This window comes from Pseudomonas sp. GW823-FHT02C02, assembly GCF_058797635.1.
Map to the genome: position 1 here is coordinate 196,933 of NZ_JBXAJV010000004.1, position 57,671 is coordinate 254,603.

Consider the following 57,671-nt stretch of genomic DNA (forward strand, 5'->3'; position numbering starts at 1 on the left):
GCATCATCGGCAGCGTCGCCGCCCAACACATCTACGGCCTGCTGTTTCGGGTGCTGTGGCCGCTGTGTGCCGGGCGCTCGTTTGTGCGCAAGCAACTGGCCTTCCCGGAAGACTTGCAGCGAGCCAGTCGCGAACACACGGCGTTTGCCTGGGTCGCCAGCCCGGCGCTGCTCAAGCGCATGGGCGACAACCTCGACTGGCCGGCCTTGAGCGCGGTTCGCAGGGTGTTTTCCTCGGGTGGAGCGCTACCGGCCGATGCTGCGCAAAGCCTCTACGATCGCTTGCAGCAATGGCCGACGGAAATCCTTGGCAGCTCGGAAACCGGTGGCATCGCCTGGCGTCAGGGTCACGATCTCTGGCAGCCGTTTGCTGAAGTCGAACTGAGTCAGGACAGCGAGGGCGCGCTGCTGATCACCTCTCCCTACTTGCCCGTCGGCCATATTGAACACACCGCTGATGCCGCCAGAATCGCTGCCGACGGCCGATTCGAACTGCTCGGACGGCTGGACCGGATCGTCAAACTGGAAGAAAAACGTATCTCGCTGCCGATGCTGGAAAAGGCGTTGATGGAGCATGACTGGGTCGCAGAAGCACGCCTCGGCGTGGTCCGGGAAAACCGCGCCTCGCTGGGCGCGCTGCTGGTGCTGACCGACGCCGGCCTGCATGCCTTGCGCAATCAGGGCCGACGCACCGTCACGCAAGAATTGCGTCAGCACCTGAGCCAGCACTGCGAAGCCCTGGCCCTGCCAAGACGCTGGCGGTTACTGCGGCAATTGCCCCTGAACGCTCAAGGCAAACTGCCTCAAGCCGACGTCGAAGCCTTGCTGTTGGCCCCCCGCCCGAAAGCGCCGGAAGTGTTGGAACAGGTCGAGGTCGATGGCGAATGGAGCCTGCAACTGGCCGTTCCGCCGGACCTCGCCTACTTCAGCGGACACTTCCCGCAAACACCGGTATTGCCCGGTGTGGTGCAGGTGGATTGGGCGCTGAGCCTCGGCCAGCAATTGATGGACCTGCCGGCTAAATTCGCTGGCATGGAAGTGCTGAAGTTCCAGCAACTGGTGCGCCCCGGTGATGAAGTCCAACTGCACCTGCGCTTCGATCCGGAACGCGGCAAACTGTATTTCGCCTACCGCAATGAAACCGCGACCTGCTCCAGTGGGCGGATTCTGCTGGAGGTTGCAGGTGATGTATAAACCATGCGCAATCATCCCGGTCTACAACCACGAAACCGCGATCACCACGGTGGTCGACGCGCTGATCGCCAGTGGCCTGCCGTGCATTCTGGTGGACGATGCCAGCGATCCATCCTGCGCCAGGGTGCTCGACCAACTGGCCCAGCGTGAAATGGTCAACCTGATCCGCCTCGCCGCCAATCAAGGCAAGGGCGGCGCGGTCATGACCGGCCTGCGCGAAGCCTCGCGCCTGGGTTTCAGCCATGCCTTGCAGGTGGACGCCGACGGCCAGCACGACCTGCAGGATGTCACGACCTTCATCGCACAATCGCGCGCTCATCCCGACGCGGTGATCTGCGGCTATCCGCAATACGACGCCAGCGTGCCGAAGGGCCGTCTGTACGCCCGCTACCTGACCCACGTCATGGTCTGGATCAACACGCTTTCCTTGCAGATCCGCGATTCCATGTGCGGTTTCCGCGTCTACCCATTGCCGCCGACCCTGGCACTGATCGACTCGGCGAAGATCGGCAAGCGCATGGATTTCGACTCGGACATCCTCGTGCGCCTGGCCTGGCGCAATCAGCCGATGCAGTGGCTGCCGACCAAGGTCCATTACCCGCTGGACGGTGTCTCGCATTTCCGTATGTTCCACGACAATGTGCTGATTTCGAGCATGCACACCCGGCTGTTCTTCGGCATGTTGCTGCGGGCCCCGGTGATCCTCTGGCGACGGTGGCGAGCATGAGCAGTAACGCAGACAAACAGCACTGGGCCGACCGCCAGGAGCGCGGCAGCTTCTGGCTGATGAAATTCACCGCGCTCTGCGCCAAAGTGCTGGGCCGACGGCTGCTGAGTCCGTTGCTGTACGGCATCGTCCTGTACTTTTTCCTGTTCGGTCGCAGTGCCCGCCGCAGTGCCTGGCAATACCAGCAACGCCTCGCGGACTGGAGCGCACGCCCGCAATTGCGACCGACCCACTGGCGAGTGTTCAGCCAGTTCATGGCCTTCGCCGATTCGATGCTCGACAAACTCGACGTTTGGAACGGCAAGTTGAGCATCGATCACATCGAAATCGTCGACCCGGCGCTGCTGCGCAGTCAGCTGCGTGGCACTCGCGGGCAGATGCTGGTGGGCGCGCACCTGGGCAATCTCGAAGTCTGCCGCGCACTCGCGGAGATCGGCGAGAAGGTCACCATGAACGTGCTGGTGCACACCAAGCACGCCGAGCAGTTCAACCGATTACTGGGCGAGGCCGGCGCGACCAATCTGCGGCTGATTCAGGTCAGTGAACTGGACCCGGTGATCATGCTGCAACTGCATGAACGACTGGAGCGTGGCGAGTGGCTGGCGATTGCCGGCGACCGCGTGCCGCTGCATGGCGGGCGCAGCGTGACCGTGGACTTCCTCGGTCATCAGGCTGCATTGCCCCAGGGGCCGTGGCTGCTGGCCGGCTTGCTGAAATGCCCGATCAATTTGCTGATGTGCCTGAAGAAACCGACGGGCCAATATCGCGTGACCCTCGAACCGTTTGCCGAGGCCGTGGTGTGGAAACGCAGCGACCGCGAGCAGGTCATTCATCAGTGGGCTTCCCGCTACGCCGAACGCCTGGGTCACTATTGCCTTGAAGCGCCCCAACAATGGTTCAACTTTTACCCTTTCTGGAAGACCGATGACGACGCCAACGCTTGAGCCGGTAACCTTCGGCGAACTCCCTTTGCGCATCGAAGACGTGCTGGCCGCGGCCAACCGTCAGGTGCCGACGCAGTTGCAAAGCGACCCTGCGTACCGTGAGCGCATCGCCAAGGGCGCGCGATTTCTCGATTCCCTGCTGGACAAGGAAGGCGTGATCTATGGCGTGACCACCGGTTACGGCGACTCGTGCGTGGTCGCGGTGCCGCTGCATCACGTCGAGGCATTGCCCCGTCATCTGTACACCTTCCACGGCTGCGGACTGGGCAAACTGCTCGACGCCCAGGCCACTCGGGCTGTATTGGCGGCGCGTTTGCAGTCGTTGTGCCACGGCGTGTCCGGGGTGCGCGTGGAACTGCTGGAGCGTCTTCAGGCCTTCCTCGAACACGACATCCTGCCGCTGATCCCGGAAGAAGGGTCGGTGGGCGCCAGCGGTGATCTGACGCCGCTGTCGTACGTCGCCGCAACCTTGTCCGGCGAGCGCGAAGTAATGTTCCGGGGCGAGCGCCGACAAGCCGCCGACGTCCATCGCGAACTGGGCTGGACACCGCTGGTGCTGCGCCCGAAAGAAGCGTTGGCGCTGATGAACGGCACCGCCGTGATGACCGGCCTCGCCTGCCTGGCCTACGCCCGCGCCGATTACCTGCTGCAACTGGCGACCCGTATCACCGCGCTGAACGTGGTCGCGCTGCAAGGCAATCCCGAGCACTTCGACGAGCGCCTGTTCGCCGCCAAACCGCATCCGGGGCAGATGCAAGTCGCTGCGTGGTTACGCAAGGATCTGGCGATCGACGCGCCGACCGCACCGCTGCACCGCCTGCAAGACCGCTATTCACTGCGCTGCGCGCCGCATGTCCTCGGCGTCCTGGCCGACAGCCTGAACTGGCTGCGTTCGTTCATCGAGATCGAACTCAACAGCGCCAACGACAACCCGATCATCGACGCCGAAGCCGAACGCGTGCTGCACGGCGGGCACTTCTACGGCGGCCATATTGCGTTCGCCATGGACAGCCTGAAAAACCTGGTGGCCAACGTGGCCGATCTGCTGGACCGGCAACTCGCCCTGCTGGTGGACGAGCGGTACAACCATGGCTTGCCAAGCAACCTTTCCGGCGCCACGGCTGACCGCGCGATGCTCAATCACGGCTTCAAGGCGGTGCAGATCGGCACCAGCGCCTGGACCGCCGAAGCGCTGAAAAACACCATGCCGGCCAGCGTCTTCTCGCGATCCACCGAGTGCCACAACCAGGACAAGGTGAGCATGGGCACCATCGCCGCCCGCGATGCGATCCGTGTGCTGGAGCTGACCGAACAGGTCGCCGCCGCCACCTTGCTCGCCGCCAACCAGGGTGTTTGGCTGCGCAGCAAAGCCGAGGACGCGCGCCCGTTACCGCCAGCCCTGGCGGCCATGCACGAAGAGCTGGCCAAAGACTTCCCGCCGGTCATCGAAGATCGCGCGCTGGAAGGCGAATTGCGCCTGTGCCTGAAACGTATCGCCGAGCAACACTGGAGGCTGCATGCGTAGCAAGGGAGTGCTTCACACCGATACGGAAATCCTCGTGCCGTTCTTTGACGTCGACACCATGAACGTGGTCTGGCACGGCCATTACGTCAAATACCTGGAAGTCGCCCGTTGTGCGCTGCTGGACAAGATCGGTCACAACTACACCGCCATGGTCGAGTCGGGTTATGCCTGGCCGGTGATCGACCTGCAATTGCGCTATGTGCGCGGCGCCGTGTTCGGTCAAAAGCTGAACGTGCGGGCCAATCTGGTGGAGTGGGAGAACCGTCTGAAGATCAATTACCTGATCAGCGATGTGAAAACCGGTGAGCGTTTGACCCGCGCCAGTTCCGTACAGGTCGCTGTCGACATGAGCAGCCGCGAGATGCAGCTGGCCTCACCGAAGATCTTCACCGATGCCGTAGAAAGGATGCTCGCATGACCCCGTTTTTCAAATACCTCGGTGCGTTGGCGTTGCTCGGGCTGTCATCGATGGCTCATGCCTTCGATTTGCAGCAGTTGAGCGATCAACTGGCCAAGCCTGATGTGATCCACGGCCATTTCATCCAGGAAAAACACCTGCGCGCATTGCCCCAGCCGCTGACCAGCAAGGGCACTTTTATCCTCGCTAAAAACCACGGATTGCTCTGGTTGTTGAAAACCCCGCTGCAACAGGATTACCGCATCACCAACAAAGGCATCGCCCGCCGTGACGCCAGCGGCTGGCAAATGCTCCCGGGCAAGAGCGCCGGCGCCGAGCAGAACCGCTTGTTCCTCGCCGTGTTGCAAGGTGACAGCAGCGGTCTGCAACGGGACTTCGAATTGTCTTTGAGCGGCGACGCACAGAACTGGAAACTGATGCTGATCCCGCGCTCAATGCTGCTCAAGCAGGTGTTCAATCAGATCAACATCACCGGCAGCGAATTGGTGCACAGCATCGAGCTGCTGGAAACCCAGGGCGACAGCACCCTTTTGCGCATGCAGGACAGCACCAGCACCCAACCGTTGAGCGACGCGGAGCAACATGACTTTGCCGAGTGAACGCAGACTTCCGTGGCTGTTTCTGATCCTGCTGTTGGCGGTGCTCGCGCTCGCCGGTTGGCAATGGCGCGACGGTGCACCGCTGTCGGCCAACCTGATGGAACTGGTGCCGGGCACGGCGCCGGACGCGCTGGAACTGCGTGCCGAACAACGCATACAAGAACCGTTGAACCGGGAAATGCTGGTGCTGGTAGGCCATAAAGATCGCCCGCAAGCCATTGCCATGGCGCAGAAACTCGGCGAGCAGTGGCAGGCCAGCGGTTTGTTCGAGAAGGTTCAGTGGAACCTGCAAGCCGACTTGCCGGCGCTGCGCACGCAATTGCTGCAAGGCCGGCTGTCGATGCTTTCGGCGATGGATCGGCAGCAGTTGATCGAACACCCCGACGCCTTTATCCAGCAGCGGGTGCAAGCGCTGTTCGACCCGTTCACCGGTTTCAGCCTGGTGCCGAGCCAGGATGACTGGCTGGGCCTGACCGGGCGCATCCAGAACAGCCAACCACAACACGGCGCCGTGCAACTGGACATCGGCAGCGGAGCGCTGGTCGCCGATGCCGACGGCAAGAGCTGGGTGTTGCTGCGGGCAAAAACCACCGGCAATGCCTTCGACATGAGCCTGCCGCTGCAAGTGGCTGACCTGCTTGAACGCAGCCGAAAAGAAGCCGCCCAGGCCGACGTGCAACTGCTCGCTGCCAGCGGCCTGCTGTACGCGGCCAACGGTCAGCAACAAGCCACCCGCGAAATGACATGGGTCGGCGGCGGTGCCACCGTGGGCATTTTGTTGCTGCTGTTGCTGGCCTTCCGGCGCTGGCGTGTCTTGCTCGCTTTCGTTCCAGTGCTGGTGGGCATGCTGTTTGGTGCGGTGGCGTGCGTGGCGCTGTTCGGTCACATGCATGTGATGACGCTGGTACTGGGCTCGAGCCTGATTGGCGTGGCCGTCGATTACCCGCTGCATTACCTGTCGAAAAGCTGGAGCCTGAAACCCTGGAACAGCTGGCCGGCGTTACGCCTGACCCTGCCGGGCCTGACGCTGAGCCTGATCACCAGTTGCATCGGGTACCTGGCCCTGGCCTGGACGCCTTTCCCGGCCCTGACCCAGATTGCCGTGTTCTCCGCCGCCGGCCTGCTCGGTGCCTACTTGTCGGCCGTGTGCCTGCTGCCAGCGTTGCTCAAGGGCGTGAACCTGCGTCCGGCGCATTGGCCGCTGCGTATCTGCGAGTGTTTGCTGAACCTGCGCGAAGCGCTGCTCAAACACGTCAGTACGCCCGTGTTATTGGCACTGCTGATTGCCTTCTGCGTCGGCGGCCTGTTGCAACTGGAGAGCAAAAACGATATCCGCCAGTGGATCGGCGCACCGCAGCAATTGACCGACGAAGCCCAGGCCATTGCGCGCATCACCGGCTATCAGCCGACCAGCCAGTTCTTCCTGGTGCGCGCGGCCAATCAACAGGAACTGCTCGAACGCCAGACTGCACTGAGCGAGCGCCTGGATCAGTTGGTCAACCTGGAAAAACTCCAGGGTTACCTGTCGCTAAATCAACTGGTCAGCCAGCCGAGCGAGCAGCACAAAGTGCGCGAAGCGTTGAGCAAGTTGCCGCAGTTCTGGCAACCCTTGCTCGACCTCGGCGTGCCGGCAGAAGCGCTGCAAGCGGAGCTTGCAACGTTGCTGGCGCTGCCCGCCGAAGACATCGACGCCTCGCTGGTCGGTCCGCTGGCGGAACCTTATCGCACCCTGTGGCTGGGGCCGACCGATGAGGGCGTGGCGGCGATGGTCAGCCTGCAAGGCCTGAATAATCCTTCGCTGTTGCGCATTCAGGCGCTGGACTTGCCGGGGGTCGAACTGGTCGACCGTCTCGGTGAACTGAACAGCGTTTTCGCCGCGACACAGATCAGCGCGGCGCAGCTGAAACTCGCCTCCTGCGTGTTGATCGTGCTGGTGCTGATCCTGCCGTTTGGCTTCGGTGGTGCGTTGCGCATCGTCTCACTGCCCTTGCTGGCCGCGCTGTGCAGCCTGGCCAGCCTCGGCTGGATGGGCCAACCCCTGACCCTGTTCAGCCTGTTCGGCCTGTTACTGGTGACGGCGATCAGCGTCGATTACGCAATCCTCATGCGCGAACAGGTCGGCGGCGCCGCCGTGAGCCTGCTGGGCACCTTGCTGGCAGCGGTGACCACATGGCTGTCATTCGGTTTGCTGGCCGTGTCCAGCACGCCGGCGGTGAGCAACTTCGGCCTGTCCGTGAGCCTCGGGCTGGCGTTCAGTTTCATCCTGGCGCCCTGGGCCGGACGCCAAGTGCATGCCGCCGCCGTCGTGGAGCCAGCCGCATGATGATCGCCCTGTTTTGGCTGATGGCCCTGACGATGTTCGCCGTGGCCACCCGTGTGGGTCGTCACTTCGGCCTGATCCCGATCGTCAGTCAGTTGCTGCTGGCGACATTCGGTCTACCGCTGCTGATGTACTTCTGGATCGAGCCGGGCTGGCAACTCAGCGGCGCCGAGCTGATCTCGCCGGTATGGCTGAAAAACCTCTACAGCCTCGGTTTTGCCTTATTGCTGGGAAACATCCTCAGCGATGTGATCGACCTGCGACTCGATCGCCAGAGCCTGAAAATCGCCCTGCCGAGTTTTTGCATTCCATTTGTCTGCGGTCTGGCGACTGCGGTCTGGTTGTTACCCGCACAGCCGTGGATCAGTTCATTGGCAGTGGGCCTGGTGTTCGCCATCACCGCGATCCCGGTGTTGTACCTCTACCTGCGACACATCAATTACCCGCCCGCCGCAACCCGGCGGCTGGTGCAAACCGCGATCCTCATCGACCTGGCATGCTGGACCCTGTTCGGCTTCGCCCAAGGCAGTCTGCACCTGAGCAGTCTGCTACTGCCGCTGGTCGGCGCCTGCTTTCCGGTGCTTCTTCATTTGCTGGGTTTGCGCCAACCGTTACTGCACAGCGGCTGCTTTTTTGCGCTGCTGGTGGTCGCCGAACACTTCAAGCTCAATGCACTGATTTTCGGCATCGGTTATTTGCTGTGCATGGCCGCGCTGAAAGTGCCGCTGGTGTTGCCGTTGCCGGCGATCTGGATGAACCGTTTGCAAACCTGGATCGCCATCCCGCTGATCCTCACCTTCGGTATCGTGCAGATCAATGTCCACGCCGCCATGGCCAGTCTCGGCTGGGTGCAGTTGGCGGCGCTGCTGCTGTTGCCGATTGCCAGCAAACTGCTGGGCAACTGGCTCGGTCTCGGCTGGGCCGGCGCTTCATTTGAAGGCGCCAGTCGCTGGCGCGAAAGCCTGCTGCTCAATATTCGCGGTTTGAGCGAGATCGTCTTTCTCAACCTGCTGCTGCAACAACAGCTCATCAGCCCGGCGTTGTACTTCGCGCTGATGGTGATGGGCCTGATCGCCACACTGCTGCCGGCACTTGCCGGCATGCACCAAACCCCTTTGAATATCGCCGCCCCGGCAAGGAGCCCCCGTGCCAACAGTTGAAATGGAACGTCGCCAGGTTGTTGTCATTGGCGCGGGTCCTTCGGGCGCCATTGCCGCCGCGCTGCTCAAGCGCAAAGGCCACGATGTGCTGATGATTGAACGCCAGCATTTTCCACGGTTTTCCATCGGTGAAAGCCTGTTGTCGCACTGCCTGGATTTCGTCGAAGAAGCCGGCATGCTCGACGCCGTGAACGCCGCCGGGTTCCAGATGAAAAACGGCGCCGCGTTCGCCTGGGGCGAGCACTACAGCGCCTTTGATTTCGGCGACACGTTCAGCAACGGCAAGCCGACCACCTTCCAGGTCCAGCGCGCCGATTTCGACAAACTGCTGGCCGATCAGGCCGCGTTGCAAGGCGTCGACGTTCGTTATGGCGAAGCCATCGTCAGTGCCGATTTCGACCTGCCCAAGCCGCAGCTCGATGTGCTTCGTGAGGATGGCAGCCAGTACCGCGTCGAAGCTGATTTTGTACTGGATGCCAGCGGCTACGGCCGCGTGTTGCCACGCTTGCTGGACCTTGAAGCACCGTCGAATTTCCCGGTGCGCCAGGCGGTGTTCACCCACATCGAAGACCATATCGACAGCCCGACCTTCGAACGGGAAAAAATCCTTATCACCACCCATCCGATCCATCGCGACATCTGGTTCTGGACCATTCCGTTCAGCAACGGTCGCTGCTCGGTGGGCGTGGTCGCGGCCGCCGAGCACTTCGAAGGCCGCATGGACAACCTGGACGAGTGCCTGCGCGGCTTCATCGCTGAAACTCCAAGCCTGGCCTGTGTCCTGGAAAGCGCGGTCTGGGACACGCCAGCCCGCACCATCGGCGGCTACTCGGCCAACGTAAAAACCTTGCATGACCCGGGCTTTGCGTTGCTCGGCAACGCGGCAGAATTCCTCGATCCGGTGTTCTCCTCCGGCGTGACCATCGCCATGCGCTCGGCCAGCATGGCCGCCGGCGTGTTGCATCGCCAGCTGCAAGGTGAAAGCGTCGACTGGCAGACCGAGTTCGCCGCACCGCTCAAGCGCGGCGTCGACACGTTCCGCTGCTACGTCGAAGGCTGGTACGCCGGGACTTTCCAGGATGTGATTTATCATCCAGGCAGCTCAGCGGATATCCGCCGTATGATCAGTGCAATCCTCGCCGGTTATGCCTGGGACGAGCGTAATCCGTTCGTCAGCGAACCCAAGCGTCGGCTGCGCGTGCTGTCGGAACTTTGCGCTAGAGATGCCACATGATCCGTTACCTGCTTCTGGGTTGCCTCCTGCTGCTGAGCGCTTGCGCCAGCCAGGCGCCGCTGCCCGGGCAAACCGAAAACCTGCCGCTGCCGCAGCAACTGCACATTCAGCGCTTGCTGGCTGATCAGCGTCAGGACTGGGTGTTAGTAATTGCGCGCGAAGGCCCGGGCATTCGCTGGTCGATGATGGATTTGTTGGGCATTCCGCAGGCACGCCAGAAACTGATCGATGGCCAGTGGCAAGCTGACGGCCTGCTGCCGCCGAATCCGGAAGCCCGGGAATTGTTCGCAGCGTTACTGTTCGCGTTGACCCCGCAAGACGAATTGCAGGCCAACTACCCCGAAGCCTGGCAACACGGCTCCCAACGCTCCCTGCCCGCTCGCTGGGACGTGCGTTACTCGCCACCACTGAGATTTGAGTTGAACCTGCCTAAAGGTCCGAAGTACCTGGTAACGCCCTTGAGCGGGGAGACGCCATGACCGCTTACCTGAATGCTCTCGGGGTGATCTGCGCCCTGGGTCGCGACAAACAGGAAGTCGCCCGCAACCTGTTTGCTGGCGATTGCTCCGGCATGCGCAGCGAATCCGGCTGGGTGCCGGAGCGGTCGTTGCCGGTGGCGGCGGTACGTGGTGAGCTGGCGCCGATCCCGCCGGAACTGGCCGAGCAAAGCAGCCGCAACAACCAACTGCTGCTGGAAGCCGCGCTGCAAATTCGCGATGACATTGATCAAGTGATCCAGACTTACGGCCGCGATCGAATCGGCGTGATCCTCGGCACCAGCACTTCCGGCATCGATGAAGCCAGCCGTGGCCTGGCCCATTACATTCGTGAACATGAATTCCCTGCCGACTACGATTATCAGCAGCAGGAACTCGGCGCGCCGGCCAACTTCCTCGCCGACTGGCTGCAATTGAGCGGCCCGGCCTATGTGATCTCGACGGCTTGCACCTCCAGCGCCCGGGCGCTGATGAGTGCCCAGCGGCTGCTCGATCTGGGTGTGTGCGATGCCGTACTGTGCGGCGGCGTCGACAGTTTGTGCAAACTGACCCTCAATGGCTTTTCGGCCCTGGAAGCGGTGTCCGAGCAGCGCTGCAATCCGTTTTCGGCCAACCGCAACGGCATCAATATCGGCGAAGCCGCCGTGCTGTTTCTGATGAGCAAAAAAGCCGGCGCGAGCCAACCGATTGCCCTGCTCGGGAGCGGCGCCAGTTCCGATGCGCACCATATCTCGGCGCCGGAACCGACCGGCCGGGGCGCCCTGCAAGCGATGAGCAAAGCCCTGAACCGCGCGAAGGTGCAGCCCGAGCAAATCGGCTACCTGAACCTGCACGGCACCGCGACCCAACACAACGACGCGATGGAAAGCCTGGCGGTCTCGGCCCTGTTCCCGCACGGCGTGCCCTGCTCCTCCACCAAGCCGATGACCGGACACACGCTCGGCGCGGCCGGCGCCCTGGAAGCGGCGTTCTGCTGGTTGAGCCTGAGCACGAACAATCGGGAAAACCTCCTGCCGCCCCACGTGTGGGACGGTCAGCCCGACCCCGACTTGCCGGCCTTGCAGTGGGTGACCCCGGACCATCGCCTGACGTCCATTGCACCTCGCTACCTGATGAGCAATTCCTTTGCCTTCGGTGGCAACAACGTCAGCCTGATTATCGGAGATGCCCCATGATTGACTGGCCGCTCGCCGAGCTGCTGCCGCACGCTGGCGACATGATCCTCATCGAGCAGATCCTGGCGTTCGATGACGAGCAGATTCACACCCGCCTCACCGTCAAGCCCGGGGGCCTGTTCAATCGTCCCGACGGCAGCCTGCCGGCGTGGGTCGGTATAGAACTGATGGCCCAGAGTGTTGCCGCCTACGCCGGTTGCCATGCGCGCCAGCGCGGTGATGCGGTGGCGCTGGGTTTTCTGCTCGGCACCCGGAAATTCGAATGCAACGTGGAGCACTTCCCCGCGGGCACCGAACTGACCATCCATGGACTGCGCTCGCTGGAAGACGACAACGGCATGGGCGTGTTCGAATGCCACATCAACGCCCCCGGCATTCACGCCACCGCCCGCCTGAACGTGTTCCGCCCGCCTCAGGCCGCTCAATACCTTCATGAATCCCAAGGAGCCAGCCATGACTGAATCCGTATTGGTCACCGGTTCCAGCCGTGGCATCGGCCGTGCCATTGCGTTGCGTCTGGCCCAGGCCGGGCACGACATCGTGCTGCATTGCCGCAGCGGCCTGGCCGACGCCATCGCCGTCCAGGGCGAAATCCAGGCGCTGGGACGCAATGCTCGAGTTTTGCAGTTCGACGTCTCAGATCGCGCCAGCTGCAAGGCCATCCTCGAAGCCGACGTGGAAGCTCATGGCGCCTATTACGGCGTAGTGCTGAACGCCGGCCTGACGCGTGACGGTGCTTTTCCGGCGCTGAGCGAGGATGATTGGGATGTGGTGATGCGCACCAACCTCGACGGTTTCTACAACGTGCTGCACCCGGTGATGATGCCGATGATTCGGCGTCGCGCGGCCGGGCGGATTGTCTGCATCACCTCGGTTTCCGGGTTGATCGGTAACCGTGGCCAGGTCAACTACAGCGCCTCCAAGGCCGGTTTGATCGGCGCGGCGAAAGCGTTGGCGATCGAACTGGGCAAGCGCAAAATCACCGTCAACTGTGTCGCACCCGGCCTGATCGACACGGCCATGCTCGACGAAAACGTGCCGGTGGAAGAACTGATGAAAATGATCCCCGCACAACGCATGGGCACTCCGCAAGAGGTGGCCGGCGCGGTGAATTTCCTGATGTCGGCGGAAGCGTCGTACATCACCCGGCAGGTTCTGGCCGTCAACGGAGGCCTGTGCTGATGAAGCGCGTCGTCGTCACCGGCATGGCCGGCATCACTTCACTGGGCAGCGACTGGGAGACCATCGCTGGCAACTTCGCGGCCAACCGCAGCGGCATACGCCGGATGGACGAGTGGGATCGGTTCACCGAACTCAACACGCGCCTGGCCGGGCCTATCGACGACTTCAAGGTCCCGAGCCACTGGACCCGCAAGCAGCTGCGCAGCATGGGCCGGGTCTCGCGCCTGGCGGTCGGCGCGTCGGAGCAGGCGCTGGCCGATGCCGGACTGTTGGGTAACCCGATCATCAAGGATGGGCGCATGGGCGTCGCCTGCGGCTCCTCCACCGGCAGCACCGACGAGATCAAGGCGTTCGGCAATATGCTGCTCAACTCGGTGGCGGAGGGCCTTAATGCCAACTCCTACGTGCGGATGATGCCGCACACCACTGCGGCGAACATCAGCATCTTCTTCGGCCTCACCGGCCGGCTGATCCCGACGTCCAGCGCCTGCACCAGCGGCAGCCAGGGCATCGGCTACGCCTACGAGTCGATCAAATTCGGGCGCCTGCCGCTGATGCTCGCCGGCGGCGCCGAAGAACTGTGCCCCACCGAAGCCATGGTCTTCGACGCGCTCTACGCCACCAGCCTGAAAAACGACGCCCCGCAAACCAGCCCACGTCCGTATGACAAAGACCGCGATGGCCTGGTGATCGGTGAGGGCGGCGGCATGCTGGTGCTCGAAGAGCTTGAACATGCGTTGGCACGCGGCGCGCACATCCATGCCGAACTCGTCGGTTTCGGCAGCAACGCCGACGGCCAGCACACCACCCGCCCAGAGCAAGTCACCATGCGCCGGGCCATGGAACTGGCGCTGGAAGACGCCGGGCTGCAACCTTCAGACATCGGCTACGTAAACGGCCACGGCACGGCGACAGAGCAGGGCGACATTGCCGAAACACTGGCCACCAGCGCGTTGTTCGGCGAGCACATGCCGATCAGTTCGCAGAAGAGCTTCCTCGGGCACACCTTGGGCGCCTGCGGTGCGCTGGAATCCTGGTTCAGCATCGAAATGATGAACCGCGACCTGTACGTGCACACGTTCAACCTCGACGAGGTCGATCCGCACTGCGGCAAGCTCGACTACCTGCGCGGCGAGTTCCGCCAGATGAGTAATGAGTACGTGATGAACAACAATTTTGCGTTTGGTGGCGTCAACACTTCGCTGATTTTCCGTCGCTGGCACTGATCTGAAAAAACGTCTGGAGTGAAGGGAATGACTCTGTTTCAGCGCATCGGCGCAGTATTCACCCTGGCCGTTGCGCTGAGCGGCTGCACCAGCCCGGTGTACACCGCCAAGGAACACTTTCCCGGCGACAAGGGCCTGAGCGACGACAGGATGAGCCGCGCCATCGTCACCGCTCTGATCGAGCGCCAATGGATCGTGCAGTCGGCGCGCCCCGGCATGATCAAAGCGGCAATCACCGTGCGCGACCGGCACCACGCCGAAATCGACATTCCCTATACCTCCACCTCGTTCGAAATGGACTACCGCGACAGCCGCGGCCTGGACTACAAGGACGGCAGGATCCACGGCACCTACAACCGCTGGATCAATTACCTGCGCGACGACGTGGTCAAACAACTGGCCACCGACCCGGACGCTGATCAAGTCTTCGCCTCGCAAGGCGCCTACGAACCCACCTACCAGGACTTTCAGGAAGGCGTGAAACGCGCCACCGAAGTTGGTCTGCTGGATGGCAGCGTCAAGTTCTACCTGGCGGGAGAAGCACTGCCGACCCAGGTGCACAAGCTGAAGGCGGTGAGCAGCAGCCGAAGAGCCGACGACAACGAAGACAACTCCGCTGAAGACGCCTGCTACTGGGCGTTGCAATCGACCTTGGCGACGTTGCAAAGCAAGGCCAAGAAGGCTGGTGCTAACGCCGTGATCAACATCGCCGGCATCAACAAGCGCGACCTGAGCCAGGACACCGGGAAATACCAGTGCAGTGACGACGAGGAAATACCTGGGCTGGAAGCGCTCAAGGCCGTGGTGTCCGGGGTGGCGTTGCGCGGGGATCTGGTGCGGGTTGACTGAGGCGAGCACCTCGAGAACGACAAAGGGCGCCTTTCGGCGCCCCTTCACAAACAGGTCGGCTTGTCATCGCCCTGTACCTGTCTGGCTCTGCGATGGCTGGTTGCCCAGGATCCTCAGAGTCTCACAAGCCCCTTACGGGAACGGGGGGAGTATTGCCCGAAACAGGATCAAGGGCAACGACTGGCCATTCGCCTGACTGCGCCACTTCCGATGCCATCACAGGCCAAGCGCACTACGTACCGCGACTTTGATTGCGTAAAACTCGTCTGTTTCAAGGTGTGAAATAACATAAACACGCTTTCCATGTCGGTCTCGACTTTTGATCCGGTCCAGCCTGGAGAGGCTTACTGTCGCAACCATATCGCATTTCGCCCAGCAAACAGGACTGGCACCCTGTAGATGACTTTGAAGTTCCAGGTGGTGATCAAGTATGCGATCCGGAGCGGTAGTACTGAGCGGCACAACTGTCACCAGTAAGCTGTTGGTTTTGTGTTTTCGTATCACGACAACAGGTCTGACTTTGATCATTTCGGGGACTTCATACCCCCTGAAATCACAAATCAGCACACTGCCTTCCTTCGGTTGATATAGAAGTGGCATCCATGGCACTCATCGAAAGAAATCGATTTTGCTCAACAATCGCGCAAATCACTAAACAGGATCCGTTACTTTAAGTGTCCCTGCGCTCAAGTCCCCTCAACCTTCCTCGTCAACAAATCCACAAACGCCTTGGCCATCGGCGACTTCTGGTCCTTGCGCTGCACCAGCCACACCGCCGACACCGCTTCCGGATCAAGCAACGGCCGGTAGACCACGCCGTCAATGCGCATCCGCTGATAAGAGGCCGGCAGCACCGACACGCCCAGCCCCGCCGCCACCAACCCGATAATGGTCATTGCCTCGCCTGCCTCTTGCGCGAAGTGCGGGCTGAAACCGGCATCGCGGGCCAGGCTGAGCAACTGTGCATACAGGCCGCTGCCATAGCTGCGTGGGAAGAAAACGAACGGTTCGAGGGCCAATGCCGAGAGGAACAAACCCTCTTCGCTGTCGTTCACTAGCGGATGTTTGGAGCTGAGCACCGCGACCAGCGGCTCACGCATCAACTCCACGACGCTGAGGGAATCCGGCAGCCCAAGCGGTCGCATGATGCCGACTTCGATCGACTCATCGACCAGCGCGTCGGCCACTTGGGTGCTGCTCATCTCCCGCAGATTCAAATGCACCGCCGGGAAACGCTGGCGGAACGAGAAAATCGCCTGGGGAATGGTCGAGTTGAACGGCGCCGATGAGGTGAAACCAATTTTCAGTTCGCCCAACTCACCCAACTGCGCACGCCGTGCCACGTCGGCCGCTTTGTCCACCTGCGCCAGCACCAGTCGCGCTTCTTCCAGAAACAGCCGACCGGCCTCGCTGAGTTCGACCCGACGATTGGTTCTCTCGAACAGCCGTGCTCCGACTTCCTGTTCCAGCGCCTGAATCTGCTGGCTCAGGGGCGGTTGCGAGATGCCCAGCACCTGAGCGGCGCGGCCGAAGTGCAATTCTTCGGCGACGGCGATGAAGTAGCGCAGGTGACGCAATTCCATGAAAACTCCATTAGGTCGTTAAACCTATCAAACAGGTCGAACAATATATTGGATTGAATCATTAGGCAGCTATATGCTTTTTTCATTGCCTGACCGGCTGCGCCCTCCGAGGTCCGAAGTGAAAACTGCTGTCGCCCCCCTTGCCCACGAAGTTCCGCCCACCTCGGTGGACGATGTTGTCGCCGAATTGAAAGAGATCTACATCGAGAAAGGCACGCCGATGTTCATGCGCACGGTACTGGCGCTGTTCTCCGGCGGCTTTGCGACCTTCGCCCTGCTCTACTGCGTACAGCCGATGATGCCGCTGCTGTCCCACGAGTATTCGATCAATGCGGCGCAGAGCAGCCTGATCCTCTCGGTGGCCACCGGCATGCTCGCCATTGGCTTGTTGATCACCGGCCCGATCTCCGACCGTGTCGGACGCAAACCGGTGATGGTCGCGGCCTTGTTCGCCGCCGCACTGTGCACCATGGCCAGCGCGATGATGCCGAGCTGGCAAGGCGTGCTGGTGATGCGTGCGTTGATCGGCTTGTCGTTGAGCGGCCTGGCAGCGGTCGCCATGACGTACCTGAGCGAAGAGATCCACCCGCAGCACATCGGGCTGGCGATGGGTTTGTACATCGCCGGCAATGCGATTGGCGGGATGAGCGGCCGCTTGATCACCGGCGTGTTGATCGACTTCGTCAGCTGGCACACGGCAATGCTGGTGATTGGCGGGCTGGCGCTGATCGCGGCGACGGTGTTCTGGAAAATTCTCCCCGAATCACGCAACTTCCGTCCCCGCTCGCTGCACCCGCGCAGTCTGCTCGATGGCTTCACCATGCACTTTCGCGACGCTGGCCTGCCGCTGCTGTTCCTTGAAGCTTTCGTGCTGATGGGTGCGTTTGTCACCCTATTCAACTACATCGGCTATCGCTTGCTGGCCGAGCCGTACCACATGGACCAGGTCTTCGTCGGTCTGCTGTCGGTGGTGTACCTGTCGGGCATCTACAGCTCGGCGAAAATCGGCTCCTTGGCCGACCAACTGGGCCGGCGCAAAGTGCTCTGGGCGACGATTGTGCTGATGCTCGCAGGCCTTGCGCTGACGATGTTCACGCCGCTGCCGTTGGTGATTATCGGCATGTTGATCTTCACCTTCGGCTTCTTTGGCGCGCATTCCGTGGCCAGCAGTTGGATAGGCCGGCGAGCGGTGAAAGCCAAGGGGCAGGCTTCGTCGCTGTACCTGTTCAGCTATTACGCCGGGTCGAGTATTGCAGGGACAGCGGGCGGGGTCTTCTGGCACTTGGGCGGGTGGAACGGGATCGGGTTGTTCATTGGTGCGTTGCTGGTGATTGCGCTGCTGGTGGCGTTGAAGCTGGCGAAGTTACCGCCGTTGGGCGGAGTCAAAGCCTGACACCACTCCGTGTGGGAGCGAGCCTGCTCGCGAAAGCAGTCTTTCAACAGACATCACTGTTGGATGTGCCGGCCTCTTCGCGAGCAGGCTCGCTCCGACAGGGGCCGAGTGTGACCTGAGATCTCTATACAAAAACGCCCGGCATAAGCCGGGCGTTTTTTATTGGACGACGATCACTCGTGATACTGCGCCGACAGTTCATGCACTGCGCGCATGAACGCACCCGCGTGCTCAGGATCCACTTCAGGGGTAATGCCATGGCCGAGGTTGAACACATGACCACTGCCTTTGCCGTAGCTGGCGAGAATTCGACCGACTTCGGTGCGAATGGCTTCTGGCTTGGCGTACAGCACAGTCGGGTCCATGTTGCCTTGCAGGGCGACTTTGTTGCCGACGCGTCGGCGGGCTTCGCCAATGTCGCAGGTCCAGTCCAGGCCCAACGCATCAGCGCCAGCGTCGGCGATGCTTTCCAGCCACAGGCCGCCGTTCTTGGTGAACAGGATGACCGGCACTTTGCGGCCTTCGTGTTCGCGGATCAGGCCGCTGACGATTTTGCGCATGTAGGCCAGGGAAAACTCCTGGTACGCCGCCGCCGAGAGGTTACCGCCCCAGGTGTCGAAAATCTGCACCGCTTGCGCGCCGGCCATGATCTGGCCATTGAGGTAGCTGGTGACCGACTGCGCGAGCTTGTCCAGCAGCAGGTGCATGGCTTGCGGGTTGTCGTAGAGCATGGCCTTGGTCTTGCGGAAGTCTTTCGACGAACCGCCTTCGACCATGTAAGTGGCCAGGGTCCACGGGCTGCCGGAGAAGCCGATCAGCGGCACGCGGCCGTTGAGTTCGCGTCGGATGGTGCTGACCGCGTCCATGACGTAGCCAAGGTCTTTGTGCGGATCAGGAATCGGCAGGGCTTCGATATCGGCTATCGTGCTGACGACTTTCTTGAAGCGTGGACCTTCGCCGGTTTCGAAGTACAGGCCTTGGCCCATGGCGTCCGGGATGGTGAGGATGTCGGAGAACAGGATCGCCGCGTCCAGTTGCGGATAGCGGTCGAGTGGCTGCATCGTGACTTCGCAAGCGAACTCCGGGTTCATGCACAGGCTCATGAAGTCACCGGCCTTGGCACGGCTGGCGCGGTATTCCGGCAGGTAGCGACCGGCCTGACGCATCATCCATACCGGCGTGACGTCTACGGGTTGCTTGAGCAGGGCGCGAAGGAAACGGTCGTTCTTCAGGGCAGTCATGTCGGCATCCGGAAAAAAAGTGCGGGCATTTTCTCAGAGCTCGACGCAAAAGGCACGGTTGCAGGTCAGCCTTTTGTCTATCGGGTCAATATGTCGCGGGGAAATACGCTATTTAGCAACACGCTGAAACCAATGTGGGAGCGAGCCTGCTCGCGAAGAGGGCTTCACATTCAACATCTCTGTTGACTGATCCACCGCTTTCGCGAGCAGGCTCGCTCCCACAATTGATCGCATTCCAGTTCTAGAAAGTGATCAGACGCCCAGGTAATCCAGGATCCCTTCGGCCGCATTACGGCCTTCGAAGATCGCCGTTACCACGAGATCAGATCCGCGAACCATATCGCCACCGGCGAAGATTTTCGGGTTGCTGGTCTGGTGCTTGTACTGACCTTGTTCCGGGGCCACCACGCGACCTTGGCTGTCGGTCTGGATGCTGAACTGCTCGAACCACGACGCCGGGCTCGGACGGAAACCAAATGCGATGACCACGGCGTCGGCCGGGATGATCTCTTCGGAGCCCGGGATCGGCTCGGGGCTGCGACGGCCACGGGCGTCCGGTTCGCCGAGACGGGTCTCGACCACCTTCACGCCTTCGACGCGGTCTTCACCGACGATGGCGATCGGCTGGCGGTTGTAGAGGAATTTCACCCCTTCTTCCTTGGCGTTCTTCACCTCTTTGCGCGAGCCCGGCATGTTCGCTTCGTCACGACGATAAGCGCAGGTCACCGACTTGGCACCCTGGCGGATCGAAGTACGGTTGCAGTCCATCGCCGTGTCGCCGCCGCCCAGCACCACAACCTTCTTGCCTTTCATGTCGACGAAATCTTCCGGCGACTTTTCAAAGCCCAGGTTGCGGTTGACGTTGGCGATCAGGAAGTCGAGCGCGTCATGCACGCCCGGCAGATCCTCACCGGCAAAGCCGCCCTTCATGTAGGTGTAGGTGCCCATGCCCATGAACACGGCATCGTATTCTTCGAGCAGTTGCTCGATCGTCACGTCCTTGCCCACTTCGGTGTTCAGGCGAAACTCGATACCCATGCCGGTGAAGACTTCGCGACGATTGCTCAGCACGGTCTTTTCCAGCTTGAACTCGGGGATACCGAAGGTCAGCAGACCGCCGATTTCCGGGTTCTTGTCGAACACCACCGGGGTCACACCGCCGCGTACCAGCACGTCGGCACAACCCAAACCTGCCGGGCCTGCACCGATCACCGCAACACGCTTGCCGGTCGGTATAACCTTGGACATGTCCGGGCGCCAGCCCATGGCGAACGCGGTATCGGTGATGTACTTCTCGACCGAACCAATGGTCACCGCGCCGAAGCCGTCGTTGAGGGTGCAGGCACCCTCGCACAGACGATCCTGCGGGCACACCCGACCGCAGACTTCCGGCAGGGTGTTGGTCTGGTGCGACAGCTCGGCGGCCTGGAGGATGTTGCCCTCGGCCACCAGTTTCAGCCAGTTCGGAATGAAGTTGTGCACCGGGCACTTCCATTCGCAATACGGGTTACCGCAACCCAGGCAGCGGTGGGCCTGATCGGCCGAATGCTGGGGTTTGAAGGGTTCGTAGATCTCCACGAACTCTTTCTTGCGTTGACGCAACAGTTTCTTCTTCGGATCTTTGCGCCCGACATCGATGAATTGGAAGTCGTTGCTGAGACGTTCGGCCATCTTCAAAACCTCGTACACGACAGCTTCAAGCTACAAGCTTCAAGCTGCAATAAAATCAAATTAATCCGCCACACCGCGCAAGCTTCAAGCTTGGCGCTTGAAGCTTGCGACTTGCCGCTGCGTCGTTTATTGCGGACTCGCACGAGTACTTGAGAGCAGAGATTTCAGACTCGCCGCCTTAGGTTTGACGAGCCAGAAACGACGCAAATAGTCATCGAGGTTTTCAGCGAGGTTACGACCCCACTCGCTGTCGGTTTCCTCGACGTATTCGTTCAGCACGCGTTGCAGGTGGCTGCGATAGGCTTCCATCGCCTCACCGCTGATCCGCTGGATTTCCACCAGTTCGTGGTTGACCCGGTCAACGAAGCTGTTGTCCTGGTCGAGCACGTAGGCGAAACCACCGGTCATGCCTGAGCCGAAGTTATAGCCGGTCTTGCCCAGGACGCAGACGAAACCACCGGTCATGTACTCGCAGCAGTGATCGCCCGTGCCTTCAACCACGGTGTGAGCACCGGAGTTACGCACGGCAAACCGCTCGCCCGCAGTGCCGGCGGCAAACAACTTGCCGCCCGTGGCGCCGTACAGGCAGGTGTTGCCGATGATGGCACTGTCCTGAGTCTTGTAGACGCTGCCCTTCGGCGGAACGATAACCAGCTTGCCGCCAGTCATGCCTTTGCCGACGTAGTCGTTGGCGTCGCCTTCCAGGTACATGTTCAGGCCGCCGGCGTTCCACACGCCGAAGCTCTGACCGGCCGTCCCTTTGAAGCGGAAGGTGATCGGCGCGTTCGCCATGCCTTGGTTGCCGTGTTTGCGGGCGATTTCACCGGAGATCCGCGCGCCGATCGAACGGTCGCAGTTGCAGATATCCAGGGCGAAATCAGCGCCGCTCATGTCGTTGATGGCCGAGGTGGCCATGTCGACCATTTTCTCGGCCAGCAGGCCCTTGTCGAACGGCGGGTTGCGGTCGACCTGGCAGAATTGGGGCTTGTCTGCCGGGATGTGATCGCTGCCGAGCAACGGGGTCAGGTCCAGGTGTTGCTGCTTGGCGGTCTGGCCTTCGAGGATATCCAGCAGATCGGTACGACCGATCAGCTCTTCGAGGGAGCGCACGCCCAGCTTGGCCAGCCACTCGCGGGTTTCTTCGGCGACGTAGGTGAAGAAATTCACCACCATGTCGACGGTCCCGATGTAGTGATCCTTGCGCAGCTTCTCGTTCTGAGTGGCGACGCCGGTGGCGCAGTTGTTCAGGTGGCAGATGCGCAGGTATTTGCAGCCCAACGCGATCATTGGCGCGGTGCCGAAGCCGAAGCTTTCAGCGCCGAGGATCGCGGCCTTGATCACGTCGAGGCCGGTTTTCAGGCCGCCGTCGGTCTGTACCCGGACTTTGCCGCGCAGGTCGTTGCCGCGCAGGGTCTGGTGGGTTTCGGCCAGGCCGAGCTCCCACGGAGCACCGGCGTATTTGATCGACGTCAGCGGCGATGCACCGGTGCCGCCGTCGTAGCCGGAGATGGTGATCAAGTCCGCGTAGGCCTTGGCCACACCGGCGGCGATGGTGCCGACGCCCGCTTCTGCTACCAGCTTCACCGAGACCAGGGCCTTCGGGTTGACTTGTTTCAGGTCGAAAATCAACTGCGACAAGTCTTCGATCGAATAGATGTCGTGGTGCGGCGGCGGCGAAATCAGGGTCACGCCCGGCACCGCGTAACGCAGCTTGGCGATCAGACCGTTGACCTTGCCGCCTGGCAGCTGACCCCCTTCACCGGGCTTGGCGCCCTGAGCGACTTTGATCTGCAGCACTTCAGCGTTGACCAGGTATTCCGGGGTTACACCGAAACGGCCAGTCGCGACTTGCTTGATTTTCGAGCTCTTGATGGTGCCGTAGCGCGCCGGGTCTTCGCCGCCTTCGCCGGAGTTGGAACGCGCACCGAGGCGGTTCATGGCTTCAGCCAGGGCTTCGTGGGCTTCCGGCGACAGGGCGCCCAACGAGATGCCGGCAGAGTCGAAGCGCTTGAGCACCGATTCCAGCGGTTCGATCTCGCTGATGTCCAGCGGCGTGTCCAGGGTCTTCACCTTGAACAGATCGCGGATCATCGACACCGGACGGTTGTCCACCAGCGCCGTGTATTCCTTGAACTTGCTGTAGTCGCCCTGCTGCACAGCGGCTTGCAGAGTGTTGACCACGTCCGGGTTGTACGCATGATATTCGCCACCGTGGACGAACTTCAGCAAACCGCCCTGCTGGATCGGCTTGCGCGGGCTCCAGGCTTCGGCCGCCAGGGCTTTCTGCTCGGCTTCGATGTCGACGAAACGCGCGCCCTTGATGCGGCTCGGTACGCCACGGAAGCTCAGCTCACAGACTTCTTCAGACAGGCCGATGGCTTCGAACAACTGCGCACCGCGGTACGACGTAATGGTCGAGATACCCATCTTCGACAGGATCTTCAACAGACCTTTGGTGATGCCTTTGCGGTAGTTCTTGAACACCTCATAGAGGTCGCCCAGCACTTCACCGGTACGGATCAGGTCGCCCAGCACTTCGTAGGCCAGGAACGGATAGACCGCCGAGGCGCCGAAACCGATCAACACCGCAAAGTGATGCGGGTCACGAGCGGTGGCGGTTTCCACGAGGATGTTGGAGTCGCAACGCAGGCCTTTCTCGGTCAGGCGGTGGTGCACCGCGCCGGTGGCGAGCGAAGCGTGGATCGGCAACTTGCCCGGGGCAATGTGGCGGTCACTCAGCACGACCTGGGTGCGGCCGGAGCGCACGGCTTCTTCAGCCTGATCGGCGACGTTGCGGATGGCCGCTTCGAGGCCGACGCTTTCGTCGTAGTTGAGGTCGATGATCGCGCGCTCGAAGCCCGGACGATCCAGGTTCATCAGCGAACGCCACTTGGCCGGCGAAATGACCGGCGAGCTGAGGATCACGCGCGAGGCGTGTTCCGGCGACTCCTGGAAGATGTTGCGCTCGGCACCGAGGCAGATCTCCAGCGACATGACGATGGCTTCACGCAGCGGGTCGATCGGCGGGTTGGTGACCTGCGCGAACTGCTGGCGGAAATAGTCGTACGGCGTGCGCACGCGCTGGGACAGCACGGCCATTGGCGTATCGTCGCCCATCGAGCCGACGGCTTCGTAGCCCTGCTCGCCCAGCGGACGCAATACCTGGTCGCGCTCTTCGAACGTGACCTGGTACATCTTCATGTATTGCTTGAGCTGGTCGACATCGTAGAAAGCCGAACCGTGGTCGTTGTCTTCCATGGTCGCCTGGATGCGCAGGGCATTCTTGCGCAGCCATTGCTTGTACGGATGACGGGACTTCAAGCGGTTGTCGATGGCGTCGGTGTCGAGGATCTGACCGGTTTCGGTGTCCACGGCGAAGATCTGGCCCGGGCCCACACGTCCCTTGGCGATCACGTCTTCAGGCTGGTAGTTCCAGACACCGATTTCCGAGGCCAGGGTGATGAAACCGTTCTTGGTGGTGACCCAACGCGCCGGACGCAGACCGTTACGGTCGAGCAGGCACACCGCGTAACGACCATCGGTCATTACCACGCCGGCCGGGCCGTCCCACGGTTCCATGTGCATCGAGTTGTATTCGTAGAACGCCCGCAGATCCGGGTCCATGGTTTCGACGTTCTGCCACGCAGGCGGAATGATCATCCGCACGCCACGGAACAGGTCGATGCCACCAGTGACCATTAGCTCGAGCATGTTGTCCATGCTGGAGGAGTCGGAACCGACACGGTTGACCAGCGGGCCGAGCTCTTCCAGGTCCATCAGATCGTTGGTGAACTTGGTGCGACGGGCCACGGCCCAGTTACGGTTGCCGGTGATGGTGTTGATCTCGCCGTTGTGGGCGAGGAAGCGGAACGGCTGCGCCAACGGCCATTTCGGCAGGGTGTTGGTCGAGAAGCGCTGGTGGAACACGCAAATCGAGGTTTGCAGGCGCTGATCGCTGAGGTCTGGATAGAAGGCGGTCAAATCCGCCGGCATCATCAGGCCTTTATAAATGATGGTCTTGTGCGAAAAGCTGCAGATGTAGTGATCGGCATCGGCAGCGTTGGCCACGGACGAGCGACGACGGGAGGTGAACAGCTTGATCGCCATGTCCTGGTCGCTCAGGCCTTCACCGCCGATGTACACCTGTTCGATCTGCGGCAGGCGCTCCAGGGCCAGACGGCCGAGGACGCTGGTATCGATCGGCACTTTGCGCCAGCCGATAAGCTGCAGGCCGGCGGCCAGAATCTCGCGGTTCATGTTCTCGCGAGCGGCTTCGGCTTTGACCGGGTCCTGGTTGAAGAAGACCATGCCCACGGCATATTGCTTGGGCAGTTCGACGCCGAAGGTTTCCTGGGCGATGGCTCGCAGGAACACGTCCGGCTTTTGAATCAGCAGACCGCAACCGTCACCGGTCTTGCCGTCGGCGTTGATCCCACCGCGGTGGGTCATGCAGGTCAGGGCCTCGATGGCCGTTTGCAAAAGGGTATGACTGGGCTCGCCCTGCATATGGGCTATCAGGCCGAAACCGCAGTTATCCTTGAATTCATCTGGTTGGTACAGACCTGCTTTCATAGACACTTTCTCACCAGGCTGCCTCTTTTCGAGGCAAATTTCTTTTCAATTCAACCACTTGCGTTCCGCGCCGAACGTTCGCCGGCTTTAGCGGGGGCAAAAGGGTGGTCATTGTACACAGCGACACAGAGGCTCACAAATTTGACGACGAACTGTCGCAAATCTATGTCGCATTTGTGAAAGGTTTAAAGCGATCTGCTGTGCTAGTCAAAACTTTTTTAATTTTGACCGCAACGACTCAAAGACTACTGTGACGCAGACACCACAAGGCACGCGGCCTGTAGAGGCGGCATGCACTTGTAGAAATTTTGAGGTGCTTGGAGAGGCGGCCTGGGTAAGGCCGCCGAATCTTCAGCGAGTTGTTGCCAGTTCCTGTTGGACGCTGGCGACAGTGCGAGGCCAAGGTTTACCAGCCTGAACCTTCGCTGGCAAGGCCTTGATGGCGGTCAGGGCTGCATCGCGGTTGGCGAAGTTACCGTAGGTGATGACGTAAAGCGGCTTGCCGTTGAGGACTTTCTTGAAGTAACGGTACTCGCCGCCCTGCTCTTTCACGAAGTTTTGCGCGGTCGCTTCGGAGCTGGTGCCGAGGATCTGCACCACATAGTTGCTGGTAGGCTGCCCGGCGTACCAGGTGCCACCAGCGCCTTTCGCAGGAGCGGCGGCTGGCTTCTCGACAGGCTTGGCGGTGGCCACGGCGGCTGGCTTGGCTGGCGCTGGGGCCGGCTTCACGGCTGGCGCAGTCGGGACTGGCTTGGCGGTCGCAACCTGAGTCGGCGCAGGCACCGGTTTGGCGGCAGGCGTCGGCGCAGGGCCAGGCTGGATGCCCGCCGGCGGCGCAGTGGTGGTCACGGTTGGCGGTGTAGCGCTGGAACCTTCGACCGGCACACCGTCGTCGCCTTCGGTGATGCCACCGGCGGCTTCGGCCAGCGGACCGCGCATGACCGGTTGCGAGTTACCGACCAGCGGCAATGGCATCGGCTGCGAATTGCCGGCGAATTCGACGGAAGGTGCCCCGCCGCTATTAGGTTGTGGCGTGCCCTGGCCGAGCGGCAGTTGCGCCTGTTCGTTGGCCGGCGCGCCGGTGGTCGGTGCTTTGCTGCGGCCCGGCATCAACCAGGCGGCGGCTACCGCGACCACGACGACGGCGGAAATCGCCAATACGTGTTTCTTCGGCATGTTGAACCCCATACTTGGACGCTTGACCGCTGAGCGGCTGGCAATCATGGCTTCGATCATTGCATCGCGGGCAACCTGGTTGATGTTGCCAGGCCAGCCGTCGGAGCTTTCGTGAATATCAGAGATCTGATCTGCGGTAAAAAGTTCGATACCCCGGCCGGCGCCTTCGAGCCGCTGGTCCAGGTATTCGCGGGTTTCTTCTTCGGTGTAAGGCTGCAACTCAATGACGTGGAAGCGTTCTTCCTCGAGGCTCAGCGCGTCCAGTTGCGCAATCAGCGACGACTCACCGAACAGAAACACATGCGGACGACCTTCCGGCGCACCGGCGGCCAGGGCCAGCAAGGCCTCCAGCGCGGATTCGTCGAGCTGCTCGGCGTCATCGACCAGCAAATAGACTTCCTGCCCGGTCAGCGCCAGCTGCACGACCTGCGACAGAATCGCATTGACCTCCGCCTGGGCAACGTTCAGCGCCTGGGCCACCTGATGCAGCACGCCGGCCGCATCGCCAGCGCCACGGGCGGAAACCACCACGCTTTGCACCGATTGCTTGTTGGTGCTGGCCACCAGGGCCTGGCGCAACAGGGTCTTGCCGCTGCCCTGCGGGCCAGTGACCACCAGCAGCAACTGGCTATAGCGCGCCAGATGATGCAGCTGCCCCAGCACCGGTTTGCGCTGGGCCGGGAAGAATTTGAAGCCAGGCACCCGTGGAGCAAAAGGGTCATGACTCAACTGGTAATGGCCGAGGAAAGCCTCGTCGGCATGCAAACTAGTCATCGGGATCTTATTAACCTTTAAGCTGAGCCAGGGCGCGGTAATCCGCTCCCAGCGTGGCCTGTAAAACTTCTTTCGGATAATCGTCGGTCACCACCGCTTCGCCCATGTGGCGCAGCAGCACCAGGCGTAAACGACCGTCGATCACTTTCTTGTCAATTGCCATGTGTTCTAGAAAATCGGCTTCAGTCATCTCTTCAGGCGGGATGACCGGCAGGCCGGCACGCTGAAACAGGCGAATGCCGCGATCGCGTTCTTGCTCGCTGATCCAGCCCAATCGCGCGGACATTTCCAAAGCCATTACGGTGCCAGCAGCGACGGCTTCACCATGAAGCCAGACACCATAGCCCATATGGGTTTCGATAGCGTGGCCGAAGGTGTGGCCCAGGTTCAACGTGGCACGAACACCGGTTTCCTTCTCGTCGGCACCGACCACTTCAGCCTTGGCGGCGCAGGAACGCTCGATGGCATACGTCAGGGCGACCTGGTCCAGGGCGCGCAGGCGATCGACGTTTTCTTCGAGCCAGGTCAGGAATGGCTCATCGCAGATCAGCCCGTACTTGATGACTTCCGCCAGCCCCGCTGAGAGTTCGCGGGCCGGCAGGGTGTTGAGGGTCGCGGTATCGATCAGCACGACGTTCGGCTGATAAAACGCGCCGACCATGTTCTTGCCCAGCGGATGGTTGATCCCGGTCTTGCCGCCCACCGAGGAGTCGACTTGCGACAGCAACGTGGTCGGGACCTGGATGAAATCGACACCGCGCTGATAGCAGGCAGCCGCGAAACCGGCCATGTCACCAATCACACCGCCACCGAGGGCGATCACCGTGGTACGGCGGTCGTGGCGTGCAGTCAGCAGGCCGTCGAAAATCAGTTGCAGGGTTTCCCAGGTCTTGAAGGCTTCGCCGTCGGGCAGCACCACGGAAATCACCGAGAACTGCGCGAGGCTGCGGGTCAGACGTTCGAGATAGAGCGGCGCAACGGTCTCGTTTGAGATGATCGCCACTTGCCGTCCGCGGATGTGCGGTGCCAGCAGTTCCGGCTGATCCAACAAACCTTCGCCAATATGAATCGGGTAGCTGCGCTCGCCTAGATCGACCTTGAGTGTCTGCATGTGTCCCCACAGTGAAGATGGAATCAGGCGTCCTGCCTTGAATTAACGAATGTCCACGGCGTCTGCTGGTGTGACGCCGTTCGGTAGCCATCCGCCACAACCATGAGCAGTCGTGACAGGACGCCGAGGATAGCGCATTTCGCGCCTCGCTTTAACGGGGAGGTAGTTGCTGCAAGCGTTCGAGAATATCGAGCACGACCATTCGCGGCGGCCGCTCATCGGTTTCAACCACCAGGTCAGCGATTTCCCGATACAGCGGGTCGCGGATCGCCAGCAGATCCCGCAGGGTCTTGGCCGGATCAGCGGTGCGCAACAAGGGGCGATTGCGATCGCGGGACGTGCGGCCGACCTGCTGCTCGACAGAGGCATGCAGATAGACCACCCGACCGCCGGCGTGCAACGCCCGACGATTGGCTTCGCGCATCACCGCGCCGCCACCGGTCGCCAACACCACGCCATCGCAGCCGCACAGCTCGGCAATCATCGCCTGCTCGCGGTCACGAAAGCCCGGTTCGCCTTCTTTATCGAAAATCCACGGGATATTGGCGCCCGTGCGCAATTCAATTTCCTTATCGGAATCTTTGAACGGCAGGCGCAGCTCTTTGGCCAGCAACCGGCCGATGGTGCTTTTTCCAGCCCCCATCGGTCCAACAAGAATCAAATTTCGCACAGAATCAATGACTCACAGCAATCGCCTGGTTATTCATGATACGCGGAGTGAGAAATACCAGCAGCTCGGATTTTTTCTCCGAAACCACATCACGCCGGAAAAGGCGGCCAAGATACGGCACATCACCGAGAAATGGCACCTTATCTACAACCTTGCTCTGAGTATTTGAGAAAACCCCACCGATCACGATGGTCTCGCCATCATTGACCAGGACCTTGGCATTGACCTCGTTTTTCTTGATCGGGGGTACATCCTGGACCTTGTTCAGGTAATCCGGCTCATCCTTGGTCACCTTGACCTCCATGATGATCCGGTTGTCCGGGGTGATCTGCGGAGTGACCTCAAGGGACAGCGACGCTTCCTTGAACGACACCGACGTGGCACCGCTGGAACTGGCTTCCTGATAGGGAATCTCGGTGCCCTTGAGGATTTTCGCGGTCTCCTTGTCGGACGTGACCACCTTGGGTTGTGAGACGATTTCGCCGTTACCGGTCTTCTCCATTGCGGTCAGCTCCAGGTCCAGCAACACGTTATCGGTGATGAAGGCGATGCCGATCCCCGAGGTGTTGCCCGCAGCGCCCAGGTCGACAAACGGCGAGTTGGTGCTGGTGCTGCCCGGAGTACCGATAGTGGTCGAAGAGCCATTGCTGACGCCGGATGTGTTCCAGTTGCCCTTGTTCTGCACCGAACCGCCCCAGCGCACGCCGAGGCTTTTGTCGTAGTCGACGTTGGCTTCGACGATTCGCGCCTCGATCATCACCTGACGCACCGGGATATCCAGTTGCGCGACGATGCGACGAAGTTCGTCGAGTCGGTCCTGGGTCTGGTAGGCAATGATGTTGTTGGTCCGTTCATCAACCGTGATCGAACCCCGCTCGTCGATTTTCGCTTCGGCACTGGTCACCGACGTGAACAGCTTGGCGATGTCGGCGGCCTTGGCGTAGTTGACCTGAAGCAATTCGCGACGCAAAGGCGCGAGCTCGGAAATCTGCTTCTGCGATTCCAGTTCCTGACGTTCACGCGCGGCGATTTCATCGGCCGGCGCCACCAGCAGGACGTTACCGATCTTGCGCTTGTCCAGGCCTTTGGTTTTCAGCACCAGGTCCAGCGCCTGGTCCCACGGCACGTTCTGCAAACGCAAGGTGATGCCGCCCTGCACCGTGTCGCTGGCCACCAGATTGAGGTTGGTGAAATCGGCGATCAGTTGCAGCACCGAACGCACATCGATGTCCTGGAAATTCAGCGAGAGTTTTTCACCGGTGTAGGCAAAACGTTCGGCGTTGCGCTTTTGCAGGTCGTCGACGGTCATTGGCCGAATGCTGACCGTCAGCTTGTTGTCGGTCTGGTAGGTCGAATAATCGAAGGCTCCACTGGGCTCGATACTGATCGTGGCCCGATCCCCCGTGGCGCTGGCATTGACGAACTGCACCGGGGTGGCGAAATCCTTGACGTCCAGGCGCACGCGCAACGGTTCTGGCAATTGGGTTTTGGCGAATCCCAGGATGATCTTTCCGTCGCGCTCCTGGATGTCCGGGGCGATGGACGGATCCGACAGATCAATCACTACATTGCCTTCGCCCTGCGTACCGCGCTGGAAATCCACACCGCGAATGGCTTTGCCCACGGGCGCATAGGCTTTCGTCGGGGCGGGCATTGCAGTCGCGGCGCGAGGCGCGCGGGTAGTCGGCCGAGGCGTTTTGTTATTGGCACCTTGCCCGACCACCACAATCAGGTTGTTGCCGTCGACACGGGCGCTGTACGGGGTCAACTGGGTCAGATTGATGATTAGCCGCGTCCGGTCCTTGGCTTCCACCACCGTCGCGCTACGGGCATTGCCGCCACCCAGCTCACGACTCTTGCTCGAAAGCTGATTGACCACCCCGGGCAGATCCAGCGCGATTCGTGCCGGCGACTCGGTCGTATAACCGTGAGGTTGTGGGGGCGGGCCATCGAAAGACAACTTCAACTCGACACGATCACCCGGCAGCGCAGCAACATCCAGCGCTTTGAGGTTGGCCGCTTGTACCATCGGCGACAGCAACGCTATCCATAGCGAGATACCGAGGGTTGAGAAAATCCTGTTCATTATTCGAGTTCCACTATGAGTGCTCTTTCAAAGGGATGGTTCGTGGCCGTTCCAGCCAGGCGCCTTCGCCGTCGGGAACGATTTCGACCACATCGACTTGCGAGCCGCTGATGGCGACGATCCGTCCATCGTTACGCCCCAGGTAATCGCCGACTTTCAGCCGATGCACCCCGCCTGCCCCGCGCAACAGCGCAAAGGAGCCGGTGGCATTGGAGATCGTGCCGACCATTTCAAACTGCTCGATGTTGAAACCTTCGAGGTATTGCCTGGCCCGGTTGGGGTCGGGTTTGACGTTGCGCGAGCCGCGCTTCTGCCCCGCCAGATCGACCCTGACCTGCCGAGAAAACGGGCTGCGCAGGTTGGCAGCGTTATAGGTGAACGTTGGGTAAGACCGGAATGTCGGCGTTGGTTCAATCTTGCCCGGCGGCCGCAGACGGACTTCATTCATGAAGGCGTCGAGGTCGCCAACGTCGTTGCCGTTGCCGCAACCGGCCAGGCCGGCGAGCAACACAACCATCGACACGCAACGAATCGGGTTCATTTCTGCAACCCCTTGTCGTTGTAGCGATAGGTCTTGGCAAGGATGCTCATGCGTAGTTTCGGACCGCCCTCAGGGTCGGCTGGCGCAAGGTCGAAATCATGCAGCGTAACGATCCGCGGCAACCCGGCCACGCCACTGACGAACGTCGCCAGGTCGTGATAGGCACCCGTCACGGTGATCTGGATCGGCAGTTCGATGTAGAACTGCTGGGCAACCTCCGGCAACAGCTTGATCTCTTCGAACTCCAGCCCGCTACCGAGGCCGGTGCGGGTGATGTCCTCCAGCAGCCCGGGCACCTCGGTATCGCTGGGCAATTGCCGCAGCAACACGCCAAAAGAGTTCTCCATCTCTTTCATCTGCTGGGTATACAGCTCCAGGTTTGCCGCCATGTGCGCCTTGTTCGCGAATTGCTCCTTGAGGGTCGACTCCTCTTCACGCTTGAGTCCGAGGTGATCTTCCTGATCGCTGATGTAAAAGGTGTAGCCGAGGGTCAACACCAGAACCATGAGCAAGGCGCCCGCCAGGGCCTTGATCGCTGGCGGCCAGGACCCCATGTTGTTGGTGTCCAGATCGTTGATGTCGATCTTGCGCAGGCTTTCGAACCATTCCGAGGGGCTCATTTGCCAGCCTCCACAACGGCGGGCTGAGTCTGACGGACGGTCAACTGAAAGACGTTGGCCTGATCCAGCTGACCGGCGGTGGTGGCTTTGACTTCCGTGAGACTCGGCGCATCGAACCAGTCGGACGCATCCAGATTGCGCATCAGGTCCGAAACACGATTGTTCGATTCCGCTGCACCGGTAATGGACAGGGTTTTTCCGGCCATTTTCACTTCGGTGAAATACACCCCGTCAGGCAGGGTACGCGCCAACTGGTCGAAAATCCGCCCACTGATCGGACGGTTACCTTGCAGGTCCTGGATGATGCGCATGCGCTCGACGAGCTGCTGGCGACGGGACTTCAGGTCGCTGATCTGCTTGATGCGCTCGTCGACCACGGCAATCTGTTTGCCGATGTATTCGTTACGGGCCACTTGTCGGTCAATGGCGCTGCTGATGACCTGGTCCGCGATAAAAATCGCGCCCACCGAGCACACCAATACGCCGACCAGTGCCAGCAAAAAGCGCTTGCGGCGCTCTTCACGCAGCTCCTCGCGCCAGGGTAAAAGATTGATCCGTGCCATCAGTCGAAACTCCTGAGGGCGAGCCCGCAAGCGATCATCAGTGCTGGCGCATCGCTTGCCAGGGCCCCGGCGTTGACCTTGCTGCTCAATGCCATGTCGGAGAACGGATTGGCCACCTGGGTTGGCGTGCCCAACCGCTGCTCGATCAGGCGGTCAAGCCCCGGGACCGACGCGGTACCGCCAGCCAGCAGGATGTGATCGACCGCGTTGTACTGACCGGATGCGAAGAAGAACTGCAACGACCGGAAAACCTGCTGCACCAGCGCATCGCGAAACGGTTGCAAGACTTCGCTGACGTAGTCATCCGGCAACCCGCCCTGCTTCTTCGCCAGCCCCGCCTGTTCGACGGTCAGGCCATAACGACGCTGGATTTCCTCCGTGAGCTGACGACCACCGAACAATTGTTCCCGGGTGTAGATGATCCGCCCGTTGTACAGCACGCTCAGGGTGGTCATGGTCGCGCCGATGTCGACCACCGCCACGGTCAGCCCCTCCTGAGAGACCGCCAGTTGCCCCGCCAGCAAGGAGAACGACCGCTCCAGCGCATAGGCCTCGACATCCACCACTCGCGCGGTCAGGCCGGCCAGCGCCAGGGCGGCTTCACGCACCTCCACGTTTTCCTTGCGACAGGCCGCCAGCAGCACATTGACCCGTTCGGGGTTACGCACCGACACGCCCTGGACTTCGAAGTCGATGGCGACTTCATCCAATGGATAGGGGATGTACTGATCGGCCTCGATCTTCAGCTGGTTTTCCATCTCGTCATCGGAAAGACCTGCGTCCATCTCGATGGTTTTGGTGATGACTGCCGAACCGGCGACGGCCACGGCGACATTCCTGAGGTTGGTTTTGGCCTTGAGCAGCACGCGCGCGAGTGCCTGGCCCACGCCTTCGAGCTCGGCGATATTTTTTTCGACCACTGCGTTGGTAGGCAAGGGCTCGACCGCATAGGCCTCGACCCGATAACGCTCACCCTGGCGACTTAGCTCAAGCAACTTCACCGACGTGGAGCTGATGTCGATGCCCAGAAGCGTATTGGCTTTTTTATTGAAGAGTCCTAGCACTACCAATTCCCTATGACTATCCGTGTCTTACGGACTCTGTAATACCCATTGCGTTCAAACCACCCGTCTTGACAGCAGCGCAAATGACGCCCTCGACGGAAAAATGCTTATAATGCCCAGCGATTTTTTCCGGTTTTTACTGCAAGCGCGGGTCGTTCCCTGTTATCTGAACCCTGTTGCCCAATTCATTCTTTGCCCTGGATATCCCAAAGCCTTGATTCGTCTGCTGAAATTTTTCGGTTGGTCCATCGTCGCCGTTTTCTGCGGACTGCTCCTTGGTCTGAGCGGCGCGTTTCTTTACCTTAGTCCGGGATTGCCATCTGTGGAGGCTCTGCGAAGCATCCAGTTGCAGATTCCATTGCGGGTATACAGCAGTGACAACAAGTTGATCGCAGAATTTGGCGAGATGCGCCGCACACCAATCCGTTTCGCCGACATTCCCCCCAATTTCATCAATGCGTTACTAAGTGCTGAAGACGACAATTTCGCCAACCACTACGGCGTCGATCCCAGCAGCTTGATGCGCGCTGCAACCCAGTTGGTAAAAAGCGGACACATCCAGTCCGGCGGCAGCACCATCACCATGCAGGTGGCGAAGAACTTCTTCCTGACCAGCGAACGCAGCTTCTCGCGCAAAACCACCGAAATCCTCCTGGCCCTGCAGATCGAACGGCAGCTGACCAAGGACGAAATCCTGGAGCTGTACGTCAACAAGATCTACCTGGGTAACCGCGCCTATGGCATCGAAGCCGCCGCGCAGGTTTACTACGGCAAATCGATTCGTGATGTCAGCCTGGCGCAGATGGCGATGATCGCCGGTCTGCCAAAAGCCCCTTCGCGCTTCAACCCGCTGGCCAATCCGGCCCGCAGCAAGGAACGTCGCGACTGGATCCTGGGGCGCATGTACAAGCTCGGCAAAATCACCGAAGCCGACTACACCACTGCGATAAACGAACCGCTGAACGCCAGCTACCACGTGCCGACGCCGGAAGTGAACGCGCCGTACATTGCTGAAATGGCCCGTGCCGAAATGGTCGGCCGCTATGGCAGCGATGCGTACACCGAAGGTTTTCGCGTGACCACGACGGTGCCGAGCAATCTCCAGGAAATGGCCAACACCGCGCTGCACGAAGGCTTGATGACCTACGATCAGCGTCACGGCTATCGCGGTCCCGAGTCGCGCCTGCCGGGCAAGACTCGCGAGGCCTGGGCCACCGAACTGACCAAACAGCGGACCATCAGCAGCCTTGAGCCCGCCATCGTCACTCAGGTCGACAAGAATGGCCTGCAAGTATTGACCCGCACCGGCGAAGAACACGTCGGCTGGGACAGCATGAAATGGGCGCGTCCGTTCCTGAACACCAACAGCATGGGCGCCAATCCGAAGCAGCCCTCGGACGTGGCTCAGGTCGGCGACCTGATTCGCGTGCAGCGCCAACCGGACAATTCGCTGAAGTTCAGCCAGATCCCGCAAGCGCAAGGCGCGCTGGTGTCACTTGATCCGCAGAACGGCGCCATTCGCTCGCTGGTCGGTGGTTTCGCCTTTGAGCAGAGCAACTACAACCGCGCCATGCAGGCCAAGCGTCAGCCGGGTTCGAGCTTCAAGCCCTTCGTGTACAGCGCCGCGCTGGATAACGGCTACACCGCCGCCAGCCTGGTGAACGATGCGCCGATCGTGTTCGTCGATGAATACCTGGACAAGGTCTGGCGCCCGAAGAACGACACCAACACCTTCCTCGGCCCGATCCGCCTGCGTGAAGGGCTGTACAAGTCGCGCAACCTGGTGTCGATCCGTTTGGTGCAGGCGCTGGGCATCGATCGCACCATCGACTACATCAGCAAGTTCGGCTTCAACAAGCAGGACCTGCCGCGCAACCTGTCCCTGGCCCTGGGCACCGCGACCCTGACGCCAATGGAAATCGCCACCGGCTGGAGCACCTTCGCCAACGGTGGCTACAAAATCAGCCCGTACATCATCGACAAGATCGAAAGCCGCAATGGCGACACGCTGTTCGTCGCCAACCCGCCGAGCGTTCCTCAGGGCGCCGCAGTGACCAACGGCATCGCCGCACCGACCGACGCCCAGGCATTCACGGTCAATGCGACTCCAGGGGAAGCTCCAGCCGCACCCGGCACTGCGCCGCAAACGCCGGCCGTGGCCGAACGCATCGTCGACGGTCGCACCACTTACATCCTCAACAGCATGCTTGAGGACGTGATCAAACTCGGCACCGGCCGCCGCGCACTGGCCTTGGGTCGCAGTGACATTGCGGGCAAGACCGGTACCACCAACGAATCCAAGGACGCCTGGTTCTCCGGCTACAACGCCGATTACGTAACCACCGTCTGGACCGGGTTCGATCAGCCTGAAAGCCTGGGCAAGCGCGAGTTCGGTGGCACCGTCGCGCTGCCGATCTGGATGAACTACATGGCGGCCGCGCTCAAGGACAAGCCGCCTCACACTCAACCAGAGCCGGAAGGCATTCTCAGTTTGCGGGTTGACCCCGTCAGCGGCCGTGCGGCCAGCCCAGGCACGCCTGGCGCGTACTTCGAGCTGTTCAAGGCCGAGGACACGCCTCCGTCGGTGAATGAACTGGGTAACGGCAATGCGCCGGGCAGCCCGCTGCCAGCGGACGAAGCAGCGCCAATCGATCTGTTCTGATCGCGTAGCGCAACGCAAAAGCCCCGCCTTCTCAAGAAGAGCGGGGCTTTTTATGGCCTGCAGGTTTTGCTTTGTCCTTGAGGGCCTCTTCGCGGGCAAACCTCGCTCCTACGGACATGGAAAGTTCCCAGCGCTTGCCCCTGTAGGAGCGAGGCTTGCCCGCGAAGAGCCCCTTACAGACACCACAAAAACCACAGCCAAAAAAAAGCCCCGACTCAATTGAGCCGGGGCTTTCGGTTGAAGCGCTACAACGGCTTAGCCGTTGAACACGTCATCCACGCTTTTCAGCGGGTAGTTCTTCGGATACGGCAGGGTCGCTACACCGGTCTCGATGGCGGCCTTGGCCACGGCATCGGAGATCACGGTGATCAGGCGGGCATCCATTGGCTTCGGAATGATGTACTCACGACCGAATTCCAGCTTGATGCCGCCGTAGGCGTCGCACACTTCCTGAGGAACCGGCAGCTTGGCCAGTTCGCGCAGGGCGTTGGCCGCTGCCACTTTCATTTCTTCGTTGATGCGCTTGGCGCGAACGTCCAGGGCACCGCGGAAGATGAACGGGAAGCCCAATACGTTGTTGACCTGGTTCGGGTAGTCCGAACGGCCGGTCGCCATGATCACGTCGTCACGGGTGGCATGCGCCAGTTCCGGGGCGATTTCCGGATCCGGGTTCGAGCAGGCGAACACGATCGGGTTGGCCGCCATGGACTTCAGGCCTTCAGCGCTCAGCAGGTTCGGGCCGGACAGGCCAACGAACACGTCAGCACCGGTCAGGGCGTCAGCCAGGGTGCGCTTGTCGGTCGCGTGAGCGAAGACAGCCTTGTACTGGTTCAGGTCGTCACGGCCGGAGTGGATCACACCGGTACGGTCAACCATGAAGATGTTTTCGATGTTGGCGCCCATGCTCACCAGCAATTTCATGCAGGAGATGGCGGCCGCACCGGCGCCCAGGCAGACGATCTTGGCGTCAGCGAGGGTTTTGCCAGCGATTTCCAGGGCGTTGATCATGCCGGCCGCGGTAACGATTGCGGTGCCGTGCTGGTCATCGTGGAACACTGGAATGTCGCACTGCTCGATCAGAGCGCGCTCGATCTCAAAGCACTCAGGTGCCTTGATGTCTTCCAGGTTGATGCCGCCGAAGGTGATGGAGATACGCTTGACGGTGTCGATGAAGGCTTGCGGGCTTTCGGAGTCGACTTCGATGTCGAAAACGTCGATGCCGGCGAAGCGCTTGAACAACACGCCCTTACCTTCCATGACTGGCTTGGAAGCCAATGGGCCGAGGTTACCCAGGCCGAGAATCGCGGTGCCATCGGAAATGACTGCAACCAGGTTGCCTTTGCCGGTGTATTTGTAGGCCAGTTCAGGATCGCGGGCGATTTCGCGTACTGGTTCGGCTACGCCGGGGCTGTAGGCCAGCGACAGGTCGCGGGCGGTAGCGGTGGCCTTGGTGAGCTCGACACTCAGCTTCCCTGGACGAGGATGGGCATGATATTCGAGAGCGGCAGTTTTCAAATCAGACATGTGGGCATTCCGCTTTTACTGTTGGACAGACGGACCGCCGAGGATACGCGTGTCGCAAAGTCCCCACAAGACTGACCGGTCACCCCTGTCAAGCGCCCTGCCCTACGACTTTGGGCCAAGAGCCGCGGAACACAAGGGATAGACTGTTCACAATCGCCATAAAAAATGTCTACAATTTTTTATCGAGGCGCCGCTTGCAGCATCGCCGGATCGGTCAGCGGCAGAAGCCAGCGTGCCTGCCCGGGTTTCAAGCCGCCCCGACGCGATCGATCCACGACCCAGCCACGCGCCTCAATCTGCTTGCCCTTCAGCCGCTCAAGCGATGCAACATCGAACTGCCCGAGCAAATTGGGTGCAACGCGCAATACAACCGCGTCCTGCAACTCAATCCAAACTCCGCCGCGATTGCGCTGAACCTTGCTCACACGACCACTGAGCACGGCGAAACCGGAGGCGTTGATCTGCTCCGCTTTCAGTACAGGGGATTGCCGCCACAGGCCAAGGCCGGCCTGACGGGCGCTGAGTTCGGCGGCTTGCTGACAGCTGACCAAATCGACATTCGGCGCGACCGCCACTTGAAAACCAAGGCCCTCGGCGAGCATCTGCGCTTCGAGGTTGGCGCCATTGGCGCCATAGACATGGGCCAGCGTGCGACCGTAATGATCTTTGCTCTCTTTACCGGGACGCAAACCCACGCGCCCGTCGCTGGCCGCCACCAGCGCTTCCAGGCGTTTGTGCGCGACCACGGCGAACGGCTCGTCGGAACGGCCCTGCTTGCCCAGCTCAGGCGTATTCAAGCCGATCATGCGCACACTGCGGCCATCGCTCAGGCGCAAGGTGTCGCCATCCACCACACGCTGCACCGCGACGGGTGTAAGCCCGCTCGGCACCGGGCAGAAGGCCTGGGCGCCGGACAGCCAAATCGCGGACACAAAAAAGGCGCCCGCGAGGGACGCCTTTTTCGTTAGCAAGGTAAAGCCCATGGGGCTTTTCAACCTTACTCTGCAGCAGCAGGAGCTTTGGTTTTGCCAAAAGCGCCGAAACGGTCTGCGAAGCGCTGTACACGGCCGCCAGTATCCAGAGTCTTCTGCTTACCGGTGTAGAACGGGTGGCACTCGTTGCATACGTCGATCGCCAGAGGCTTGGCCAGGTTCGAACGAGTTTCGAACTTGTTGCCACAGCTGCAGGTAACTGCGGTGACTTCGTATGTTGGATGGATATCGGCTTTCATGGTGTCTTCCTCGGGCTAGCGTGCCGCCACTCAACACTATTGTTGAATACCGCACGTAATTAGGCCGCGGATTCTACCAGACAATGCCAATCGCGCAAGCTGTCGCTTCTACCGACCGTCTGCTAGGCTCCCCGCCTGATATGTGCCCCTTGTGGGAGCGGGCTTGCTCGCAAATACGGGCTGCCAGCCAGCGATGAGGTGTCTGACCCAACGCATTCGCGAGCAAGCCCACTCCCACAATTAGTATGCGTCCGACTTCTTTTACTGCCCGTTTATCGAGATCCCCGCGTGCACGACGCCATTTTGCGCCTCGCCCTGCCTTCGCCGCTGCGCCGCCTGTTCGATTACCGTGCCCCGGCCGGGATCCTGCGCGCCCAGTTGCAACCGGGCATGCGCCTGCGGGTGCCGTTTGGTCGGCGGGAGATGATCGGGATTCTGGTGGAGGTCACCGACACCAGCGAAGTCCCGGTGGAAAAGCTCAAACCGGCGCTGGCCCTGCTCGACGCCACCCCGCCGCTACCGCCAGCACTGTTCAAGCTGTGTCTGTGGACCTCGCAGTATTACCAGCACAGCCTCGGTGACACCTTGAGCTGGGCGCTTCCGGTGTTGCTGCGCCAGGGCGAATTGGCCGAGGCGCGCCAGGAACGCTTCTGGTCCGCCGCGCCCGGTGCCAGCCTGGATGATCCGCGTATCGCCCGTGCCCCGCGCCAGCGCGAAGCCCTGGCCACGTTGGCCCAGCACCCTCATGGCGTCGCCCATCAGTTGTTGAGCAAACTGATGCTGAGCAAGGACAGCCTGGATCTGTTGCTGGCCAAGGATCTGGTGCAGGTGGAAATCCGCAAGCACGCTCCCGGCGCCCGCCACGAACATTGGCTGGCGCAACCGGAATTGCCGCTCAACCCTGAGCAGCGTGCCGCGTATGAAGCGATTCGCGCCGGGTTCGACAGTTATCATGCGTTCCTGCTGGCCGGCGTTACCGGCAGCGGCAAGACCGAAGTCTATTTGCAGCTGATCCGCGAAACCCTCGAAGCCGGCAAGCAGGCGCTGGTGCTGATCCCGGAGATCAACCTCGGCCCGCAAACCCTGGCGCGCTTCGAGCAGCGTTTCAATGCGCGCATCGCCCTGATTCACTCGGCAGTCAATGATCGGGAGCGCCTCGAGGCCTGGCTCGCGGCCCGGGACGGTGACGCCGACATCATTATCGGCACCCGCTCGGCGCTGTTCACGCCGATGAAAAATCCCGGCCTGATCATCATCGACGAAGAGCATGACGGCTCCTATAAACAGCAGGAAGGCCTGCGCTATCACGCCCGCGATCTGGCTTTGGTGCGCGCGCGGCAGGAAAACATCCCGATTGTCCTCGGCTCCGCCACGCCTTCACTGGAAAGCCTGCACAACGCCTACACCGGTCGGTATGGGCTCCTACGCCTGAACGAGCGTGCTGGCGGCGCCAAACAACCGCGATTCCTGCGTCTCGATGTAAAAAGCCGTCCGCTGGATAGCGGTATTTCCGGGCCGATGCAGCAAGCCATCGGCCAGACGCTGGCGGCTGGCCAGCAAGTCCTGGTGTTTCTCAATCGTCGCGGCTTTGCGCCGACGCTGCTGTGTCATGACTGCGGCTGGATGTCCGAGTGCCAGCGCTGCGATGCGCGGATGACCGTGCACCAGCGCTCCGGCGAATTGCGCTGCCACCATTGCGGCTACGTGGAACGCGTGCCGCGGCATTGCCCGAAGTGCGGCAAGGTCGATTTACGGCCGGTGGGTGCCGGCACCGAACGCGCAGAAGAGCGCCTGGCGATTCTGTTCCCGGACGTCCCGGTACTGCGGGTCGACCGCGACAGTACGTCGCGCAAGGACGCGATGAATCAGTTGTTCGCCACCATCCAGAAAGGCCAGCCGTGCATTCTGGTGGGCACGCAAATGCTCGCCAAAGGGCACCACTTTCCACGGGTAACGCTGGTGTCGATTCTCGATGCCGACGGTGGATTGTTCTCTGGCGACTTCCGCGCCAGCGAGCGCATGGCACAGTTGATCGTTCAGGTGGCAGGCCGGGCCGGGCGGGCCGAAGAGCCGGGCAAGGTAATTATCCAGACGCACCTGGCCGATCATCCGCTGCTGGTGCAATTGACCGAACAAGGCTATTTCGCCTTTGCCGAACAGGCCTTGAGCGAACGCCGCTCGGCAGGATTGCCGCCGTTTGCGCATTTGGCGTTGCTACGGGCCGAAGCGCATAAACCGGGACAGGCCGAAGGTTTTCTCGATGAAGCGTGTAGCGAGGCCGAGCGCTTGCTGGCTGAGCAGAATCTGACTGGTATTGAGCTGCTCGGCCCGGTGCCGGCTCCGATGGAACGCCGGGCCGGGCGTTATCGTGCGCAGTTGTTGTTGCAAGCCACGGCCCGGGCGCCGTTGCATCGGCTGCTGAGTAGCTGGTTGCTGGCGCTGGAGCAGATGCCGAGCGGGCGGGCGGTGCGTTGGTCGCTGGATGTGGATCCCGTCGATTTGTATTGATTGGTCGATCGCCTTCGCGGGCAAGGCTCGCTCCTACAGGGGGAGAGTCGTTTGCCAATACTGTGAACGACACAAAAACTGTAGGAGCGAGGCTGGCCCGCGAAGAGGCCCGATTTGTCACCACATATCCATAACCTGCCCGCTATAGTTGGCAAGCCCGTCTTCGCAACGGATAATGCCCAGTTTTTCCACTAGCGCATCGAAGCGCCGCCGCGCTTGCGGTCGAAAGAGAACACCATGAAAGACACCATTCGCCAGCTGATCCAACAAGCCATCACCCAACTCGTCAACGAAGGTGTGTTGCCTGAAGGCCTGTCGCCGGCGATCCAGGTGGAAAACTCCCGTGACAAGAAGAATGGCGACTTCGCCAGCAACATCGCGATGATGCTGGCCAAACCGGCCGGCATGAAGCCGCGTGACCTGGCAGAGAAAATCATCGCTGCGCTGCCGGCTGATGAAAACGTCACCAAGACCGAAATCGCCGGCCCGGGCTTCCTGAATTTCTTCCAGAATACTGATGCCCTGGCCACTCGCCTGGATGCCGCCCTCGCCGACGACCACATCGGCGTGCGCAAAGCTGGCCCGGTGCAGCGCACTGTGGTCGACCTGTCGGCCCCGAACCTGGCCAAAGAGATGCACGTCGGTCACTTGCGTTCGACCATCATTGGCGACGGCGTGGCACGCGTTCTGGAGTTCCTCGGCGACGACGTCATCCGTCAGAACCACGTCGGCGACTGGGGCACCCAGTTCGGCATGCTGATGGCTTATCTGCAAGAAAACCCGATCACCAGCGATGAACTGTCCGACCTGGAAAACTTCTACCGCGCCGCCAAGCAACGCTTCGACGAATCCGAAGAGTTCGCCGATCGCGCCCGTGGCCTGGTGGTCAAGCTGCAAGCCGGCGACCCGGACTGCCTGGCCCTGTGGACCAAGTTCAAGGACATCTCGCTGTCGCACTGCCAGAAAATCTACGAACTGCTGAACGTCAAACTGACCATGGCCGACGTGATGGGCGAAAGCGCCTATAACGACGACCTGATCAACGTGGTCAACGACCTCAAGGCCGCCGGCATGCTGGTCGAAAGCAATGGCGCCCAGTGCGTGTTCCTCGACGAATTCAAGAACGCCGACGGCGACCCGCTGCCGGTGATCATCGTCAAGGCCGATGGCGGCTACCTCTACGCCACCACTGACCTGGCAGCCGTGCGTTATCGCAGCGGCAAACTCAAGGCTGACCGCGCGCTGTACTTCGTCGATCAGCGCCAGGCGCTGCACTTCCAGCAAGTGTTCGCAGTCGCCCGCAAGGCCGGCTTCGTGACGCACCCGATGGAAATGGAACACATGGGCTTCGGCACCATGAACGGCGCCGATGGCCGTCCGTTCAAGACCCGTGATGGCGGCACCGTGAAGCTGATCGATCTGCTGACCGAAGCCCAGGAACGCGCCTACACCCTGGTGAAAGACAAGAATCCGGAGCTGGCCGAAAACGAATTGCGCAACATCGCCAGGGTCGTGGGCATTGGCGCCGTGAAATACGCTGACCTGTCCAAGCACCGTACCAGCGACTACAGCTTCAACTTCGACCTGATGCTGAACTTCGAAGGCAACACTGCTCCGTACCTGCTGTACGCCTACACCCGCGTGGCCGGTGTATTCCGCAAACTCGGCAAGGACTTCAGTGAAGTCGAAGGCCAGATCGTCCTCGAAGCAGCACACGAACACGAGTTGGCAGCCAAGCTCGCGCAATTTGGCGAAGTGCTGAACAACGTGTGCGAAAAAGGCACGCCACACATTCTGTGCACCTACCTGTACGATGTCGCCGGCCTGTTCTCCAGCTTCTACGAGAACTGCCCGATTCTCAGCGCCGACACCCCGGCGCAAATGCAGAGCCGTCTGCGCCTCGCCGCGCTGACCGGCCGCACTCTCAAGCAAGGCCTGGAACTCTTGGGTCTGGAAACTCTGGAGCGTATGTAAGTTGGCTGCCAAGAAAAAACCTGCACCCAAGCGTGGCGCCAGCCGTTACCAAGCTCCTGCAAAGCAACCGATCCCGGGTTGGCTGTGGATGGCCATCGGCCTGACGGTCGGCGCGTTCATTGTGTTCCTGATGAAACTGGAACCGGGCAAGGGCAGCGAGAGCGTCAAGCGCGAGAAGATCGAACAGCAGAAAGCCACCAAGATCGCCGAGGCCAACAAGACCCCGCCGAGCCCGACGCAACCGGTGAAGCCGAAGTACGACTTCTACACCCTGCTGCCGGAATCGGAAGTGATCGTGCCGCCGGATGCCGTGCCGGAGAAAACCCTGCCGACGCCACAAGTGCCGGCAATTCCGACCACGCCGGTGACGCCGGAGCAAGCAGCGAAGATTGATACTGCGCGAGCCCAGGCGGCACTGGCAGGGATCACGCCGCCGCCAGCGCCACCGGTGTCCAAAGCAGCCCCGGTGACCAAGTTCTTCCTCCAGGCCGGTTCGTTCCGCAAGGAAGCTGACGCGGACAAGGTTCGGGCGCAGATCATCCTGCTGGGGCAGGCGGTGGCGGTTGAATCCGGCACAGTCAAAGACGAAACCTGGTATCGAGTGCTGGTCGGGCCGTTCAGCAATCGCGAACAGCTGACCACGGCGCAGAAACAACTGTCCGGCGCCGGCTTCAGCAACCTGTTGTTACAACAACGCCAGAACCGCTGATTTCGTCAGGGGCACCGCGTTATCGTTCTTCGCGGGCAAGCCTCGCTCCTACAAGGATTGCGTGATTCCCTGTAGGAGCGAGGCGTGCCCGCGAAGGCGCCAGAACAGCCAACACACCCATCCCCGCGCAACACCGCTCGTCCCCTCTCCCGCCCCGCAGTTGAAAAACGCATCGCCACCCCCATATGAGTTGGCATAAGGCATTTTCGCCCCGCTGCGTGGAGACTCTCCCTTGACCACCATCGTTTCAGTTCGCCGCCACGGCAAAGTCGTCATGGGCGGCGACGGCCAGGTTTCTCTCGGCAATACCGTGATGAAAGGCAACGCGAAGAAAGTTCGTCGCCTGTACCACGGCCAGGTCATCGCCGGTTTTGCCGGGGCCACCGCTGACGCCTTCACCCTCTTCGAGCGTTTTGAAGGCCAGCTTGAGAAACATCAGGGCCACCTGGTTCGCGCCGCTGTCGAACTCGCCAAAGAATGGCGCACTGACCGCTCCCTCAGCCGCCTCGAAGCCATGCTCGCCGTCGCGAACAAAGACGCCTCACTGATCATCACCGGCAACGGCGACGTGGTCGAACCCGAAGAAGGCCTGATCGCCATGGGTTCCGGTGGCGGTTACGCCCAGGCCGCCGCCAGCGCGCTGCTGAAGAAAACCGATCTGTCGGCCCGGGAAATCGTCGAAACCGCACTCGGTATCGCCGGCGACATTTGCGTATTCACCAACCACACCTTCACCATTGAGGAGCAGGACCTCGCCGAGTAAGCCTGTTCCGGCCTTAGTGCCACGGCTCACTTTTGCTTGAGGACCGCCAATTACTATGTCCATGACTCCCCGTGAAATCGTCCACGAACTCAATCGCCACATCATCGGCCAGGACGATGCCAAGCGCGCCGTCGCCATCGCGCTGCGTAACCGCTGGCGCCGGATGCAGCTGCCCGAAGAGCTGCGCGTTGAAGTAACGCCAAAGAACATCCTGATGATCGGCCCGACCGGTGTCGGTAAAACCGAGATCGCCCGTCGCCTGGCCAAACTCGCCAACGCGCCGTTCATCAAAGTCGAAGCGACCAAGTTCACCGAAGTCGGCTACGTCGGTCGCGATGTCGAATCGATCATTCGTGACCTGGCCGACGCGGCGATCAAGCTGCTGCGCGAACAGGAAATGACCAAGGTTCGCCACCGCGCCGAAGACGCCGCCGAGGAACGCATCCTCGACGCCCTGCTGCCACCGGCACGCATGGGCTTTAACAATGACGACGCCCCGTCAGCCGACTCCAACACCCGCCAGCTGTTCCGCAAGCGCCTGCGCGAAGGTCAGCTGGATGACAAGGAGATCGAAATCGAAGTCGCCGAAATGGCCGGCGTCGACATCTCCGCGCCACCGGGCATGGAAGAAATGACCAACCAGTTGCAGAGCCTGTTCGCCAACATGGGCAAGGGCAAAAAGAAAAACCGCAAGATCAAGGTCAAGGAAGCGCTGAAACTGGTGCGTGACGAGGAAGCCAGCCGCCTGGTCAACGATGAAGAGTTGAAGGCCAAGGCGCTGGAAGCAGTCGAGCAGCACGGCATCGTGTTCATCGATGAAATCGACAAGGTCGCCAAGCGCGGTAACTCCGGTGGCGTCGACGTATCCCGTGAAGGCGTGCAGCGTGACTTGCTGCCACTGATCGAAGGCTGCACCGTCAACACCAAGCTGGGCATGGTCAAGACCGACCACATCCTGTTCATCGCTTCCGGTGCGTTCCACCTGAGCAAGCCAAGTGACCTGGTGCCGGAGCTGCAAGGTCGCCTGCCGATTCGTGTCGAGCTGAAGGCGCTGACGCCGGAAGATTTCGAGCGCATCCTCAGCGAGCCGCATGCGTCGCTCACCGAGCAGTATTGCGCCCTGCTGAAAACCGAAGGCCTGGTCATCGAGTTCCAGCCGGACGGCATCAAGCGTATTGCCGAGATCGCCTGGCAGGTCAACGAGAAGACCGAGAACATCGGTGCCCGTCGCCTGCACACCTTGCTCGAACGCTTGCTCGAAGAAGTGTCGTTCAGCGCCGGCGACCTGGCCAGCGCCCATGACGACAAGGCGATCCTGATCGACGCCGATTACGTCAACAGTCACCTCGGCGAATTGGCGCAGAACGAAGACCTGTCCCGTTATATCCTGTAAACCATACTTGTAGGAGCGAAGCTTGCTCGCGAAAGCGGTCATTCAATCAACGTAAATGTCGACTGACCTGACGCTTTCGCGAGCAAGCTTCGCTCCTACAGGGTTCCATCCATAACGGAACGCAGGCCATGACCCAACTCCCCACCGACATCAAACTGCACAAAGCCTCGAAAACCCTGTCGCTGAAATACGCGTCCGGCGAGGAATATCACCTGCCCGCCGAGTTCCTTCGCGTGCACTCTCCTTCCGCCGAGGTCCAGGGCCACGGCAAACCTATCCTGCAATTTGGCAAGATCGGCGTAGGCCTGACCAAGGTAGAACCGGCCGGTCAGTACGCACTGAAATTGACCTTCGACGACGGACACGACAGCGGCCTGTTCACTTGGGAATATCTGTACCAGCTGGGCGTGCGCCAAGAGGATCTCTGGAACGATTATCTTGCCGAACTCAAAGCCGCCGGAAAAACCCGCGATCCGAACGAATCTATCGTCAAGCTGATGCTCTAGGTCAGCCCTCTTGCTCTTTAGAGGGCATTTTCTAATTCCATCTGTTTGAATGCTCCGCTCCTGGGTCAATGATTGGCCCGCTTGCGAAAAAAATTAAACTCGGGTAACCAATGGAGCTGGCAAGTTCCCTGCAGTGCTCTCTGCCGTAAAAAGCAGCGATGCAGAATTAACGGTCACCCGAGCATAAGTACCTGGCATTGGCTGTGTGACTACAGCTGGACCCAGGTACTCGTCTCAGGACAATGGAGCGTCGTAGATGAGTAACAAGAATAACGATGACTTGAAGTATCAAGCCTCGGAAAACACCTTGGGGCTGAATCCTGTCGTTGGGCTGCGCGGAAAGGATCTACTGGCTTCTGCTCGAATGGTGCTCAGGCAGGCCATCAAACAACCGATTCACAGTGCCAAGCATGTCGCCCATTTCGGCCTTGAATTGAAGAACGTGTTGTTCGGCAAATCAGAACTTCAACCTACCAGCGATGACCGTCGCTTCGCCGATCCGGCCTGGAGCCAGAACCCGCTCTATAAACGTTATCTGCAAACTTACCTGGCGTGGCGCAAGGAACTCCACGACTGGATTGACGACAGCAACCTGCCGCCCAAAGACGTCAGTCGCGGGCATTTCGTGATCAACCTCATGACCGAAGCCATGGCCCCGACCAACAGTGCGGCCAACCCGGCGGCGGTCAAACGTTTCTTCGAGACCGGCGGCAAAAGCCTGCTCGACGGCCTCTCGCACCTGGCCAAGGATCTGGTACACAACGGCGGCATGCCGAGCCAGGTCAACATGGGCGCGTTCGAAGTCGGCAAGAGCCTGGGCGTGACCGAAGGCGCGGTGGTGTTCCGCAATGACGTGCTGGAATTGATCCAGTACCGCCCGATCACCGAGCAGGTGCACGAGCGTCCGCTGCTGGTGGTGCCGCCGCAGATCAACAAGTTCTACGTATTCGACCTGAGCCCGGACAAGAGCCTGGCGCGCTTCTGCCTGCGCAACAACGTGCAGACGTTCATCGTCAGCTGGCGCAACCCGACCAAGGAGCAGCGCGAGTGGGGTCTGTCGACCTACATCGAGGCGCTCAAGGAAGCGGTCGACGTGGTTACTGCGATCACCGGCAGCAAAGACGTGAACATGCTGGGCGCCTGCTCCGGAGGCATCACCTGCACCGCGCTGCTGGGCCACTACGCCGCGATCGGCGAGAAGAAGGTCAACGCCCTCACCCTGCTGGTCAGCGTGCTGGATACGACCCTGGACAGCGACGTGGCCTTGTTCGTCGACGAGCAGACCCTCGAAGCCGCCAAGCGCCATTCCTATCAGGCCGGTGTGCTGGAAGGCCGCGACATGGCGAAAGTCTTCGCCTGGATGCGCCCCAACGATCTGATCTGGAACTACTGGGTCAACAACTACCTGCTGGGCAACGAGCCGCCGGTATTCGACATCCTGTTCTGGAACAACGACACCACCCGGTTACCCGCCGCATTCCACGGCGACCTGATCGAAATGTTCAAAAACAACCCGCTGATCCGTCCTGATGCACTGGAAGTGTGCGGCACGCCGATCGACCTGAAGCAGGTCACGGCCGACATCTTTTCCCTGGCCGGCACCAACGACCACATCACGCCGTGGAAGTCCTGCTACAAGTCGGCGCAGTTGTTTGGCGGCAAGGTCGAGTTCGTGCTGTCCAGCAGCGGACATATCCAGAGCATTCTGAACCCGCCGGGCAATCCGAAATCGCGCTACATGACCAGCACCGAAATGCCGGTCAAAGCCGAAGACTGGCAAGAGAACTCCACCAAGCACACTGACTCCTGGTGGCTGCACTGGCAGGCCTGGCAGGCCGAGCGTTCGGGCAAGCTGAAGAAGTCCCCGGCGAGCCTGGGGAACAAGGCCTATCCAGCGGGCGAAGCAGCACCCGGCACTTATGTGCATGAGCGGTAACTGACACACCCCGCGCCCCTCTGCAGGAGCGAAGCTTGCTCGCGAAAGCGGTCTTTCATTCAACATGGATGTCGACTGACTTGACGCCTTCGCGAGCAAGCTTCGCTCTTGCAGGGGGACCGGGGATGAATTAACCCACAGGGCCTGAAGCATGCCGCAACCGTTCATATTCCGTACCGTCGACCTGGATGGCCAGACCCTCCGCACGGCGGTACGCCCCGGCAAGCCTCACTTGACGCCCTTGCTGATTTTCAACGGCATCGGCGCCAACCTGGAGCTGGTGTTTCCGTTCGTGGCAGCGCTGGACCCGGACCTGGAAGTCATCGCCTTCGACGTTCCCGGTGTCGGCGGTTCGTCGACGCCGAATCGGCCGTACCGTTTTCCGGGCCTGGCGAAACTCACGGCGCGGATGCTCGACTATCTCGACTACGGGCAAGTCAACGTCATCGGCGTTTCCTGGGGAGGCGCACTCGCTCAGCAGTTCGCCTACGACTATCCCGAGCGCTGCAAGAAACTCGTGCTGGCGGCCACGGCGGCCGGCGCGGTGATGGTGCCGGGCAAACCGAAAGTGCTGTGGATGATGGCCAGCCCGCGGCGCTACATCCAGCCGTCTCACGTGATCCGCATTGCGCCGATGATCTACGGCGGCTCTTTCCGTCGCGATCCGACCCTGGCCGCCAGCCATGCGGCGAAGGTCCGTTCGGCGGGCAAACTCGGTTACTACTGGCAGCTGTTCGCCGGGCTTGGCTGGACCAGTATTCACTGGCTGCACAAGATCAACCAGCCGACGCTGGTACTGGCCGGCGACGACGATCCACTGATCCCGCTGATCAACATGCGCATGCTGGCCTGGCGGATCCCCAATGCTCAGTTGCACATCATCGATGACGGGCACCTGTTCCTGATTACCCGCGCCGAAGCGGTGGCACCGATCATCATGAAATTCCTCGAGGAGGAACGTCAGCGCGCCGTGATGCATCCGCATCCGGCGCCATTGGGCGGTTAACCGGCCCATTGTCGGTCGGCAGGACGCCGCACCGCGCAACAACCCGTAACAGCGTCTATGGTGTTCTGGTTCGATGTGTTTGTATTTGGCCTGAAAGACGAAGGAGTGTTGACACATGCGCGACAAACCAGCGAGGGACTTTTTACCCACTCCCGCCGCGTTCATCAACGCGCAGAGTGCGATCACCGGCCTGCGTGGCCGGGATCTGTTTTCGACCCTGCGCAGCGTTGCCGCCCATGGCTTGCGTAACCCGGTGCACAGCGTTCGACATGCCTTGAAACTGGGCGGCCAACTGGGTCGCGTCATGCTGGGGGAAACCCTGCACCCGACCAACCCGCAGGACAATCGTTTTGCCGACCCGGCGTGGAGCCTCAACCCGTTTTATCGCCGCAGCTTGCAGGCCTACCTGAGCTGGCAGAAAGAAGTTAAAAGCTGGATCGACGAAAGCAACATGACCCCGGACGATCGCGCTCGCGCCCACTTTGCGTTCGCCTTGCTCAATGACGCCGTGGCGCCGTCCAACACCCTGCTCAATCCGCTGGCGATCAAGGAAATCTTCAATTCCGGCGGTAACAGCCTGGTGCGTGGCATCAGCCATCTGGTCGACGATTTCCTGCACAACGACGGCCTGCCCAGACAAGTCACCAAGCAAGCGTTCGAGGTCGGTAAAACGGTCGCCACCACCACGGGTTCCGTGGTGTTTCGCAACGAGCTGCTGGAGCTGATCCAGTACAAGCCGATGAGCGAAAAGCAGTATTCCAAACCGCTGCTGGTGGTGCCGCCGCAGATCAACAAGTACTACATTTTCGACCTGAGCCCGCATAACAGCTTCGTCCAGTTCGCCCTGAAAAACGGCCTGCAGACCTTCATGATCAGCTGGCGCAATCCGGATGTGCGCCATCGCGAATGGGGTCTGTCGACCTACGTCGAAGCGGTTGAAGAAGCGATGAACGTTTGCCGGGCAATCACCGGCGCTCGCGAAGTGAACTTGATGGGCGCTTGCGCCGGTGGGCTGACCATCGCCGCGCTGCAAGGCCACTTGCAGGCCAAGCGACAACTGCGGCGGGTATCCAGCGCGACGTATCTGGTGAGCCTGCTCGACAGTCAGATGGACTCTCCGGCGACGCTTTTCGCTGACGAACAGACCCTCGAAGCGGCGAAGCGTCGCTCCTATCAGAAAGGTGTGCTGGACGGGCGCGACATGGCCAAGGTCTTTGCCTGGATGCGTCCTAACGATTTGATCTGGAGTTACTTCGTCAATAACTACCTGTTGGGCAAGGAGCCTCCAGCGTTCGACATCCTCTACTGGAACAACGACAACACCCGGTTGCCGGCAGCCTTGCATGGCGACCTGCTGGACTTCTTCAAGCACAACCCACTGAGTCATCCGGGCGGCCTTGAAGTGTGCGGCACGCCGATCGACTTGCAGAAAGTCACGGTCGACAGCTTCAGCGTGGCCGGCATCAACGACCACATCACGCCGTGGGACGCGGTATATCGCTCGACGCTGCTGCTGGGTGGCGAGCGACGTTTCGTCCTGTCCAACAGCGGTCATGTGCAGAGCATCCTCAACCCGCCGAGCAACCCGAAGGCCAACTTCGTCGAGAGCGCGAAACTGAGCAGCGACCCACGAGCGTGGTATTACGACGCCAAGCAAGTCGACGGCAGTTGGTGGACCCAATGGCTGAGCTGGATTCAGGAACGCTCGGGCGCGCAAAAAGAAACCCACATGGCCCTCGGCAACCAGAACTATCCACCGATGGAGGCGGCACCCGGTACTTACGTGCGTGTGCGCTGACTGACAACGAACCACGGCACACGCCTGCCGTGGCATGACCCGACCATTAAGAAGACTGGATGAAAACCCGCGACCGGATCCTCGAATGTGCCCTGCAATTGTTCAATCAGAAGGGTGAACCGAACGTTTCCACCATGGAAGTTGCCAACGAAATGGGCATTAGCCCGGGCAACCTCTACTACCACTTCCACGGCAAGGAACCGTTGATTCTCGGCTTGTTCGAGCGTTTCCAGGCCGAGCTTGCGCCACTGCTTGATCCTCCGGCCGACGTGGAGCTGGCACCGGAGGATTACTGGTTGTTCCTGCACTTGATCGTCGAGCGGCTGGCCCATTACCGGTTTCTGTTCCAGGACCTGTCAAACCTGGCCGGGCGCCTGCCGAAACTGGCCAAGGGCATCCGCAATCTGCTTAATGCACTGAAGCGCACGCTGGCTTCGTTGCTGGCGCGATTGAAGGCGCAAGGGCAGTTGGTCAGTGACACTCAAGCGCTGGGGCAGTTGGTGGAGCAGATCACCATGACGCTGCTGTTCTCACTGGACTATCAGCGGATTCTTGATCGCGAGGGTGAAGTCAGGTTGGTGGTGTATCAGATCATGATGCTGGTGGCGCCGCATTTGCTGCCGCCGATCAAAGTGGCGACCGAGCACCTGGCCCTGCAATACCTCGAAGAACACGAGTAGCCCTTTCACTGGATAAACACATTTCACTGTAGGAGTGAGCCTGCTCGCGATGTCACCGGGTCAGCCAATATCAATGTTGAATGACACACCGCAATCGCGAGCAGGCTCACTCCCACAAGGGTTCTGCGGTGTATATGAAATCGTGCACAAACAAAAACGCCCGACCTTTGCAGGCCGGGCGTTTTCTTGAGCCCTGAAAATCAGGACTGACTGGTTGGCGTCGATGGAGCTGGCGCGACAGTCGGGGTTACAGCAGGGGTCGGTGCAGCAGCGGAGTTCGACGTGCTGACCGGGGTCGCCGGTTTGGCGGCAGCCACTGCTGGTTTTGGCGCGGCAGCCTTAGGCGTGGCCGATTTCTTCACTGCTGGCTTCTTCGCTGCGGCAGGTTTTGCCGCTGGCTTGGCTGCCGGTTTGGCTGCTGCAGTTTTGGCAGCCGGTTTTGCTGCTGGTTTGGCGGCGGCTTTGGCAGCAACCGATTTGACCGCTGTCTTGGCTGCTGCAGGTTTGGCGGCGGCAGTTTTGGTAGCGGACTTGGCGGCGGATGCGACTTTCGACGCGGCTTTGGCGACCGGTTTGGCAGCCGCTTTTACCAGTGGCTTGGCAGCGCTTTTGGCGGCTGGTTTAGCAGCAGGTTTGGCCGCTGCGGTTTTCGCCGCAACAGGTGCAACTTTGGCGCCGGTGAGTTTCTCGATCTGCTTGGTCAGGGTATCGACCTTGCTGTGCAGCGCTTTCACTTCATTGCGGCTCGGTACACCCAGGCGCGAAATGGCGCTGTTCAGGCGCTTGTCAAAAGCCCCTTCCAGCTCATCCCACTTGCCCAGTGCCCGATCTTTCACGCCGCTGATGCGCGACTTGGCCGACGAAGCGGAGTCCTTGGCGGCATCGACTTTCTTGCCGACAGCGCTCTTGGTGAGCTTCTCGGCTTTCTCGCCGTCTTTAACCAATGTATCGAAGAGCTTGCTGCCGTCAGTGTCGATCTTCGAGTACACGCCTAAACCAGCAAGCCAGATTTTGCGGGAGTAGTCTTCGACTTTCCCGATCCACGAGCTGCCTTCTTTTTCGGTGTTCTTTTTACCAGCCATCCCGTTCTCCTTAAGATTTACGCGCGACGCGTTCGAGCAATGCCGTCAGCTCATCGAGCTTAGCAGAGAGTGTCTCAACGTCATGTTTAGACGGAATGCCGATACGATTCAAGGCACTTGCGACACGCGAGTCAAAAGCCTTCTCGACCTTGTCGAGTTGAACTTCGACCTTGCCTTTGAAAGTGCTCACTTCACTCTTGGCTTCTTCAATCTCTGTGTTAGCCGCTTCAAGTTTCTCGGCAACTACTTTTTTACCTTTGGTTTCAACAGTTTGACCAGCCTTGATCAACTCTTGAAAGTACTCGCTGCCCTCTTGGCCGACCTTGGTGTAGGCCCCCAGGCCTGCCAGCCAGATCTTGCGGGCATAGGATTTGACGTCGCCCAGAGTAGAAGTCGAAGCGTCGATTTTTTTCTTCAAAATAACTTTGGCCATGGTGCACCTCACGCGCAGAAGGTTTGAGGAACTGCCCGCGAAAGTGTCGGGCTCAGGCACAAAGTAGGGAGAAAAATTAGAAACGGCACCCTAACAACTGACATAAAACTTTGGCTTCACACAAAACAAATGCAGGAGTGAGCCTGCTCGCGATAGCGGTCTGTCAGTCGAAATCAATGTCGACTGACAGACCGCTATCGCGAGCAGGCTCACTCCTACAGATGAAGGGATTTCAATCCGGAATCAGACCAAGGCCTTATCAAGGGCTTTTTCGATTTCCGATTTGATCATGCCGCTCATGGCCGACATCATCAGGCCCAACTCCACATCGACGCGGATCGAATCTTCGCTGACATGTACCGCGCCTTTCACACCGGAACGTTTGAGGTTCAGGGTGTCGCCGGACCATTGCGGCTCCAGGCCATATTGATCGGACAGCTTCTGCGCCAACAGATCAGCCTTCTCGCGGGCTGCTTCCTTGCCCAGGCCGTGGGCACGCTCAACACTAATACGGGCCATCGAATGACTCCTGCTTTATGGATACTTTCCTGAAGCATCTTGACCGCTGCTGCGGCAAAACGTCCCGGTGGTTGCCTATCTTACCTTCAGCCTTGCCAAGACAAAGCAGGCCACCGGGATTAGAATGTCCCGCATTCTCTTTTGGTGACAGCGATATGACTGATCAGCGCAAAGGCAGCGATGCCGAACCCACCACTCACTTCGGCTTCAAAAACGTACCGGAAAGCCAGAAAGCGGAAAAAGTCGCTGAGGTTTTCCACTCGGTAGCCGCCAAGTACGACTTGATGAACGACCTCCTGTCGGGCGGCATGCACCGTCTGTGGAAGCGTTTTGCGATCGAGCTGTCGGGTGTTCGCACCGGTAACCGCGTGCTGGACATCGCCGGCGGCACAGGCGACCTGACCAAGAAGTTCTCGCACCTCGTTGGCCCGACCGGCCAGGTGGTGTTGGCCGACATCAACGAGTCCATGCTCAAGGTCGGTCGTGACCGCCTGCTGGATCTGGGTGTGGCCGGCAATGTCGAGTTCGTTCAGGCCGACGCTGAAAAGCTGCCGTTCCCGGACAACCATTTTGACTGCGTGACCATCGCGTTCGGTCTGCGCAACGTGACCCATAAAGAAGACGCCCTGCGCTCGATGCTGCGAGTACTGAAACCGGGCGGCCGTTTGCTGGTGCTGGAATTCTCCAAGCCGACCAATGCGCTGATGTCCAAAGCCTACGACGCCTACTCGTTCGCCTTCATGCCGTTGATGGGCAAGCTGATCACCAACGACTCGGAAAGCTATCGCTACCTGGCCGAATCGATCCGCATGCACCCGAATCAGGAAACCCTGAAGTCGATGATGGTCGAGGCCGGTTTCGACCGCGTGACCTACCACAACATGACCGCAGGCATCGTCGCCCTGCACCGCGGCATCAAACCCTGATGTTGCTGGCCGGCCTGCTCGCCAGCGTTGAACTCGGTCTGAACCGGGTGCTGCGTCTCGACAGCACGGCGCTACCGCGACTGGCGCATTTGAGCGGCAGGGTGATTGCCGTCGACTGCCGCAGCCCGGCGCTGCAACTGTTCATCCTGCCCAGCGACGAAGGCCTGATGCTCGCTTCCCACTGGGAAACCGGCGCTGACTGCACGTTGCGTGCACCGGCCTCCAGCCTGTTGAAACTGGCGATGAGCAAGGAAAAGACCTCGGTGCTGCATGGCCCTGAAGTCGAGCTCGACGGTGACAGCGGCGTGCTGCTGGAGCTGGCGGCGATCCTTCAGGACCTTGAGCTGGACTGGGAGTACGAACTCTCGCGCTGGCTCGGCCCGGTCGCCACGCAACTGGTCGGAGGTCACCTGCGCAGCCGCGCACGCTGGTATCAGCAAGGTTTCGCCAGCCTGAATCAGAATCTTGGCGAATACCTGGCCGAAGAATCGCGCACCCTCGTCGGTCAGCGCGAAGCCGAAGCCCGTTTCAGTGAACTGGACCAGATCAAGCTCGATCTGGAACGTCTCGAGGCGCGTTTCGAGCGCCTTTCCCGATCCCTCGACCCAAGCGATAACGCATGAAGCTGCTTGCCGTCCGCCGTTTGTTGCGCATCCAGCGCGTTGTGATTCGCTACCGCCTCGATGACCTGCTGTTCGCCCTGCCGCTGCCCTGGTTTCTCCTGGCGCTGCGCTACGCCTTGCCGTGGCGCTGGTTCCCGCGCAAGACGCTGGACCTGAGCCGTGGTGCGCGATTGCGCCTGGCGTTGCAGGACCTTGGGCCGATTTTCATCAAGTTCGGGCAGATCCTTTCGACGCGCCGCGACCTGCTGCCCGAAGACATCGCCGATGAGTTGATGAAGCTGCAGGACCGTGTGCCGCCGTTCGACTCGCAAGTGTCGGTCAACCTGATCGAAGAGCAGCTCGGCAAAAAGATCAGTGAAGTGTTCAGCCGTTTCGACGTCGAACCGCTGGCCTCAGCCTCGGTGGCGCAGGTGCATGCCGCGCAACTGAAGACCGGCGAAGAAGTGGTGGTCAAGGTGATACGCCCGGGCCTGAAACCGATCATTGCCCAGGACTTGGCGTGGCTGTTCATCCTCGCCCGCGCCGCCGAAAAACTCTCGGCCGATGCACGTTTGCTGCACCCGGTGGACGTGGTCCAGGACTACGAAAAAACCATCTACGACGAACTCGACCTACTGCGCGAAGCGGCCAATGCCAGCCAGTTGAAGCGCAACTTCGAAGGCTCGCCGCTGCTGTATGTGCCACAAGTCTATTGGGACTGGTGCCGGCCGAAAGTGCTGGTAATGGAGCGCATCTACGGGATTCAGGTCACCGACCTCGCGACACTGGCCGACCAGCGCACCGACATGAAGATGCTCGCCGAACGGGGTGTGGAAATCTTCTTCACCCAAGTGTTCCGCGACAGTTTCTTCCACGCCGACATGCACCCGGGCAACATCTTTGTCAGCACCGTCAACCCGTGGAGCCCGCAATACATTGCGATCGACTGCGGCATCGTCGGCAGCCTGACCCCTGAAGACCAGGATTACCTGGCGCGTAATCTGTTCGCGTTCTTCAAGCGTGACTACCGTCGTGTGGCGCAATTGCACATCGATTCGGGCTGGGTACCGGCAGAAACCAAGCTCAACGAATTCGAGGCAGCGATCCGCACCGTGTGCGAGCCGATCTTCGAAAAACCGTTAAAAGATATTTCATTCGGCCAAGTGCTGATGCGCCTGTTCCAGACCGCTCGCCGCTTCAACATGGAAGTGCAGCCGCAACTCGTGTTGCTGCAAAAAACCTTGCTGAACATCGAAGGCCTCGGCCGTCAGCTGTACCCGGATCTCGATCTGTGGAACACCGCCC

General features: G+C 60.7%; 49 protein-coding genes (2 of these 49 only partly in view). 30 read left to right on the plus strand and 19 right to left on the minus strand.

Translation table 11 applies throughout. From position 1 onward, the window contains the following. The 15 genes in view from AC1ROI_RS08595 to AC1ROI_RS08665 are tightly spaced (at most 27 nt apart) and all read left to right on the plus strand, a layout consistent with a single transcriptional unit that may run on beyond the window. Positions 1–1,193, plus strand: the 3' portion of a protein-coding gene (locus tag AC1ROI_RS08595; RefSeq protein WP_102593636.1) for an acyl-CoA synthetase family protein. Its footprint begins 490 nt before the window's first position; the window shows 1,193 of its 1,683 coding nt (coding positions 491–1,683); its start codon lies off the left edge, out of view; its stop codon occupies positions 1,191–1,193. Then, complete coding sequence (locus tag AC1ROI_RS08600) at positions 1,186–1,920, plus strand: glycosyltransferase family 2 protein (RefSeq protein ID WP_102593635.1); 735 nt, start codon at positions 1,186–1,188, stop codon at positions 1,918–1,920. Before AC1ROI_RS08595 ends, AC1ROI_RS08600 begins: the two co-directional genes overlap by 8 nt. Further along, positions 1,917–2,864 (plus strand): lysophospholipid acyltransferase family protein, encoded by a 948-nt coding sequence (locus AC1ROI_RS08605; protein ID WP_010464379.1) that lies wholly within the window; start codon positions 1,917–1,919, stop codon positions 2,862–2,864. The genes AC1ROI_RS08600 and AC1ROI_RS08605 overlap by 4 nt, the downstream gene beginning before the upstream one ends. Then, a complete protein-coding gene (locus AC1ROI_RS08610) occupies positions 2,845–4,389 on the plus strand; it encodes an HAL/PAL/TAL family ammonia-lyase (RefSeq protein WP_077747625.1) in 1,545 nt (514 codons plus the stop codon). Before AC1ROI_RS08605 ends, AC1ROI_RS08610 begins: the two co-directional genes overlap by 20 nt. Further along, positions 4,382–4,807, plus strand: coding sequence for an acyl-CoA thioesterase (locus tag AC1ROI_RS08615; protein ID WP_010464383.1), 426 nt, complete (start codon positions 4,382–4,384; stop codon positions 4,805–4,807). The genes AC1ROI_RS08610 and AC1ROI_RS08615 overlap by 8 nt, the downstream gene beginning before the upstream one ends. Continuing rightward, positions 4,804–5,406: an outer membrane lipoprotein carrier protein LolA gene (locus AC1ROI_RS08620; protein WP_102593634.1), complete on the plus strand. Its 603-nt coding sequence runs from the start codon at positions 4,804–4,806 to the stop codon at positions 5,404–5,406. The genes AC1ROI_RS08615 and AC1ROI_RS08620 overlap by 4 nt, the downstream gene beginning before the upstream one ends. Further along, entirely contained in the window at positions 5,390–7,729 is a 2,340-nt protein-coding gene (locus AC1ROI_RS08625; protein ID WP_102593633.1) for an MMPL family transporter, read from the plus strand. The genes AC1ROI_RS08620 and AC1ROI_RS08625 overlap by 17 nt, the downstream gene beginning before the upstream one ends. After that, complete coding sequence (locus AC1ROI_RS08630) at positions 7,726–8,886, plus strand: cation:proton antiporter (RefSeq protein ID WP_102593632.1); 1,161 nt, start codon at positions 7,726–7,728, stop codon at positions 8,884–8,886. Before AC1ROI_RS08625 ends, AC1ROI_RS08630 begins: the two co-directional genes overlap by 4 nt. Beyond that, positions 8,873–10,120: an NAD(P)/FAD-dependent oxidoreductase gene (locus AC1ROI_RS08635; protein WP_102599413.1), complete on the plus strand. Its 1,248-nt coding sequence runs from the start codon at positions 8,873–8,875 to the stop codon at positions 10,118–10,120. Before AC1ROI_RS08630 ends, AC1ROI_RS08635 begins: the two co-directional genes overlap by 14 nt. After that, positions 10,117–10,599, plus strand: coding sequence for a hypothetical protein (locus AC1ROI_RS08640; RefSeq protein WP_010464392.1), 483 nt, complete (start codon positions 10,117–10,119; stop codon positions 10,597–10,599). The genes AC1ROI_RS08635 and AC1ROI_RS08640 overlap by 4 nt, the downstream gene beginning before the upstream one ends. Then, positions 10,596–11,792: a beta-ketoacyl-[acyl-carrier-protein] synthase family protein gene (locus tag AC1ROI_RS08645; RefSeq protein WP_083375220.1), complete on the plus strand. Its 1,197-nt coding sequence runs from the start codon at positions 10,596–10,598 to the stop codon at positions 11,790–11,792. Before AC1ROI_RS08640 ends, AC1ROI_RS08645 begins: the two co-directional genes overlap by 4 nt. Further along, entirely contained in the window at positions 11,789–12,253 is a 465-nt protein-coding gene (locus AC1ROI_RS08650; protein WP_010464396.1) for a hotdog family protein, read from the plus strand. Before AC1ROI_RS08645 ends, AC1ROI_RS08650 begins: the two co-directional genes overlap by 4 nt. Continuing rightward, positions 12,246–12,974 (plus strand): 3-oxoacyl-ACP reductase FabG, encoded by a 729-nt coding sequence (gene fabG, locus AC1ROI_RS08655; protein ID WP_010464399.1) that lies wholly within the window; start codon positions 12,246–12,248, stop codon positions 12,972–12,974. The genes AC1ROI_RS08650 and fabG overlap by 8 nt, the downstream gene beginning before the upstream one ends. Further along, the gene (locus tag AC1ROI_RS08660) at positions 12,974–14,200 is read left to right on the plus strand and encodes a beta-ketoacyl-ACP synthase (protein ID WP_010464400.1); all 1,227 of its coding nucleotides are present in this window, start codon (positions 12,974–12,976) and stop codon (positions 14,198–14,200) included. Before fabG ends, AC1ROI_RS08660 begins: the two co-directional genes overlap by 1 nt. Positions 14,201–14,227: 27 nt before the next feature. Further along, entirely contained in the window at positions 14,228–15,049 is an 822-nt protein-coding gene (locus AC1ROI_RS08665; protein WP_077747619.1) for a hypothetical protein, read from the plus strand. 216 nt (positions 15,050–15,265) lie between these two features. On the opposite strand, the gene AC1ROI_RS08670 is transcribed toward AC1ROI_RS08665, so the two are convergent. Together AC1ROI_RS08670 and AC1ROI_RS08675 are read right to left on the minus strand one after the other, a co-directional pair. Further along, positions 15,266–15,649: a type II toxin-antitoxin system PemK/MazF family toxin gene (locus AC1ROI_RS08670; RefSeq protein WP_010464404.1), complete on the minus strand. Its 384-nt coding sequence runs from the start codon at positions 15,647–15,649 to the stop codon at positions 15,266–15,268. An 86-nt stretch (positions 15,650–15,735) separates the two neighbouring features. Beyond that, positions 15,736–16,632 carry a LysR family transcriptional regulator gene (locus AC1ROI_RS08675; RefSeq protein WP_083375224.1) on the minus strand — a complete coding sequence of 299 codons (897 nt, stop codon included), beginning with the start codon at positions 16,630–16,632 and terminating at the stop codon, positions 15,736–15,738. Positions 16,633–16,750: 118 nt separating this feature from the next. Here AC1ROI_RS08675 and AC1ROI_RS08680 point away from each other — a divergent pair, with 118 nt between their 5' ends. After that, positions 16,751–18,025: an MFS transporter gene (locus AC1ROI_RS08680; protein ID WP_077747677.1), complete on the plus strand. Its 1,275-nt coding sequence runs from the start codon at positions 16,751–16,753 to the stop codon at positions 18,023–18,025. 173 nt (positions 18,026–18,198) lie between these two features. Here the strand turns inward: AC1ROI_RS08680 and hemE are convergent, their stop codons facing one another. The 11 genes from hemE to AC1ROI_RS08735 form a co-directional block, all read right to left on the minus strand. Beyond that, on the minus strand, positions 18,199–19,266 hold the full coding sequence (gene hemE, locus AC1ROI_RS08685) for a uroporphyrinogen decarboxylase (RefSeq protein WP_077747617.1): 1,068 nt from the start codon (positions 19,264–19,266) through the stop codon (positions 18,199–18,201). Between the two features lie 252 nt (positions 19,267–19,518). Next, positions 19,519–20,937 carry an FAD-dependent oxidoreductase gene (locus AC1ROI_RS08690; RefSeq protein ID WP_010464413.1) on the minus strand — a complete coding sequence of 473 codons (1,419 nt, stop codon included), beginning with the start codon at positions 20,935–20,937 and terminating at the stop codon, positions 19,519–19,521. A gap of 126 nt (positions 20,938–21,063) precedes the next feature. Then, positions 21,064–25,509, minus strand: coding sequence for a glutamate synthase large subunit (gltB, locus tag AC1ROI_RS08695; protein ID WP_077747616.1), 4,446 nt, complete (start codon positions 25,507–25,509; stop codon positions 21,064–21,066). A gap of 351 nt (positions 25,510–25,860) precedes the next feature. Continuing rightward, entirely contained in the window at positions 25,861–27,459 is a 1,599-nt protein-coding gene (locus AC1ROI_RS08700) for an SPOR domain-containing protein (protein ID WP_077747615.1), read from the minus strand. Between the two features lie 10 nt (positions 27,460–27,469). Next, positions 27,470–28,570, minus strand: coding sequence for a 3-dehydroquinate synthase (gene aroB / locus AC1ROI_RS08705; protein WP_102593630.1), 1,101 nt, complete (start codon positions 28,568–28,570; stop codon positions 27,470–27,472). A gap of 151 nt (positions 28,571–28,721) precedes the next feature. Next, on the minus strand, positions 28,722–29,240 hold the full coding sequence (aroK, locus tag AC1ROI_RS08710; RefSeq protein WP_010464421.1) for a shikimate kinase AroK: 519 nt from the start codon (positions 29,238–29,240) through the stop codon (positions 28,722–28,724). Between the two features lie 4 nt (positions 29,241–29,244). Continuing rightward, the gene (locus tag AC1ROI_RS08715; protein WP_042932443.1) at positions 29,245–31,326 is read right to left on the minus strand and encodes a type IV pilus secretin PilQ; all 2,082 of its coding nucleotides are present in this window, start codon (positions 31,324–31,326) and stop codon (positions 29,245–29,247) included. 13 nt (positions 31,327–31,339) lie between these two features. Next, complete coding sequence (locus AC1ROI_RS08720) at positions 31,340–31,867, minus strand: pilus assembly protein PilP (protein WP_010464425.1); 528 nt, start codon at positions 31,865–31,867, stop codon at positions 31,340–31,342. Then, the gene (pilO, locus tag AC1ROI_RS08725; protein ID WP_102593629.1) at positions 31,864–32,487 is read right to left on the minus strand and encodes a type 4a pilus biogenesis protein PilO; all 624 of its coding nucleotides are present in this window, start codon (positions 32,485–32,487) and stop codon (positions 31,864–31,866) included. Before pilO ends, AC1ROI_RS08720 begins: the two co-directional genes overlap by 4 nt. Further along, entirely contained in the window at positions 32,484–33,050 is a 567-nt protein-coding gene (locus AC1ROI_RS08730; protein ID WP_010464430.1) for a PilN domain-containing protein, read from the minus strand. Before AC1ROI_RS08730 ends, pilO begins: the two co-directional genes overlap by 4 nt. Continuing rightward, on the minus strand, positions 33,050–34,114 hold the full coding sequence (locus AC1ROI_RS08735; protein WP_010464432.1) for a pilus assembly protein PilM: 1,065 nt from the start codon (positions 34,112–34,114) through the stop codon (positions 33,050–33,052). Before AC1ROI_RS08735 ends, AC1ROI_RS08730 begins: the two co-directional genes overlap by 1 nt. 217 nt (positions 34,115–34,331) lie before the next feature. Here AC1ROI_RS08735 and AC1ROI_RS08740 point away from each other — a divergent pair, with 217 nt between their 5' ends. Continuing rightward, a complete protein-coding gene (locus AC1ROI_RS08740) occupies positions 34,332–36,776 on the plus strand; it encodes a penicillin-binding protein 1A (RefSeq protein ID WP_371857849.1) in 2,445 nt (814 codons plus the stop codon). 255 nt (positions 36,777–37,031) lie between these two features. On the opposite strand, the gene AC1ROI_RS08745 is transcribed toward AC1ROI_RS08740, so the two are convergent. The 3 genes from AC1ROI_RS08745 to rpmE form a co-directional block, all read right to left on the minus strand. Next, complete coding sequence (locus tag AC1ROI_RS08745; protein WP_010464435.1) at positions 37,032–38,300, minus strand: malic enzyme-like NAD(P)-binding protein; 1,269 nt, start codon at positions 38,298–38,300, stop codon at positions 37,032–37,034. A gap of 179 nt (positions 38,301–38,479) precedes the next feature. Beyond that, positions 38,480–39,283 carry a thermonuclease family protein gene (locus AC1ROI_RS08750; protein WP_010464438.1) on the minus strand — a complete coding sequence of 268 codons (804 nt, stop codon included), beginning with the start codon at positions 39,281–39,283 and terminating at the stop codon, positions 38,480–38,482. Positions 39,284–39,297: 14 nt separating this feature from the next. Beyond that, positions 39,298–39,531, minus strand: coding sequence for a 50S ribosomal protein L31 (gene rpmE, locus AC1ROI_RS08755; protein WP_027922104.1), 234 nt, complete (start codon positions 39,529–39,531; stop codon positions 39,298–39,300). 288 nt (positions 39,532–39,819) lie between these two features. Here rpmE and AC1ROI_RS08760 point away from each other — a divergent pair, with 288 nt between their 5' ends. The 10 genes from AC1ROI_RS08760 (at position 39,820) to AC1ROI_RS08805 (ending at position 52,804) form a co-directional block, all read left to right on the plus strand. Continuing rightward, positions 39,820–42,039, plus strand: coding sequence for a primosomal protein N' (locus AC1ROI_RS08760; protein WP_102593628.1), 2,220 nt, complete (start codon positions 39,820–39,822; stop codon positions 42,037–42,039). A 237-nt stretch (positions 42,040–42,276) separates the two neighbouring features. After that, positions 42,277–44,013 carry an arginine--tRNA ligase gene (gene argS, locus AC1ROI_RS08765; RefSeq protein ID WP_010464443.1) on the plus strand — a complete coding sequence of 579 codons (1,737 nt, stop codon included), beginning with the start codon at positions 42,277–42,279 and terminating at the stop codon, positions 44,011–44,013. 1 nt (position 44,014) lies between these two features. Further along, the gene (locus AC1ROI_RS08770; RefSeq protein WP_010464446.1) at positions 44,015–44,722 is read left to right on the plus strand and encodes an SPOR domain-containing protein; all 708 of its coding nucleotides are present in this window, start codon (positions 44,015–44,017) and stop codon (positions 44,720–44,722) included. A 232-nt stretch (positions 44,723–44,954) separates the two neighbouring features. Continuing rightward, positions 44,955–45,485, plus strand: a complete 531-nt coding sequence (hslV, locus tag AC1ROI_RS08775; protein WP_007899242.1) for an ATP-dependent protease subunit HslV — start codon at positions 44,955–44,957, stop codon at positions 45,483–45,485. A gap of 55 nt (positions 45,486–45,540) precedes the next feature. Beyond that, positions 45,541–46,878: an ATP-dependent protease ATPase subunit HslU gene (gene hslU, locus AC1ROI_RS08780; RefSeq protein ID WP_010464452.1), complete on the plus strand. Its 1,338-nt coding sequence runs from the start codon at positions 45,541–45,543 to the stop codon at positions 46,876–46,878. Positions 46,879–47,006: 128 nt separating this feature from the next. Next, positions 47,007–47,384 (plus strand): gamma-butyrobetaine hydroxylase family protein, encoded by a 378-nt coding sequence (locus AC1ROI_RS08785; RefSeq protein WP_102593627.1) that lies wholly within the window; start codon positions 47,007–47,009, stop codon positions 47,382–47,384. Between the two features lie 256 nt (positions 47,385–47,640). Continuing rightward, a complete protein-coding gene (gene phaC / locus AC1ROI_RS08790) occupies positions 47,641–49,320 on the plus strand; it encodes a class II poly(R)-hydroxyalkanoic acid synthase (RefSeq protein ID WP_010464456.1) in 1,680 nt (559 codons plus the stop codon). A 151-nt stretch (positions 49,321–49,471) separates the two neighbouring features. After that, the gene (phaZ, locus tag AC1ROI_RS08795) at positions 49,472–50,326 is read left to right on the plus strand and encodes a poly(3-hydroxyalkanoate) depolymerase (protein ID WP_010464458.1); all 855 of its coding nucleotides are present in this window, start codon (positions 49,472–49,474) and stop codon (positions 50,324–50,326) included. A gap of 115 nt (positions 50,327–50,441) precedes the next feature. Continuing rightward, positions 50,442–52,124, plus strand: coding sequence for a class II poly(R)-hydroxyalkanoic acid synthase (phaC, locus tag AC1ROI_RS08800; RefSeq protein ID WP_102593626.1), 1,683 nt, complete (start codon positions 50,442–50,444; stop codon positions 52,122–52,124). A gap of 59 nt (positions 52,125–52,183) precedes the next feature. Further along, positions 52,184–52,804 carry a TetR/AcrR family transcriptional regulator gene (locus AC1ROI_RS08805; protein WP_010464462.1) on the plus strand — a complete coding sequence of 207 codons (621 nt, stop codon included), beginning with the start codon at positions 52,184–52,186 and terminating at the stop codon, positions 52,802–52,804. 200 nt (positions 52,805–53,004) lie between these two features. Here the strand turns inward: AC1ROI_RS08805 and AC1ROI_RS08810 are convergent, their stop codons facing one another. The 3 genes from AC1ROI_RS08810 to AC1ROI_RS08820 form a co-directional block, all read right to left on the minus strand. Next, positions 53,005–53,886 (minus strand): phasin family protein, encoded by an 882-nt coding sequence (locus AC1ROI_RS08810; protein ID WP_102593625.1) that lies wholly within the window; start codon positions 53,884–53,886, stop codon positions 53,005–53,007. Between the two features lie 10 nt (positions 53,887–53,896). Beyond that, positions 53,897–54,319, minus strand: coding sequence for a phasin family protein (locus AC1ROI_RS08815; protein ID WP_102593624.1), 423 nt, complete (start codon positions 54,317–54,319; stop codon positions 53,897–53,899). A gap of 243 nt (positions 54,320–54,562) precedes the next feature. After that, positions 54,563–54,838 carry a polyhydroxyalkanoic acid system family protein gene (locus AC1ROI_RS08820; RefSeq protein ID WP_010464468.1) on the minus strand — a complete coding sequence of 92 codons (276 nt, stop codon included), beginning with the start codon at positions 54,836–54,838 and terminating at the stop codon, positions 54,563–54,565. A 155-nt stretch (positions 54,839–54,993) separates the two neighbouring features. On the opposite strand from AC1ROI_RS08820, the gene ubiE reads away from it, so the two are divergent. The 3 genes in view from ubiE to ubiB are tightly spaced (each overlapping or abutting the next) and all read left to right on the plus strand, a layout consistent with a single transcriptional unit that may run on beyond the window. Then, positions 54,994–55,764: a bifunctional demethylmenaquinone methyltransferase/2-methoxy-6-polyprenyl-1,4-benzoquinol methylase UbiE gene (ubiE, locus tag AC1ROI_RS08825; RefSeq protein WP_007948968.1), complete on the plus strand. Its 771-nt coding sequence runs from the start codon at positions 54,994–54,996 to the stop codon at positions 55,762–55,764. Beyond that, positions 55,764–56,387: a ubiquinone biosynthesis accessory factor UbiJ gene (locus tag AC1ROI_RS08830; protein ID WP_010464473.1), complete on the plus strand. Its 624-nt coding sequence runs from the start codon at positions 55,764–55,766 to the stop codon at positions 56,385–56,387. The genes ubiE and AC1ROI_RS08830 overlap by 1 nt, the downstream gene beginning before the upstream one ends. After that, positions 56,384–57,671, plus strand: partial view of a ubiquinone biosynthesis regulatory protein kinase UbiB gene (gene ubiB, locus AC1ROI_RS08835; RefSeq protein ID WP_010464476.1) — the 5' portion only. The gene runs 317 nt beyond the window's last position; the window shows 1,288 of its 1,605 coding nt (coding positions 1–1,288); its start codon is at positions 56,384–56,386; the stop codon falls past the right edge of the window. The genes AC1ROI_RS08830 and ubiB overlap by 4 nt, the downstream gene beginning before the upstream one ends.

Bases quoted from the DNA above. Each gene is read 5' to 3' on its own strand.
- AC1ROI_RS08600 (WP_102593635.1), top strand. From the start codon at position 1,186: ATGTATAAACCATGCGCAATCATCCCGGTCTACAACCACGAAACCGCG.
- AC1ROI_RS08605 (WP_010464379.1), top strand. From the start codon at position 1,917: ATGAGCAGTAACGCAGACAAACAGCACTGGGCCGACCGCCAGGAGCGC.
- AC1ROI_RS08610 (WP_077747625.1), top strand. From the start codon at position 2,845: ATGACGACGCCAACGCTTGAGCCGGTAACCTTCGGCGAACTCCCTTTG.
- AC1ROI_RS08615 (WP_010464383.1), top strand. From the start codon at position 4,382: ATGCGTAGCAAGGGAGTGCTTCACACCGATACGGAAATCCTCGTGCCG.
- AC1ROI_RS08620 (WP_102593634.1), top strand. From the start codon at position 4,804: ATGACCCCGTTTTTCAAATACCTCGGTGCGTTGGCGTTGCTCGGGCTG.
- AC1ROI_RS08625 (WP_102593633.1), top strand. From the start codon at position 5,390: ATGACTTTGCCGAGTGAACGCAGACTTCCGTGGCTGTTTCTGATCCTG.
- AC1ROI_RS08630 (WP_102593632.1), top strand. From the start codon at position 7,726: ATGATGATCGCCCTGTTTTGGCTGATGGCCCTGACGATGTTCGCCGTG.
- AC1ROI_RS08640 (WP_010464392.1), top strand. From the start codon at position 10,117: ATGATCCGTTACCTGCTTCTGGGTTGCCTCCTGCTGCTGAGCGCTTGC.
- AC1ROI_RS08645 (WP_083375220.1), top strand. From the start codon at position 10,596: ATGACCGCTTACCTGAATGCTCTCGGGGTGATCTGCGCCCTGGGTCGC.
- AC1ROI_RS08650 (WP_010464396.1), top strand. From the start codon at position 11,789: ATGATTGACTGGCCGCTCGCCGAGCTGCTGCCGCACGCTGGCGACATG.
- fabG (WP_010464399.1), top strand. From the start codon at position 12,246: ATGACTGAATCCGTATTGGTCACCGGTTCCAGCCGTGGCATCGGCCGT.
- AC1ROI_RS08660 (WP_010464400.1), top strand. From the start codon at position 12,974: ATGAAGCGCGTCGTCGTCACCGGCATGGCCGGCATCACTTCACTGGGC.
- AC1ROI_RS08665 (WP_077747619.1), top strand. From the start codon at position 14,228: ATGACTCTGTTTCAGCGCATCGGCGCAGTATTCACCCTGGCCGTTGCG.
- AC1ROI_RS08670 (WP_010464404.1), bottom strand. From the start codon at position 15,649: ATGCCACTTCTATATCAACCGAAGGAAGGCAGTGTGCTGATTTGTGAT.
- AC1ROI_RS08675 (WP_083375224.1), bottom strand. From the start codon at position 16,632: ATGGAATTGCGTCACCTGCGCTACTTCATCGCCGTCGCCGAAGAATTG.
- hemE (WP_077747617.1), bottom strand. From the start codon at position 19,266: ATGACTGCCCTGAAGAACGACCGTTTCCTTCGCGCCCTGCTCAAGCAA.
- AC1ROI_RS08690 (WP_010464413.1), bottom strand. From the start codon at position 20,937: ATGGCCGAACGTCTCAGCAACGACTTCCAATTCATCGATGTCGGGCGC.
- gltB (WP_077747616.1), bottom strand. From the start codon at position 25,509: ATGAAAGCAGGTCTGTACCAACCAGATGAATTCAAGGATAACTGCGGT.
- AC1ROI_RS08700 (WP_077747615.1), bottom strand. From the start codon at position 27,459: ATGACTAGTTTGCATGCCGACGAGGCTTTCCTCGGCCATTACCAGTTG.
- aroB (WP_102593630.1), bottom strand. From the start codon at position 28,570: ATGCAGACACTCAAGGTCGATCTAGGCGAGCGCAGCTACCCGATTCAT.
- AC1ROI_RS08715 (WP_042932443.1), bottom strand. From the start codon at position 31,326: ATGAACAGGATTTTCTCAACCCTCGGTATCTCGCTATGGATAGCGTTG.
- AC1ROI_RS08720 (WP_010464425.1), bottom strand. From the start codon at position 31,867: ATGAACCCGATTCGTTGCGTGTCGATGGTTGTGTTGCTCGCCGGCCTG.
- pilO (WP_102593629.1), bottom strand. From the start codon at position 32,487: ATGAGCCCCTCGGAATGGTTCGAAAGCCTGCGCAAGATCGACATCAAC.
- AC1ROI_RS08730 (WP_010464430.1), bottom strand. From the start codon at position 33,050: ATGGCACGGATCAATCTTTTACCCTGGCGCGAGGAGCTGCGTGAAGAG.
- AC1ROI_RS08745 (WP_010464435.1), bottom strand. From the start codon at position 38,300: ATGTCTGATTTGAAAACTGCCGCTCTCGAATATCATGCCCATCCTCGT.
- AC1ROI_RS08750 (WP_010464438.1), bottom strand. From the start codon at position 39,283: ATGGGCTTTACCTTGCTAACGAAAAAGGCGTCCCTCGCGGGCGCCTTT.
- rpmE (WP_027922104.1), bottom strand. From the start codon at position 39,531: ATGAAAGCCGATATCCATCCAACATACGAAGTCACCGCAGTTACCTGC.
- argS (WP_010464443.1), top strand. From the start codon at position 42,277: ATGAAAGACACCATTCGCCAGCTGATCCAACAAGCCATCACCCAACTC.
- hslU (WP_010464452.1), top strand. From the start codon at position 45,541: ATGTCCATGACTCCCCGTGAAATCGTCCACGAACTCAATCGCCACATC.
- AC1ROI_RS08785 (WP_102593627.1), top strand. From the start codon at position 47,007: ATGACCCAACTCCCCACCGACATCAAACTGCACAAAGCCTCGAAAACC.
- phaC (WP_010464456.1), top strand. From the start codon at position 47,641: ATGAGTAACAAGAATAACGATGACTTGAAGTATCAAGCCTCGGAAAAC.
- phaZ (WP_010464458.1), top strand. From the start codon at position 49,472: ATGCCGCAACCGTTCATATTCCGTACCGTCGACCTGGATGGCCAGACC.
- phaC (WP_102593626.1), top strand. From the start codon at position 50,442: ATGCGCGACAAACCAGCGAGGGACTTTTTACCCACTCCCGCCGCGTTC.
- AC1ROI_RS08805 (WP_010464462.1), top strand. From the start codon at position 52,184: ATGAAAACCCGCGACCGGATCCTCGAATGTGCCCTGCAATTGTTCAAT.
- AC1ROI_RS08810 (WP_102593625.1), bottom strand. From the start codon at position 53,886: ATGGCTGGTAAAAAGAACACCGAAAAAGAAGGCAGCTCGTGGATCGGG.
- AC1ROI_RS08815 (WP_102593624.1), bottom strand. From the start codon at position 54,319: ATGGCCAAAGTTATTTTGAAGAAAAAAATCGACGCTTCGACTTCTACT.
- AC1ROI_RS08820 (WP_010464468.1), bottom strand. From the start codon at position 54,838: ATGGCCCGTATTAGTGTTGAGCGTGCCCACGGCCTGGGCAAGGAAGCA.
- ubiE (WP_007948968.1), top strand. From the start codon at position 54,994: ATGACTGATCAGCGCAAAGGCAGCGATGCCGAACCCACCACTCACTTC.
- AC1ROI_RS08830 (WP_010464473.1), top strand. From the start codon at position 55,764: ATGTTGCTGGCCGGCCTGCTCGCCAGCGTTGAACTCGGTCTGAACCGG.